The organism is Rhodovulum marinum (assembly GCF_004343075.1).
In the GTDB taxonomy this organism is placed as follows: domain Bacteria; phylum Pseudomonadota; class Alphaproteobacteria; order Rhodobacterales; family Rhodobacteraceae; genus Rhodovulum; species Rhodovulum marinum.
Genome location: NZ_SLXP01000019.1, coordinates 1 through 56180, shown reverse-complemented (window position 1 = coordinate 56180; position 56180 = coordinate 1). Strand labels below are relative to the sequence as shown.

At 69.2% G+C, this 56180-nt stretch carries 53 protein-coding genes and 1 pseudogene (1 of these 54 running past the window's edge); 24 read left to right on the top strand and 30 right to left on the bottom strand.

The window, feature by feature from the left end; genetic code table 11:
• Window positions 1–886, top strand: partial view of an AbrB family transcriptional regulator gene (locus EV662_RS18375; protein WP_165915652.1) — the 3' portion only. 143 nt of this gene lie to the left of the window's left edge; the window shows 886 of its 1029 coding nt (coding positions 144–1029); the start codon falls outside the window, past its left edge; its stop codon occupies window positions 884–886.
• Between the two features lie 3 nt (window positions 887–889).
• Here the strand turns inward: EV662_RS18375 and EV662_RS18370 are convergent, their stop codons facing one another.
• The gene (locus EV662_RS18370) at window positions 890–2095 is read right to left on the bottom strand and encodes a M24 family metallopeptidase (protein WP_132466014.1); all 1206 of its coding nucleotides are present in this window, start codon (window positions 2093–2095) and stop codon (window positions 890–892) included.
• Between the two features lie 210 nt (window positions 2096–2305).
• Here EV662_RS18370 and EV662_RS18365 point away from each other — a divergent pair, with 210 nt between their 5' ends.
• From EV662_RS18365 to EV662_RS18330, 8 genes are all read left to right on the top strand, one after another.
• Window positions 2306–3250, top strand: a complete 945-nt coding sequence (locus EV662_RS18365) for an ABC transporter permease (RefSeq protein WP_132466011.1) — start codon at window positions 2306–2308, stop codon at window positions 3248–3250.
• On the top strand, window positions 3247–4068 hold the full coding sequence (locus tag EV662_RS18360; protein WP_132466008.1) for an ABC transporter permease: 822 nt from the start codon (window positions 3247–3249) through the stop codon (window positions 4066–4068). The genes EV662_RS18365 and EV662_RS18360 overlap by 4 nt, the downstream gene beginning before the upstream one ends.
• Entirely contained in the window at window positions 4065–5636 is a 1572-nt protein-coding gene (locus EV662_RS18355; RefSeq protein WP_132466006.1) for an ABC transporter ATP-binding protein, read from the top strand. The genes EV662_RS18360 and EV662_RS18355 overlap by 4 nt, the downstream gene beginning before the upstream one ends.
• Window positions 5633–7096 (top strand): aldehyde dehydrogenase family protein, encoded by a 1464-nt coding sequence (locus tag EV662_RS18350; RefSeq protein WP_132466003.1) that lies wholly within the window; start codon window positions 5633–5635, stop codon window positions 7094–7096. Before EV662_RS18355 ends, EV662_RS18350 begins: the two co-directional genes overlap by 4 nt.
• The gene (locus tag EV662_RS18345) at window positions 7089–8210 is read left to right on the top strand and encodes a glycosyltransferase family protein (protein ID WP_132466001.1); all 1122 of its coding nucleotides are present in this window, start codon (window positions 7089–7091) and stop codon (window positions 8208–8210) included. The genes EV662_RS18350 and EV662_RS18345 overlap by 8 nt, the downstream gene beginning before the upstream one ends.
• 28 nt (window positions 8211–8238) lie before the next feature.
• A complete protein-coding gene (locus tag EV662_RS18340) occupies window positions 8239–8979 on the top strand; it encodes an SDR family oxidoreductase (RefSeq protein WP_132465998.1) in 741 nt (246 codons plus the stop codon).
• Between the two features lie 78 nt (window positions 8980–9057).
• Entirely contained in the window at window positions 9058–10056 is a 999-nt protein-coding gene (locus EV662_RS18335) for a P1 family peptidase (protein WP_132465994.1), read from the top strand.
• Window positions 10057–10092: 36 nt separating this feature from the next.
• The gene (locus tag EV662_RS18330) at window positions 10093–10650 is read left to right on the top strand and encodes a hypothetical protein (protein WP_132465992.1); all 558 of its coding nucleotides are present in this window, start codon (window positions 10093–10095) and stop codon (window positions 10648–10650) included.
• A 112-nt stretch (window positions 10651–10762) separates the two neighbouring features.
• Here EV662_RS18330 and EV662_RS18325 read toward each other — a convergent pair whose 3' ends face one another.
• Window positions 10763–11563 carry an alpha/beta hydrolase gene (locus tag EV662_RS18325; RefSeq protein ID WP_132466035.1) on the bottom strand — a complete coding sequence of 267 codons (801 nt, stop codon included), beginning with the start codon at window positions 11561–11563 and terminating at the stop codon, window positions 10763–10765.
• Window positions 11564–11634: 71 nt separating this feature from the next.
• Between EV662_RS18325 and EV662_RS18320 the strand changes: the two genes are divergently transcribed.
• Complete coding sequence (locus EV662_RS18320) at window positions 11635–13107, top strand: NAD-dependent succinate-semialdehyde dehydrogenase (protein WP_132465989.1); 1473 nt, start codon at window positions 11635–11637, stop codon at window positions 13105–13107.
• 17 nt (window positions 13108–13124) lie between these two features.
• Here the strand turns inward: EV662_RS18320 and EV662_RS18315 are convergent, their stop codons facing one another.
• Window positions 13125–13559, bottom strand: a complete 435-nt coding sequence (locus tag EV662_RS18315) for a globin domain-containing protein (protein ID WP_132465987.1) — start codon at window positions 13557–13559, stop codon at window positions 13125–13127.
• Window positions 13560–13873: 314 nt separating this feature from the next.
• On the opposite strand from EV662_RS18315, the gene EV662_RS18310 reads away from it, so the two are divergent.
• Entirely contained in the window at window positions 13874–15808 is a 1935-nt protein-coding gene (locus tag EV662_RS18310) for an elongation factor G (protein ID WP_132465983.1), read from the top strand.
• Between the two features lie 220 nt (window positions 15809–16028).
• Here EV662_RS18310 and EV662_RS18305 read toward each other — a convergent pair whose 3' ends face one another.
• From EV662_RS18305 to EV662_RS18280, 6 genes are all read right to left on the bottom strand, one after another.
• Entirely contained in the window at window positions 16029–16529 is a 501-nt protein-coding gene (locus EV662_RS18305) for an Hsp20 family protein (protein WP_132465981.1), read from the bottom strand.
• Between the two features lie 137 nt (window positions 16530–16666).
• A complete protein-coding gene (locus EV662_RS18300; protein ID WP_132465978.1) occupies window positions 16667–17479 on the bottom strand; it encodes a trypsin-like serine peptidase in 813 nt (270 codons plus the stop codon).
• A gap of 4 nt (window positions 17480–17483) precedes the next feature.
• A complete protein-coding gene (locus tag EV662_RS18295; protein ID WP_243695905.1) occupies window positions 17484–18314 on the bottom strand; it encodes a trypsin-like serine peptidase in 831 nt (276 codons plus the stop codon).
• 63 nt (window positions 18315–18377) lie between these two features.
• Window positions 18378–19664, bottom strand: coding sequence for a glycolate oxidase subunit GlcF (glcF, locus tag EV662_RS18290; protein WP_132465976.1), 1287 nt, complete (start codon window positions 19662–19664; stop codon window positions 18378–18380).
• Between the two features lie 4 nt (window positions 19665–19668).
• Window positions 19669–20868, bottom strand: a complete 1200-nt coding sequence (locus EV662_RS18285; RefSeq protein WP_132465974.1) for an FAD-binding protein — start codon at window positions 20866–20868, stop codon at window positions 19669–19671.
• A 76-nt stretch (window positions 20869–20944) separates the two neighbouring features.
• Window positions 20945–22378, bottom strand: a complete 1434-nt coding sequence (locus EV662_RS18280) for an FAD-linked oxidase C-terminal domain-containing protein (RefSeq protein WP_132465972.1) — start codon at window positions 22376–22378, stop codon at window positions 20945–20947.
• An 88-nt stretch (window positions 22379–22466) separates the two neighbouring features.
• On the opposite strand from EV662_RS18280, the gene EV662_RS18275 reads away from it, so the two are divergent.
• Together EV662_RS18275 and EV662_RS18270 are read left to right on the top strand one after the other, a co-directional pair.
• Entirely contained in the window at window positions 22467–23186 is a 720-nt protein-coding gene (locus tag EV662_RS18275) for a DUF599 domain-containing protein (protein ID WP_132465970.1), read from the top strand.
• A 70-nt stretch (window positions 23187–23256) separates the two neighbouring features.
• Window positions 23257–23862 carry a hypothetical protein gene (locus EV662_RS18270; protein WP_243695904.1) on the top strand — a complete coding sequence of 202 codons (606 nt, stop codon included), beginning with the start codon at window positions 23257–23259 and terminating at the stop codon, window positions 23860–23862.
• Between the two features lie 137 nt (window positions 23863–23999).
• Here the strand turns inward: EV662_RS18270 and EV662_RS18265 are convergent, their stop codons facing one another.
• The 4 genes from EV662_RS18265 to EV662_RS18250 are packed head-to-tail and all read right to left on the bottom strand — an operon-like array spanning window position 24000 to window position 30689.
• Window positions 24000–26051 carry a glutamine amidotransferase gene (locus EV662_RS18265; protein WP_132465967.1) on the bottom strand — a complete coding sequence of 684 codons (2052 nt, stop codon included), beginning with the start codon at window positions 26049–26051 and terminating at the stop codon, window positions 24000–24002.
• A complete protein-coding gene (locus tag EV662_RS18260; RefSeq protein WP_132465964.1) occupies window positions 26048–28810 on the bottom strand; it encodes a DUF4159 domain-containing protein in 2763 nt (920 codons plus the stop codon). Before EV662_RS18260 ends, EV662_RS18265 begins: the two co-directional genes overlap by 4 nt.
• Window positions 28810–29685 carry a DUF58 domain-containing protein gene (locus EV662_RS18255; RefSeq protein WP_132465961.1) on the bottom strand — a complete coding sequence of 292 codons (876 nt, stop codon included), beginning with the start codon at window positions 29683–29685 and terminating at the stop codon, window positions 28810–28812. Before EV662_RS18255 ends, EV662_RS18260 begins: the two co-directional genes overlap by 1 nt.
• Window positions 29682–30689, bottom strand: coding sequence for an AAA family ATPase (locus tag EV662_RS18250; protein WP_132465958.1), 1008 nt, complete (start codon window positions 30687–30689; stop codon window positions 29682–29684). Before EV662_RS18250 ends, EV662_RS18255 begins: the two co-directional genes overlap by 4 nt.
• Before the next feature lie 84 nt (window positions 30690–30773).
• Between EV662_RS18250 and EV662_RS18245 the strand changes: the two genes are divergently transcribed.
• Complete coding sequence (locus EV662_RS18245; protein ID WP_243695903.1) at window positions 30774–31352, top strand: DUF1285 domain-containing protein; 579 nt, start codon at window positions 30774–30776, stop codon at window positions 31350–31352.
• Between the two features lie 6 nt (window positions 31353–31358).
• Window positions 31359–32132 carry a hydroxypyruvate isomerase family protein gene (locus EV662_RS18240; RefSeq protein WP_132465952.1) on the top strand — a complete coding sequence of 258 codons (774 nt, stop codon included), beginning with the start codon at window positions 31359–31361 and terminating at the stop codon, window positions 32130–32132.
• A gap of 123 nt (window positions 32133–32255) precedes the next feature.
• Here EV662_RS18240 and polA read toward each other — a convergent pair whose 3' ends face one another.
• Genes polA through EV662_RS18220 form a run of 4 tightly spaced genes read right to left on the bottom strand, consistent with a single transcriptional unit; the run spans window position 32256 to window position 36915 of the window.
• The gene (polA, locus tag EV662_RS18235; protein WP_132465949.1) at window positions 32256–35069 is read right to left on the bottom strand and encodes a DNA polymerase I; all 2814 of its coding nucleotides are present in this window, start codon (window positions 35067–35069) and stop codon (window positions 32256–32258) included.
• A gap of 59 nt (window positions 35070–35128) precedes the next feature.
• Window positions 35129–35902, bottom strand: a complete 774-nt coding sequence (locus EV662_RS18230) for a DsbA family protein (RefSeq protein ID WP_132465946.1) — start codon at window positions 35900–35902, stop codon at window positions 35129–35131.
• Between the two features lie 3 nt (window positions 35903–35905).
• Window positions 35906–36715, bottom strand: coding sequence for an alpha/beta fold hydrolase (locus EV662_RS18225; protein ID WP_132465943.1), 810 nt, complete (start codon window positions 36713–36715; stop codon window positions 35906–35908).
• The gene (locus tag EV662_RS18220) at window positions 36715–36915 is read right to left on the bottom strand and encodes a zinc-finger domain-containing protein (protein ID WP_243695902.1); all 201 of its coding nucleotides are present in this window, start codon (window positions 36913–36915) and stop codon (window positions 36715–36717) included. Before EV662_RS18220 ends, EV662_RS18225 begins: the two co-directional genes overlap by 1 nt.
• 98 nt (window positions 36916–37013) lie before the next feature.
• On the opposite strand from EV662_RS18220, the gene EV662_RS18215 reads away from it, so the two are divergent.
• On the top strand, window positions 37014–37958 hold the full coding sequence (locus tag EV662_RS18215) for an ABC transporter ATP-binding protein (protein ID WP_132465940.1): 945 nt from the start codon (window positions 37014–37016) through the stop codon (window positions 37956–37958).
• The gene (locus tag EV662_RS18210) at window positions 37955–38506 is read left to right on the top strand and encodes a pseudouridine synthase (RefSeq protein WP_132465937.1); all 552 of its coding nucleotides are present in this window, start codon (window positions 37955–37957) and stop codon (window positions 38504–38506) included. The genes EV662_RS18215 and EV662_RS18210 overlap by 4 nt, the downstream gene beginning before the upstream one ends.
• 14 nt (window positions 38507–38520) lie before the next feature.
• On the opposite strand, the gene EV662_RS18205 is transcribed toward EV662_RS18210, so the two are convergent.
• On the bottom strand, window positions 38521–38901 hold the full coding sequence (locus EV662_RS18205; RefSeq protein WP_132465934.1) for an HIT domain-containing protein: 381 nt from the start codon (window positions 38899–38901) through the stop codon (window positions 38521–38523).
• Window positions 38902–38910: 9 nt separating this feature from the next.
• A complete protein-coding gene (locus tag EV662_RS18200) occupies window positions 38911–40488 on the bottom strand; it encodes a DUF5928 domain-containing protein (RefSeq protein ID WP_132465931.1) in 1578 nt (525 codons plus the stop codon).
• Between the two features lie 140 nt (window positions 40489–40628).
• Between EV662_RS18200 and EV662_RS18195 the strand changes: the two genes are divergently transcribed.
• Window positions 40629–41447, top strand: a complete 819-nt coding sequence (locus tag EV662_RS18195) for a sulfotransferase family protein (protein WP_132465928.1) — start codon at window positions 40629–40631, stop codon at window positions 41445–41447.
• 61 nt (window positions 41448–41508) lie between these two features.
• Here the strand turns inward: EV662_RS18195 and EV662_RS18190 are convergent, their stop codons facing one another.
• From EV662_RS18190 to nth, 4 genes are all read right to left on the bottom strand, one after another.
• Entirely contained in the window at window positions 41509–42192 is a 684-nt protein-coding gene (locus EV662_RS18190; protein WP_132465926.1) for a VPLPA-CTERM sorting domain-containing protein, read from the bottom strand.
• Window positions 42193–42341: 149 nt separating this feature from the next.
• Window positions 42342–43598 (bottom strand): S8 family peptidase, encoded by a 1257-nt coding sequence (locus EV662_RS18185; protein ID WP_132465923.1) that lies wholly within the window; start codon window positions 43596–43598, stop codon window positions 42342–42344.
• Window positions 43599–43749: 151 nt separating this feature from the next.
• Window positions 43750–44745, bottom strand: coding sequence for an adenosine kinase (locus tag EV662_RS18180; RefSeq protein ID WP_132465920.1), 996 nt, complete (start codon window positions 44743–44745; stop codon window positions 43750–43752).
• Window positions 44742–45386: an endonuclease III gene (gene nth, locus EV662_RS18175; RefSeq protein WP_132465917.1), complete on the bottom strand. Its 645-nt coding sequence runs from the start codon at window positions 45384–45386 to the stop codon at window positions 44742–44744. The genes EV662_RS18180 and nth overlap by 4 nt, the downstream gene beginning before the upstream one ends.
• Before the next feature lie 288 nt (window positions 45387–45674).
• On the opposite strand from nth, the gene EV662_RS18170 reads away from it, so the two are divergent.
• From EV662_RS18170 to EV662_RS18160, 3 genes are all read left to right on the top strand, one after another.
• The gene (locus EV662_RS18170; protein WP_132465914.1) at window positions 45675–46523 is read left to right on the top strand and encodes a methylated-DNA--[protein]-cysteine S-methyltransferase; all 849 of its coding nucleotides are present in this window, start codon (window positions 45675–45677) and stop codon (window positions 46521–46523) included.
• Window positions 46524–46631: 108 nt separating this feature from the next.
• Window positions 46632–47297 carry a YiaD family glycine zipper/OmpA-like lipoprotein gene (locus EV662_RS18165; RefSeq protein ID WP_132465911.1) on the top strand — a complete coding sequence of 222 codons (666 nt, stop codon included), beginning with the start codon at window positions 46632–46634 and terminating at the stop codon, window positions 47295–47297.
• A 107-nt stretch (window positions 47298–47404) separates the two neighbouring features.
• Window positions 47405–48175, top strand: coding sequence for a FadR/GntR family transcriptional regulator (locus tag EV662_RS18160; protein WP_132465908.1), 771 nt, complete (start codon window positions 47405–47407; stop codon window positions 48173–48175).
• A gap of 127 nt (window positions 48176–48302) precedes the next feature.
• On the opposite strand, the gene EV662_RS18155 is transcribed toward EV662_RS18160, so the two are convergent.
• On the bottom strand, window positions 48303–50495 hold the full coding sequence (locus EV662_RS18155) for a methyl-accepting chemotaxis protein (protein WP_243695901.1): 2193 nt from the start codon (window positions 50493–50495) through the stop codon (window positions 48303–48305).
• 396 nt (window positions 50496–50891) lie between these two features.
• Between EV662_RS18155 and dctP the strand changes: the two genes are divergently transcribed.
• Entirely contained in the window at window positions 50892–51935 is a 1044-nt protein-coding gene (gene dctP, locus EV662_RS18150; RefSeq protein WP_243695900.1) for a TRAP transporter substrate-binding protein DctP, read from the top strand.
• Between the two features lie 523 nt (window positions 51936–52458).
• Here the strand turns inward: dctP and EV662_RS18145 are convergent.
• The 5 genes from EV662_RS18145 to EV662_RS18125 form a co-directional block, all read right to left on the bottom strand.
• On the bottom strand, window positions 52459–53022 hold the full coding sequence (locus EV662_RS18145; RefSeq protein ID WP_132465902.1) for a F0F1 ATP synthase subunit B: 564 nt from the start codon (window positions 53020–53022) through the stop codon (window positions 52459–52461).
• Between the two features lie 5 nt (window positions 53023–53027).
• Complete coding sequence (locus tag EV662_RS18140) at window positions 53028–53567, bottom strand: F0F1 ATP synthase subunit B' (protein WP_132465899.1); 540 nt, start codon at window positions 53565–53567, stop codon at window positions 53028–53030.
• A gap of 86 nt (window positions 53568–53653) precedes the next feature.
• Complete coding sequence (locus EV662_RS18135; protein WP_074220027.1) at window positions 53654–53890, bottom strand: F0F1 ATP synthase subunit C; 237 nt, start codon at window positions 53888–53890, stop codon at window positions 53654–53656.
• Window positions 53891–53936: 46 nt separating this feature from the next.
• Window positions 53937–54689 (bottom strand): F0F1 ATP synthase subunit A, encoded by a 753-nt coding sequence (locus EV662_RS18130; protein WP_279533258.1) that lies wholly within the window; start codon window positions 54687–54689, stop codon window positions 53937–53939.
• Between the two features lie 2 nt (window positions 54690–54691).
• Entirely contained in the window at window positions 54692–55033 is a 342-nt protein-coding gene (locus EV662_RS18125) for an AtpZ/AtpI family protein (RefSeq protein ID WP_132465896.1), read from the bottom strand.
• Window positions 55034–55229: 196 nt separating this feature from the next.
• Here EV662_RS18125 and EV662_RS18120 point away from each other — a divergent pair, with 196 nt between their 5' ends.
• On the top strand, window positions 55230–55610 hold the full coding sequence (locus EV662_RS18120; protein WP_132465893.1) for an ArsR/SmtB family transcription factor: 381 nt from the start codon (window positions 55230–55232) through the stop codon (window positions 55608–55610).
• Here the strand turns inward: EV662_RS18120 and EV662_RS19970 are convergent.
• Window positions 55576–55761 (bottom strand): annotated as a pseudogene (locus EV662_RS19970) (IS481 family transposase); the annotation flags it as partial. The gene EV662_RS18120 and the pseudogene EV662_RS19970 sit on opposite strands and share 35 nt — an antisense overlap.
• Before the next feature lie 7 nt (window positions 55762–55768).
• On the opposite strand from EV662_RS19970, the gene EV662_RS19655 reads away from it, so the two are divergent.
• Window positions 55769–55975: a hypothetical protein gene (locus tag EV662_RS19655; RefSeq protein WP_165915651.1), complete on the top strand. Its 207-nt coding sequence runs from the start codon at window positions 55769–55771 to the stop codon at window positions 55973–55975.
• The last annotated feature ends 205 nt before the right edge of the window (window positions 55976–56180 follow it).

Here is a 56180-nt window from a genome sequence, read left to right as displayed (position 1 = left end):
CGCGCGGCTGCGCGATGCGTGTTTCCTACTGATCGGGGTCAACATGGGCGCGGGCGTCACCCCCGAGGCGGTCGCCACCGCCGCGCGCTGGCCGCTCAGCCTCGCACTTCTGGCTGTCGCGGTGCTGGCGATCCTGTGGTTCGGCGCGCGCCTGCTGGAACGGCTGTTCGGCTTCGACCGGATGAGCGCGCTTCTGACCGCGACGCCGGGGCATCTCAGCTATGTGCTCAGCTTGTCCACCGATGTCAGGGCCGACCTGCCACGGGTGACGATGATCCAGACGCTACGGGTGCTGTCGCTGACGCTGATCGTGCCCTTCGTCGCGCCGCTCTTGGGCCATGGCGACCTGCCCGGCCTGCCTGCCCTGCCGCCGGCGATGCCGCTGACGGTGCTGGGGCCGTTGATCGTGCTCTCGCTTCTGTGCGGGGTGGCATTCCAGCGCCTCAAGGTGCCCGCGGCGCTCTTGCTGGGGGGCATGGCACTGTCGGGGCTGGGGCACGCGACGGGCGCGATATCGGGGTCGGTGCCCGCCTGGCTGTCGATCCCCGCCTTTACCGTGATGGGCACGCTGATCGGTGCGCGCTTCTCGGGTATCACGCCGCGCATGGTCTGGCAGTCGCTGGGGGCCTCCAGCCTTCTGACGGTGTTCGCCGCCGCGGTGTCGCTGGCCGCAGCGGCGCTGGTTTCGATGACGCTCGGCCTGCCGATGCTGACCGCGCTGATCGCCTTTGCCCCCGGCGGGCTGGAAACGATGATGGCGATGTCGCTCCTGCTGGACGCCGACCCCGCCTATGTTGCGGCCCATCACGTGTTCCGGCTGCTGGTGCTGACCGTCGCGCTGCCCGTCATCGTCGCCCGGACCCGCGCGCTGATGGACCGGCGCTAAGCCTCAGCCAACCACGTTGAAATCGGGCCCATAGGGATAGCCGGTGATGGTCTCGGCCCCGTCCCCGGTCACGATCAGGATGTCGTGTTCGCGGTATCCGCCCGCGCCGGGCTGTCCCTGAGGGATCGTCAGCATCGGTTCCATCGAGATCACCATGCCGGGTTCCAGCACCGTGTCGATATCCTCGCGCAGCTCCAGCCCCGCCTCGCGCCCATAGTAATGCGACAGCACCCCGAAAGAATGGCCATAACCGAAGCTGCGGTATTGCAGCAGGTCGCGCGCGGCGAGGAAATCGTTGATCGCGTGGGTCACCTCGGCGCAACTCACCCCCGGCTTCAACAGCGACATGCCGTATTCATGGGCGGCGACGTTCGCCTCCCAAACACGCAGGCTGGCCGCGTCCACCTCGGCCACGAACATCGTCCGTTCCAGCGCCGTGTAATAGCCCGAGATCATCGGGAAGGTGTTCAGCGACAGGATATCGCCCCGCTGCAACGCCCGCGCGGTCACCGGGTTATGCGCCCCGTCGGTGTTCAGCCCCGACTGGAACCAGACCCATGTGTCGCGATATTCGGCATCGGGGAAACGGCGCGCGATTTCCAGTTCCATCGCGTCGCGGCCGGCCATGGCAACGTCGATCTCGCGCGTGCCCTCGCGCACCGCCTCGCGGATCGCGTAACCGCCCACATCGGCCACCGCCGCCCCGGCGCGGATCAACGCGATCTCGGCCGGGCTCTTGCGCATCCGCTGCTGCATCGAGGCGGGGGCGATATCCACCGTTTCGCGAGGGCCGAGGAACGCATCCAGCTTCGCCTTCTGCGCCAGCGTCAGGTGGTCGCCCTCGTAGCCGACGGCGCGCCCCTGCCCGGCCACATGGGCCACCGCACGCCAGAAATTGTCGCGCTGCCAGTCGGTATAGGTGATGTTGTCGGTCGCGCAACGCCGCCAGGGCTGGCCCGCGTCGATCCCCGCGCTGATCGTCACCGCCTCCGAGGCCGTCACGACCAGCCCGTAGGGCCGCCCGAAGCTGCAATAGAGAAAGCCCGAGTAATAGGCGATCGCGTGCATCGAGGTCAGAACCGCCACCTCTGCGCCGGTGGCGTCCATCGCCGAACGCAGGCCCATCAGGCGGGTGTCGTACTCGTCCTGCGAGAAGGGCAGCGGGGCCTTGTCGCCGTTGTGAAAGCGGAAAAAGTCGGGTCGGGTCATCGAAACCTCCGAGCGGTCGGCCCGGGGCGGCCGGGCCAAGTGGGGTCCCGGCGTTCAGGAGACAGGGCGGGGTGCCCGGGCCATGGGGGCGCTTACCCCCGCGGCGACGCCATCGCCACGCGGCCCGCGCGGGATATTACGCCAAACGCGCGGCCCGGCAAGCGGGCAAATCCTCTGGCGCGATGGGGGGCGCTTGCCTAGGCTCGCCCCATGCTGCGTTATGCTTTCAGGCGCCTTCTTTCGCTCGGGCTCAGCCTTCTGGCCGCGAGCGTCGTGATCTTCGCCGTGATCGAGGTGATCCCGGGCGACCCGGCCGCCTACATGCTGGGGCTGAACGCCGACCCGGCGGCGGTGGCGGCGCTCAGGGACGAGCTGGGCCTGACCGGCTCGCCGCTGGCCCGCTATCTCGACTGGCTGGGCGGCATGCTGACCGGGGATTTCGGCCGGTCCTATACCTATCGCGTGCCGGTGGCCGACCTCGTGGCGCAGCGGTTGTGGGTATCGCTGCCGCTGGCCGCCTATGCGCTGACGCTCTCGACGGCGATCGCCCTGCCCGCGGGCCTTTGGGCCGCAGCGCGGCGGGGCGGGCCGGTGGATTTCGGCGTGATGGGGGCGACGCAGCTGGGCATCGCGGTGCCGAATTTCTGGTTCGCGATGCTGCTGGTGCTGGTTTTCGCGGTGAAGCTCAACTGGTTCTCCGCAGGTGGCTTCCCCGGCTGGGAGGCGGGCCTCGTGCCCGGCCTCAAGGCGCTGACCCTGCCGGCGGTGGCGCTGGCCCTGCCGCAGGCCGCAATCCTCGCCCGGGTGATGCGCTCGGCGCTGATCGAGACGTTGGGCCAGGACTATATTCGCAGCGCGCGCGCCAAGGGGCTGACCCGCGGACAGGCGATCCGACGCCACGCCTTCCGCAACGCGCTGATCCCGGTGCTGACCATCCTCGGGCTGCAATTCTCGTTCCTGATCGCGGGCGCGATCATCATCGAGAACGTGTTCTTCCTGCCGGGCCTGGGGCGACTGATCTTCCAGGCGATCACCCAGCGCGACCTGGTCGTGGTCGAAAGCATGGTGATGCTGCTGGTCTTTGCCGTGATCCTCGTCACCTTCCTCGTCGACCTGGCCTATGCCGCCGTCGACCCCCGGCTGAGGCGGCGATGACGGGGCGCGTGCAGTTGGTCATCGGGGGGGCACTTTCGGCGGTATTCCTCGTTGCCGCCGCCGTCTCGCTGGTCTGGGTGCCCCATGACGTGGCCGCGCTGAACATCGCCGACCGGCTGCGCCCACCCGGCGGCGCCTACCCCCTTGGCACCGACCAGTTCGGCCGCGACCTCTTGTCGATGCTGATGGTTGGCGCGCGGTCCTCGATCGCGGTGGCGCTGGTCGCGGTCGGGATCGGCATGGGGCTGGGGGTGCCCCTGGGGCTGCTCGCCGCGGCCAATCGGGGCGGTTGGCTGGACGAGCTGGTGATGCGGATGAACGACCTGATCTTCGCCTTTCCGGCGCTGGTCATCGCCATCCTCATCACCGCCGTTTTCGGCCCCTCGGCGGTCAACGCGATCCTTGCCATCGGCATCTTCAACATCCCCGTCTTCGCCCGCGTCACCCGCGGCGCCGCACTCAGCCTGTGGACGCTGGACTACATCCTCGCGGCCCGCGTGGCGGGAAAGGGCGCGGCCCGGATCAGCGTGGAACATATCCTGCCCAACATCGCCAACCTGTTGATCGTGCAAGGTTCCATCCAGTTCAGCCTTGGCATCCTCGCCGAGGCGGGCATGTCCTACGTCGGCCTCGGCGCGCAACCCCCGACGCCCAGCTGGGGCCGCATGCTGGCCGAGGCGCAGACCATGATCTACACCGCGCCCGCGCTGGCGATCCTGCCGGGGCTGTGCATCGTCCTGCTGGTGCTGGGGCTGAACCTGATGGGCGACGGGTTGCGCGACGCGCTGGACCCCCGCCTGCGGAGGGCGGCCCGATGATCGTGCTGGACCGGCTTACGGTGGCGATCCACGACACCCCGATCCTGCGCGGCGTCTCGCTGGAAATCGAGCGGGGCCGGATCGTCGGGCTGGTGGGCGAAAGCGGCTCGGGCAAATCGATGACGGCGCTGGCGCTGATGGGCCTGCTGCCCCATGGCGCCCAGGTCACGGGCCGCGTGTTGCTGGACGGCACCGACCTTTTGACCCTGTCCGAGCCCCGGATGTGCGCCATCCGCGGGCGTCAGTTGGCGATGATCTTCCAGGAGCCGATGACCGCGCTGAACCCGGTGCAGACCATAGGCGACCAGGTGGCCGAGACACTGGTGATCCATGGCGCGGCTTCGCGCACCGAGGCCCTGCGCGAGGCCCGCAAGCGACTGGACCGGGTCGGCCTGCCCGCCGAGCGCTTCCCCCTGTCGCGTTACCCGCACCAGCTTTCGGGCGGGCAGCGCCAACGCGTCTGCATCGCCATGGCCATCGCGCTGCGCCCGCAACTCTTGATCGCGGACGAACCCACCACCGCGCTCGATGTCACCACGCAGGCGCAGATCCTCGACCTGCTGCGCGGGCTGGTCGAGGAAGAGGGCATGGGCCTGATGCTGATTACCCATGACCTTGCCGTGGTCTCGGGCATGGCCGACCGGCTGGCGGTCATGCGGACGGGCGAGATCGTGGAACAGGGGCCCACCGCCGAGGTGCTGCGCGGGCGCCGCCATCCCTATACCCACGCCCTGTTCGAGGCCTCGGCCCACCAGCCCGAAAGTCAAGCCAGCGCAACCGAGACGCCGCTCTTGCAGGTACGGGGCGCCATCCGCGACTATCCCGTGGCCCGCACCCGCCTGTTCCACCGCTCGCCCCCGTTCCGCGCGGTCAACGGCGTCAGCTTCGACATCGCCCGTGGCGAAAGCGTGGGGCTGGTGGGCGAATCCGGTTGCGGCAAGTCCACGCTGACCCGCGCGATCCTGGGCCTCGATCCCCTCCAGGGCGGCGAAATCCGGCTGGACGGTCAGGCGGTGCGCGCGGGCGAACGCATGCCCGTCACCCTGCGGCGCAAGATGAACGTGGTCTTCCAGGACCCGTATGGCAGCTTCAACCCCCGCCACCGCGTCGGCAGGCTGATCGCCGAACCCTTTCACCTGACCGGGCGCCCGGCCGATGCCGACGCCCGCATCGCGGAGGCCTTGACCTCGGTCGGCCTGTCCCCCGAGGACCGCCACAAGTTCATCCACGAGTTTTCCGGCGGCCAGCGCCAGCGCATCGCCATCGCACGCGCGCTGATCACCCGCCCCGAACTGATCGTGCTGGACGAGGCGGTGTCGGCCCTCGATGTGCGGGTGCGCGCGCAAATCCTCGACCTGCTGGCCGATCTGCGCGCGCGGTTCGCCCTCGCCTACCTCTTCATCAGCCACGATTTGCACGTGGTGCGCGCGATCACCGACCGGGTTCTGGTTATGCGGGCGGGTGACATCGTCGAGGAAGGCCCCACCGAAAAGGTGCTGCGCGCCCCCGCCCATCCCTATACCAAGGCGTTGATGGCCGCCGCGCCCGAACTGAAGGTGCCCGCATGACCAACGATGTGATCCGCGATCTCTGGTTTCCCACCGATCGCTGCTTTGTCGCCGGGCACTGGACGCCGCCCATGTCCGGCCAGACCCTGCCCATCGAGAACCCCTCGACCGGCGAGACCATCGGCGAAATCGCCCGCGGGCAGGCCGCCGATATCGACGCCGCCATCGCCGCCGCCCAGGATGCCCGGACAGGCGCCTGGGGCCGCACCACCGCCGCCGAGCGGGGCCGTATCCTTGCCCGGATCGGCCAGTTCGTGCGCGGCCGGGCCGATGAACTGGCCGCGATCGAGGCGACCGACGTGGGCAAGCCGCTGACGCAGGCCCGCGCCGACGCGATGGCGCTGGCCCGCTACATGGAATTCTACGGCGGTGCCGCCGACAAGGTGATGGGCCAGACCATCCCCTATCTCGAGGGCTACACGGTCTACACCCTCCGCGAACCCCACGGGGTGACGGGCCACATCATCCCGTGGAATTACCCGATGCAGATCATCGGCCGGTCCGTGGGGGCCGCCCTGGCGATGGGCAATGCCGTCGTGCTGAAACCCGCCGAAGAGGCCTGCCTGACCGCGCTGGCCTTCGCCAAGCTGGCCGAAGAGGCGGGCCTGCCACCGGGCGCGCTGAACGTGGTGCCGGGTCTTGGCGAAGAGGCGGGTGCCGCGCTGACGGCGCATCCGGGCGTCAACCATATCAGCTTCACCGGGTCGCTCGCGGTGGGCCGGCTGGTGCAGGCGGCCGCGGCGCAGAACGTGGTGCCGGTCACGCTGGAACTGGGCGGGAAATCGCCCCAGCTGGTCTTTGCCGATGCCGATCTGGACGCCGCCCTGCCCTTCCTGGTGAACGCGGGTATCCAGAACGCGGGGCAAACCTGCTCGGCGTCATCGCGCATCCTGGTCCAGCGGCCCGTCTATGACGAGGTGCTGGCCCGCATGGCCGAGCGATACCGCGCGCTGAGGGTCGGCCCGGCGATGGACGACCTGAACCTGGGTCCGCTGATCTCGGCCCGCCAGAAAGAGATCGTCGCCGGGTTCCTGGCGCAGGGCGCGGACCTGGACACCGCCGCCGAGGGCACGATCCTGGACACCGCGCCCACGGGTGGGCATTATGTCGCGCCGCGCCTGCTGGCGGGCGTGCCTCCGGCGCACAGGCTGGCGCAGGAAGAGATCTTCGGCCCCGTGCAGGCCTTGATCCCCTTCGAAGACGAGGACGAGGCCACCGAAATCGCCAATGGCACGGGCTATGGCCTTGTCGCATCGGTCTGGTCGCGCGACGGTGGGCGGCAGATGCGGCTGGCCCGCAGTTTGCAGGCCGGGCAGGTCTTCATCAACAATTACGGCGCGGGCGGCGGTGTGGAACTGCCCTTCGGCGGCACCGGGCTGTCGGGCCATGGCCGCGAAAAGGGGTTCGAGGCGCTTTACGGGTTTTCCACGGTCAAGACGGTGGCCGCACGGCATGGATAAGACGGTGACGATGACAACGACACGGCCCGGCATCGGGACCCTTGCGACGGCCGACCTGGGCGACACGCCGTTGCGCCGGGCCGATATCGTGCCGCACGACGCGGGGCAGACGGCGCCGGATTCGCGTTATGACCGCACCACGTTGTGGTATGACGCGTTCTGGGATGCCGGGCGGATCACAATGGTCGCACCGCCGTTGCTGAACCTGCGGCAGGCGCTGAACGAAGCCGAAATCCGGGTCGACGGCACGCCTGTCCGGCCCAGATACCGCAACCGCCGCGCCCGCTACGAGGTCCTCGACCTGCCCGCCCCAAGCCCGGCCGCCCGGATCGAGATCGCGGGCCCCGATTGGCGGATCGAAACCGGCGTAAGCCATGTGGACCGCGAGGTCTTTGCCGGGCGCAACGTGATCGTGACCATCTCGCGCGACAACGACCTGGACTGGATCGGCGATTTCGCCCGCTACCACCGCAAGACCCAAGGCGCCGAGGCGATCCTGTTCATCGACAACGGCTCGACCCGCTATGGCCCGGACGAGATCGTCGACGTGCTGGGCGCGGCGGGGCTGGACGGGCTGGTGCTGCCGGCGCCCCTGCCCTATGGGCCGATGCTGAAACGCGGCGCGCACCGGCACGCGGCCAAGTTTCTTCGCACCGCGATGCTGAACCTCGCGCGGCTGCGGTTCCTGGCCACCGCCCGCGCGATTCTCAACATCGATATCGACGAGCTGGTCTGGTCCGAAGGGCAAAGCGTGTTCGACATGGCGGTTCGCAATCCGCTGGGCATCGCGGTCTTTACCGGCCGGTGGCGCCTGCCCGGCCCGTCGGCCAAGCCGCCGTTCCGCCATCGCGACCATGTCTGGCGCAGCGTCGAGGACCATCCCTGCCCGACGAAATACGCCGTCGCCCCGGGGCGACTGGCCGGGCGGATGAACTGGGACGTGCACCGCATCGGCCCAGCGGCGCTGAGGCGGTTCTGGCAACGCAGTGACGCCGGCTATTGGCACTGCGCCGCGATCAATACCGGCTGGAAATACACCGCGCGCCTGGCCCGCGTCGGTGAGATTCGCGACGAGCGGGTGGCCGCCGATTTGGCGGCGGCGCTTGCGCGGTGATTGTGGCCCATCACGGGAGGCGACGACAATGAGGCTGGCGGGAAAGACGGCAATCGTGACGGGGGGCGGTTCGGGCTTTGGCGCGGGGATCGTGCGCAGGTTCGCCGCCGAGGGGGCACGGGTGATGGTGGCCGACATCAACGCGGACGCCGCCCGCGCCGTCGCGGACGAGGTCGGCGGCATCGCGCAGGCGGTCGACGTGGCCGATGACGCCTCGGTCGGCGAGATGGCGCGCGCGGCGCTGGCGGCCTTCGGGCGGCTGGACATCCTGGTGAACAATGCCGGCATCACCCACATGCCCAAGCCGATGGAGGAGGTCACGGAAGCGGAATTCGACCGGGTTCTGGCGGTCAACGCCAAGTCGGTCTTCCTGACCGCGCGCCATCTGGTGCCGCAGTTCAAGGCCAATGGCGCGGGCGCGATCCTGAACGTGGCCTCGACCGCGGGGCTGTCGCCGCGGCCGCGGCTGAACTGGTACAACGCGTCCAAGGGCTGGATGATCACCGCGACCAGGGCGATGGCGGTGGAACTGGCCCCAGCGGACGTGCGGGTCAACGCGCTGTGTCCCGTCGCGGGCGAGACGCCGCTGCTGAAGAGTTTCCTGGGCGAAGACACGCCCGAGATGCGGGCGAAGTTCCTGGCGACGATCCCCCTGGGGCGGTTTTCCACACCCGAGGACATGGGCAACGCGGCCTGTTTCCTGTGTTCGGACGAGGCGTCGATGATCACCGGGGTCGCGCTGGAGGTGGATGGCGGGCGCTGTATCTGAGGGAGCGGGGGCGCTGCCCCCGTCGCCGCGGGGCGGCGACTCCCCCGGGATATTTGCAGCCAGAAGAAGGGGCGGGGCATGCGGCCGGGACCGAGAAACCTGATCACCGATATTGCCGGGCTGCGGGTGGGGCAGGCCCATGACGTGCGGATCAAGACCGGGGTCAGCGTTCTGGTCGGCGCGGCGCCTTTCGTGGCGGGCGTTCACGTGATGGGCGGCGCGCCGGGCACGCGCGAGACCGACCTGCTGGCGCCCGACCGGCTGGTGCAGGAGGTGGACGCGCTGGTTCTGGCGGGGGGCTCGGCCTTTGGTCTGGATGCGGCCTCGGGCGTGGCGGACGGTTTGCGCGCGATGGGGCGGGGTTTCGAGGTGGGGGGCCAGCGGGTGCCCATCGTGCCCGGCGCGATCCTGTTCGACCTGCTGAATGGCGGCGACAAGGATTGGGAAGATAACCCGTACAAAAAGCTGGGAAGTTCCGCGCTTTCCGCCGTCGCGGAGGAGTTCGCCCTGGGCAGTGCGGGGGCGGGGTTCGGGGCGACGACGGCGGACCTGAAGGGGGGGCTGGGCTCGGCCTCGGTGGTGTTGGACAGCGGGATCACCGTGGGCGCGTTGGTCGCGGTGAACGCGGTGGGCTCGGCGGTGATGGGGGGCGGGCCGGAATTCTGGGCCGCGCCGTTCGAAATCGGCACTGAATTCGGGGGCTTGGGGGTCGGCCGGCAAGACCCGGCGACGGTGCCGCGGACCAAGCTGACGGGGCGGGCCACGACCATCGCCATCGTGGCGACCGATGCCGCCCTGACCCAGGCGCAGGCGACGCGGTTGGCGGTGGCCGCGCATGACGGGATCGCGCGGGCGCTGGTGCCAAGTCACACGCTGTTCGACGGCGACCTGGTCTTTGCGGCGGCGACGGGGGCGCGGCCGCTGGGCGATCCGGACCGCGATTCCCTGTTGCTGGGACATGCCGCAAGTTGTTGTTTGGCAAGGGCGATTGCGCGTGGTGTGTATCACGCGACACCGGCGCCGGGCGATCCGTTACCCTGTTGGCAGGCGCGGTTTGAGCGGCGGGGAGGCGGGTGATAGGCTGCGCCGTGATACAACCCTGAAGGACGCCCCATGAAACGCCTGACCCTTTCCGCCCTGATCGCCCTGGCCGCCCCTGCGGCGCTGGCCGACGATGTCACCGACACGCTGCAAAGCGCCATCGAGGCCTATGAATCGGGTGACGTGAAATACGCCCTGGAAGAGATCGCCTATGCCCAGCAATTGCTGCAGGCGATGAAGGCCGAGGGGCTGACCGGGTTCCTGCCACCGGCGCCCGACGGCTGGACCCGCGAGGTGGAAACCGATATGAATCAAGGACTTGCCATGATGGGCGGCGGCACGGGGGCCGAGGCGACCTATGCCGGGGACGGGCAGAGTTTCACCGTCACGCTGATGGCCGACAACCCGATGGTGGCCGCGATGGCGGCGATGTTCGGCAACCCGATGCTGATGGGCACGGCCGGAGAGATCGTGCGGGTGGGGCGGCAGAAATTCGTCGACCAGGACGGTGAATTGACGGCGCTGGTGGACAACCGAATTCTGATCCAGGCCAGCGGGGCGGGGCGGGATGCGATGCTGCCGGTGCTGGAAAAGATCGACTTTGACGGGCTGTCGGGATTCGGCCGATAGGGTCGGATTCCGCGATATGAATCGCATATGAATTCCATATGAATCCCATATGAATCCCATATGACTTTTATATGCGCTTTCGCTGCATCGCAGCGACGCGCGGGGCGCGGTGTCAGCCCCCCGCGCCGGGGCCGATGACCGCCTCGGTCAGGGGGCTGTCGGGGCGGGTCAGCCCCTCGATCACGTCGAAATGGTGCAGGCCTGGGGCGATGTGCAGATCGGTGCCCGGCCAGGCCTCGGCCAGCCAGCGCGCCTGGTCGAGGAAGACCGGGCGTTCGTCGGCGCCCACCCAGACGGTGACCGGAACGCCGAGGCGCGGCGCGTGGCAGACCGGGCTTTCGGCGCGGGCGGCGGCGTCGTCCAGGCGGAAGCTGTCGTTCATCCGGGTGCGCAGCAGCGGGCGCAGGTCCGACACCGGCGAGATCGGCACCACGCGGGCGAGGCGTTCGGCCACGGCCCGGGGCAAGCCGACATCGGCGCACAGCATCCGCGCCACCAGATGCCCGCCCGCGGAATGGCCGGCCAGCGCCAGCGGCCCGGGCACCAGCCGCGCCATGACCGGCAGCGCGGCGGCGATATCGGCGGTGATGGCGGCGATGGGCACCTCGGGGGCCAGCCGGTAGGAGGGCATCGCCACCGCCCAGCCGCGGGCCAGCGGCCCGGCCGCCAGGTGCGACCAGACCGACTTGTCGAAGCGCAGCCAATAGCCGCCATGGACGAACACCGCCAGCCCAAGCGCCCGCCCCGCGGGCAGGAAGATGTCGAAGCGCTGGCGCGGGTGGTCGCCATAGGGCAGGTCGGTTTCGCCGCGCGCGCCGGCCCGGAACGCGGCCGCCGCGGCGGCCCAGCGCGGCGGGTAGGCGTCGGCGCCCGCAATGTGCGCGGCATTGGCATAGGCGTCGTCCCAGTCGATCCCGCCCTCGTCACTGGACATTTCCCCGCCCTCCGTGTTTGCCTGCGCCCGAACGGAAGGGAGGATGACCGATGCCCGCAAGCGATCTCAAGAGCCTTCTGAGGGATTCCGACCTGCTGGTGACGCAGGCCCATGTCGGCGGCCGGTGGATCGACGCCGATGACGGCGCGACGTTCGAGGTGGTGAACCCGGCCACCGGCAAGGTGATCTGCACCGTGCCCGACCTGACCCGCGCCGAAACCGCCCGCGCGATCGAGGCCGCGCATGTCGCGCAAAAGGACTGGGCCGCGAAGACCGCCAAGGAACGCGCGAACATCCTGCGCCGCTGGTTCGACCTGATGATGGCCGCGCAAGAGGACCTGGCAGTGATCCTGACCGCCGAGATGGGCAAGCCGATGAGCGAATCCCGCGGCGAGATCGCCTATGGCGCGTCGTTCATCGAGTGGTTCGCCGAAGAGGCCAAGCGCATCTATGGCGAGACGATCCCGGGCCACCAGGCCGACAAGCGGCTGACCGTGATCCGCCAGCCGATCGGGGTGACGGCGGCGATCACGCCGTGGAACTTTCCCAACGCGATGATCACCCGCAAGGCGGGCCCGGCGCTGGCGGCGGGCTGTTCGATGGTGATCAAGCCCGCGGGCGAGACGCCGCTTTCGGCGCTGGCCATGGCGGTGCTGGCCGAGCGCGCGGGTGTGCCCAAGGGGGTGCTGTCGGTGGTGACATCGTCGCGGTCGTCGGAGATCGGCCGCGAGTTCTGCGAAAATCCGACCGTGCGCAAGATCACCTTTACCGGGTCGACCGAGGTGGGGCGCATCCTGCTGAAGCAGGCTGCCGAACAGGTGATGAAATGTTCGATGGAACTGGGCGGGAACGCGCCCTTCATCGTGTTCGACGACGCCGATCTGGATGCCGCCGTCGAGGGCGCCATCGCCTGCAAGTTCCGCAACAACGGCCAGACCTGCGTCTGCGCCAACCGCCTGTATGTGCAGGCGGGCGTTTATGACGCCTTCGCCGAGAAACTGGCCGCGGCGGTGGCGCGGTTGCGTGTGGGCGACGGGCTGGACGACGGCACCGACCTTGGCCCGCTGATTTCCGACGACGCGCTGGCCAAGGTCGAGGAGCATATCGCCGACGCCACCGCCAAGGGCGCGCAGGTGCTGTCGGGCGGCCAGCGGCACGCCCGCGGCGGCACGTTCTTTGAACCCACCGTGGTCACCGGCGCCACGCAGGAGATGCAGTTCGCCTGCGAGGAGACCTTTGGCCCCGTCGCGCCCCTGTTCCGGTTCGAGACCGAGGACGACGTGATCGCGATGGCGAACGACACGATCTTCGGGCTGGCGTCCTATTTCTATGCCCGCGACCTGAGCCGGGTCTACAAGGTGGCCGAGGCGCTGGAATACGGGATCGTGGGGGTGAATACCGGCATCATCTCGACCGAGGTGGCGCCCTTTGGCGGTGTCAAGCAATCGGGGCTGGGCCGCGAGGGCAGCCGGCACGGCATGGAGGATTACCTGGAGATGAAATACATCTGCATGTCGGTCTGAGCGGGGCCCCCGGGCCCTCAGGCGGTGCCGGTTTCGGCCAGCGCGCAGGGATCGGGGGCGATCTCCATCATTTCCAGCACCTGCGCATAGGCCGATTGCCACGCGATGCGCATTTCATCGGTGCAGGCGGGGCCGTAGAAATCGGCCAGCGCCAGGTCGAAGGCCCGTTGGCCCAGCATCATGTGGGCGTGCCGCACCCGCCGGTTGGCATGCACGCGGCCCAGATGCGCCGCCGTGGCCGCCAGCCTGTCGCGGTCGCCAAGCACCCCCACGACCATGGCCAGCGCCGCCATCAGCATGCGTTTCTGCCTGTGAAGGTCGCGCCGGAACAGGGCGCGCGTCTCGGGCGCGAGGTCGAACAGGTGCTGGTAAAAGAAGTCGGCAAAGCGCCCCTTGGCCGCAAAGATCGGCCCCGCGCTTTCGACGACGATTTTCCGGGCGCGCGCTTCCATCGTATCTCCGCCTAATCAGAACAGGGTCACGTTGCACGCCGCCCGTTAACGGGGGATGAACCCGGCCTGCGACACCCCGGCCCGCACGGCCCCCGTGGTGCGTCCCGATGACCCCAGATTTGCCTTGACCGGGCCTGACGTTAACGGGGAACATCGGGGCAGACGGGACAGCGGCCCGGCGCCTTCGGCGGCCGCACCCGACGGCCGGGGCAGGCCGACGAAACGGCCTCCGGTCCGGGCGCAGCACATCGGCCGGCGCGCAGGGCACGCGAGCCATAACCCGTGCCACGCGACCGATCGGAGGATGTCATTCCATGCGCTGTTTCACGATCCTGGGCCCCTCGCAGGCGGGCAAGTCGACCCTGCTGAAAGCCCTGAGCGAACTGGACGGGCGCCCCGTCACCGCCCGGTTCACCGACGCCCTGACGGTCAGCCAGTTCACCTACCTGGGCGAACCCTGGGCGGGCTTCGACATCGCGGGCGGGCCCGATTACCTGGGCCATGCGGGCGAGGCGCTGGCCGCCAGCGACGCCGCGATCCTGTGCGTGCCGCCCGAACCCGACGCCGCGGTGCTGGCCGCGCCCTATCTGCGGCTGGTGGAACAATCCGACGTGCCCTGCTTCGTCTTCATCAACAAGATGGACCAGGACGAGGCCCGCATCCGCGACATCGTCGGCGCCCTGCAGGCCTATGCCAACCACCATATCGTGCTGCGCCAGGCGCCGATCCGCGACGCGGACGGCCACGTGGTGGGCGCGGTCGACCTGATCTCGGAACGCGCGTTCCAGTACCAGGAGGGCCAGCCCTCGAAACTGATCGAGATCCCCGACGACCTGCATGACCGCGAACAGGAGGCCCGCGCCGAGCTGCTGGAACACCTGGCCGATTTCGACGACCACCTGATGGAACAGCTGATCGAGGACCGCGCGCCGCCCACCGAAGAGGTCTACAAGGTGCTGGCCGAGGCCCATCGCGACAACGCGGTGATGGCCGCCTACCTGGGCGCGGCCAGCCACGGCAACGGCCTGACCCGGCTGATGAAGGCGCTGCGCCACGAGGCCCCGGGGATGGAGGCGATCGGGCTGCGCCTCGGCGTCGCGGCGCCGCTGGCCATCGGGGTGGCGGGCGACACGAAGAAACATGTCGGCAAGTCCACCCTGATCCGGGCGCTGGGCAGCCCGGTGCAGCATGGCAGCCCGCTGGCCGGCGGCACCATCGGCAACCTGGCCGGGATCGACGGCAAGCCGGTGCCCGAACCGCTGGACCCCGGCACGCTGGCCGTGGCGGTGAAGTCGGATCACCTGGAGCCGGGCTTTGCCTATACCGCGACAGAGGCCGAGGAACTGCCCGGCTGGACCCGCGGCCGCCCGCCCGCCTATGCGCGCGTGCTGGTGCCCGCGAACGAACGCGACGACGTGCGGCTGTCGGCGGCGCTGGCCCGGATCGCGGCCGCCGACCCGGGGATGGAGCTGACCCAGGACAGCGAAACGGGCCACCTGGTCGCGCGGCTTCAGGGGCCGATCCACATGCGCCGGGTGCTGGCCAAGCTGGCCGAGGATTTCGGCATCGAGGCCAGCGAACATCCCGTGTCGGGCATCTACCGCGAAACCATCACCCGAACCGTCGAAACCCATCACCGCCACCGCAAGCAGACCGGCGGCGCGGGGCAGTTCGCCGATGTGCAACTGACGATCCGGCCCCAGGGCCGCGGCGCGGGCTTTGCCTTCGACGACACGGTGAAGGGCGGCGCGGTGCCCAAGAACTATATCCCCGCGGTCGAGGCCGGCGCGCGCGAGGCGATGGAACAGGGGCCGCTGGGCTTTCCGGTGGTCGATGTGGCGGTGACGCTGACCGACGGCAAACCCCACGCGGTCGACAGTTCCGACCACGCCTTCCGCACCGCGGCCAAGACCGGCGTGCGCGAGGCCCTGGAAAAGGCCGGTGCCGTGGTGCTGCAGCCGGTCGAGCGGGTGGCGATCCACGTGCCCACGGTCTATTCCGGCGCGCTGGTGGCGCTGGCCGGCAGCCTCAAGGGGCAGGTGCTGGGCTTCGAGCCGCACGGGCAGGCCCGCGGCTGGGACGTGTTCCAGGCCCTGCTGCCCGCGGCCGCCAAGGAGGACCTGTTCCAGGCGCTGGGCGGGCTGACCCACGGCACGGCCTGGTTCGAAAGCCGGTTCGACCATTACGAGGAATTGCACGGCAAGGATGCCGACCGCATCCGCGAGGCGCGCGCGGCGGAACTGGCCTGAGACCCGCGCCGCAGGATGGCCGATCCACCGACTTCGGCAGTCCGGTTCTTCTTCTTGGCTGAAATACCCCTGGGGGTCTGGGGGGCGGCGCCCCCCAGCCGGTCGCCCCGGCGACAGCCGGGGCGAAACCAAAGGCCCCCCCGACCGACGGCCCCGAACGCAAAAGGCGCGCGGAACCTGCCCGCGCGCCTCGTCTTTTCGGCCGGTCCGGCCGGGCGGGTCAGACCGCCGCGCCCTCGCCCGTCGCCGTCTCCTGCTCCGGCGTCTCCTCGGCGCGGGCCTCGATGGCCCGCCGCCCGCCCGCCGCGATCTCGATCCGGCGGGGTTTCAGCGCCTCGGGCACCTCGCGCAGCAGGTCCACGTGCAGCATGCCGTCGGCATGGCTCGCCCCGGTCACCCGCACATGGTCGGCCAGCGCGAAGCGGCGCTCGAAGGCGCGGGTCGCGATGCCGCGGTGCAGGTAGGTGCGCCCGGTTTCCTCGGGGGCCTTGCGCGCCGCGATCACCAGCGCGTTCTCCTTGACCTCGACCGACAGCTCGTCGGCGGCGAAGCCTGCCACGGCGATCGAGATGCGATAGCCGTTCTCGCCGGTCTTCTCGATGTTGTAGGGCGGATAGCTGGGCTGGGTCAGGTCATTGGCCAGCAGCCGGTCCATCATGTCGGCCACCCGGTCAAAGCCCACGGTGGCGCGGTAAAGCGGTCCGAAATCATAGTGTCGCATGTCGTTCATCCTCGTCTGAGCGATGTTTCGAATGCCCTCCCGATGGTGGGACGGGCAGGTTTCGCGGACCCGTTGCGGCGCCCGCGGAGCGAATCTGGGAACCGGGAAAAACGGTTTCAAGACCCGGGCCGGGGGTCTCAGGGGCGCACGAAGCGGGCGCCGATATCGCGCCCCCCGCCCCCGGCGGGCAGGCGGCGGGCCGTGACCCCCTCGGCGGGGAAGACGCCGCGCCCGGCGCGCAGCGCCGCGCGCAAGCTGTCCAGCGCCTCGGCCGCGTCGGTGCCGAAGGCCACCGTTTCGCCCCCCTCGCGGTTGCCCGCCGAAACGATCGACACGATCCGCGCCCGCCCCGACGAGTTTTCGAACACCGGCGCGCCCGACGAGCCGAACCAGACATCGCAGGAAAACGCGTAGAGCCCTTGCGCCCGCTCGATCACCGTGCAGCCGCGTTGCCAGGACAGCGCGTTCTCGCGCCCGCGGGCATAGGACACCACGCTGACCGTCCCGTCCTTGCCCACCGCGCGGCCCGCGGCAAAGGGTGCGGCGACGGCCGCAGGAATCGCCCGGGCCAGTTGCACCAGCGCCGCGTCGGCCCGCAGCCGGGCCATCGCGTCGGGATCATCGGGGCGGTAGCCCTCGTGGATCACCGCGCGGCGGCCCGCGACCGCGGCGATGGCGGTGCCGTCCGACAGCCCCGCGCGAAAGGTCAGCCGCGCCGGGTCGACGCGCTGACCGGCGCGGTCGAACAGGCAATGGGCCGCGGTCAGCACAAGGTCGGGCGCGACCAAGACACCGGTGCAGAACCCGCCGCCCGCCTGGTCCAGCCGGCCCACCGCCTCCCAGCCCAGAAGGTCGGCGCGCTGGCCCAGCCGGCGCAGCCCGGTATCGGACGCCGCGGGCAGCGGCGCCAGCAGCAGAAGGGCAAGAAACGCGAGACCGGGCCAGCGCATGGGCTCAGGGCCTGACGAACTTGGCGCCGCCGCCCGCGCGCGCGCCGCCCTGGCCGAAGCGGTGCAGCGGCGGCGCGGTGTCGCCGATCACGCCCTCGCCCGACGCCAGCCGCGCCCGGAGCAGGTCGAGCGTGTCGCCCAGCGCGGTGCCCAGCGCGACCTTGCGGCTGGACATCTCGGCCTTGGCCGAGACCACCGACACGATGCGCGGCACCCCGTCCTCGACCCGGAACACCGGCGCGCCCGAGGCGCCGAAATCGACATCGCAGGACATCAGCACCACACCGGGCCGCCCGGCCAGCACCTGGCACACCTCTTGCAGCGAGGGCGCCTCGGACCGGCCCAGGGCGTAGGACACCACGCCCACCTCGTCGCCCTTGCGCGGTTTGCCCGCGGTGGCGAAGGGGGCCAGGCCCGGCTGCCGGATCGGCCGGTCCAGCTGCAACAGGGCCAGGTCATGGGCGACCCGCGCCATGGTCGGATCGTCGCCGAAATCATACGCGGGGTGCACGATGGCGCGGCTCAGCTTGCGATAGGCTTCGGCCCGGCCATTGCGCCAGCCGGCGCGGAATTCCATGGCTGCCAGCGGGACGGGCGCGCCCGACAGCTTGTCGAACAGGCAATGCGCGGCGGTCAGAACCAGGTCGGGGGCGATCAGCGCGCCGGTACAGAACCCCTCGCCGCCCAGGTCCAGCCGCCCGACCGCCTCCCAGCCCTTGGCGGCGTCACCGGTGGCCAGGCTGCGCAGCGGCATGTCGGCCGCCGCGGCAAGGCCCGCGAACAGGGTCAGGACCATCCCGGCCAGCGCCGGAAGACAAGGCAAGCGCAATCGCATGGCGCCCGCCTATCAGGCCGACGCGGCAAGAATATGGCCGCGCCCGCCGGACCCGCCCGGCGGTCAGCCCGCGCCCAGCGCGCGGGGCCGCGGCCCGCCGGTGGCCCAGTCCAGCAATTCCACCGTGTGGACCACCGGCACCTCGGTGCCCGAGCCGATCTGCATCATGCAGCCGATATTGCCCGTGGCGATCACCTGGGGGTCCTTCGCTTCCAGCGTGCGCACCTTGCGGTCCTTCAGCTTGGCGGAGATCTCGGGTTGCAGCAGGTTATAGGTGCCCGCCGAACCACAGCACAGGTGCGAATCCGCGGGTTCCACCACCTCGAAGCCCGCGCGTTTCAGCAAGTCCTTGGGCGCGGTCTTGACCTGCTGGCCGTGCTGCAACGAACAGGCGGCGTGATAGGCGACCCGCAGGCCCCCCGCGCCTGCCGGCAGGTCCAGCCGGGCCAGCAGTTCGGACACATCCATCGCGCGATCCGCCACCGCCTGCGCCTGGTCGGCCAGCGGATCGTTGCGGAACATGTGGCCGTAATCCTTGACCGTCGTGCCGCAACCGCTGGTGTTGATGACGATGGCATCCAGCCCCTCACCCGCGATCTCGGCGCCCCAGGCGCGGATGTTGCGGGCGGCCATGGCGTGGCTGTCCTGTTCACGCCCCATGTGATGGGTCAGCGCCCCGCAACAGCCCATGCCGCGCGCGATCACCACCTCGCAGCCCAGCCGCCGCAGCAGCCGGATCGTGGCGTCGTTGATATCGGTGTCCAGCGCCCGCTGCGCGCAACCCGTCAACAGCGCCACCCGCATCTTGCGCGCGCCCTGCGCCGGGAAGACCTGCGGCGCGTCGTTCGGGCTGGGCTTGGGCAGGGTCTCGGGCACCATCGCCAGCATCGCCTTGGTCCGCGCATCGGGCAGCAGGGCGGCGACGGGCTTGCCGATCTTTGCGGCCCGCATCGCCAGCCGGAACCGCGCCGGGTAGGGCAGGACATGGGCCAGCACCCAGCGCAGCGCCCGGTCGGTAAAGGGCCGCTTGTAGGTCTTTTCGATATGGGCGCGGGCATGGTCGACCAGGTGCATGTAATGCACCCCCGAGGGGCAGGTGGTCATGCAGGCCAGGCAGGACAGGCAGCGGTCGATATGCTTGACGGTCTTTTCGTCCGCGGGCCGGTCATTCTCCAGCATGTCCTTGATCAGGTAGATCCGGCCGCGCGGGGAATCGAGTTCGTCGCCCAGCACCTGGTAGGTCGGGCAGGTCGCGGTGCAGAACCCGCAGTGGACACAGGCGCGCAGGATCTCGTTCGCGCGTGCGATGCCGGGGTCCTGCAACTGCTCTTCGGTGAAATTCGTCTGCATCGGCTCAGCCCATCAAACCGGGGTTCAGGATACCGCGCGGATCGAACTGCGCGCGCAGGCCACGGGCCAGCGCGGCCAGCGGCGCGGGCTCGGGCTGGAACACGCTCACCTCGGCGCGCAAGGCCGCGGGCCCCTTGACCAGCGTGGCGTGCCCCCCGCCCAGTTCCGGGTCGGCCATCGCCTGTTGCAGGTCGCGGTGGAACCGGACCGCCCCCGCGGGCGCGTCATCGGCGCCATAGCGCGGCGCATACTCGGCCGCCTGCGCCTCGGTCATGCCGATCCAGCACAGCCCGCCGGCCCAGTCCAGCAACCGGTCGAACCGGGCGGTCCGGTCCAGATCGGCCATGAAGCCCCTGCGCATCGCGCCCGGCGCCATCGATACCCGCCAGACATAGGGGTGATCGGCCAGCGCCTCGGCATCGCGGATCGCGCGCCACAGCGCCGCGTTCGCCTCGGCCCCGGTCTCGACCGTCACCTCGCCCAGATCGCCCAGCAGGTCGGTGAGCCGCCCGGCGCGATAGCCGACCGAGCCGGAAAACCCCTCCAGCCGCAGATGCACCGCGCCCGCCCCGGGGGCCCAGGCCGCCCCCGATACCTCGAAGGGGCTTTTCATCGCGCGGGTCATCGCGTCGAAGGCCGGCCCGCTGTCCGCGACATGCAGGGTCAGCGTCGCCACGCTTTCGGGCGCGGGCAGCACCTTGAAGGCCACCTCGGTCAACACGCCCAACGTGCCGCGGCTGCCCGCCATCAGCTTGACCAGGTCATAGCCGGTGACGTTCTTCATCACCCGGCCCCCGTTGCGCAGCACCTGCCCGCGCCCGTCGACGAACCGCACCCCGATCAGCGCATCGCGGCAGGCGCCCGCCTGGATGCGCCGCGGCCCCGAAACATTCGCCGCCACCACGCCGCCGATCGTCGGGTCGCCCCCGGTGCCCAGCAGCCCGCGGTGATCCATCGGCTCGAAAGCCAGGCGCTGCCCCTCGGCGGCCAGCACGCGCTCGACCTCGGCCAGGGGCGTGCCCGCCTTGACCACCAGCGTCAAGGCGCCCGGTTCATACAACTCCACCCCCGCCAGCCCCGCCACGGACAGCGCCGTGCCGTCCACGGGCCGGCCCACGCCCCGCGTGCCGCCGCCCAGGATCCTCAGCGGCCCCTCGGCCGCCGCCACTGCCTCGGCCAGGTCGGCCTCTGTTCCGGGTGTCATCATCTTTTTCTTGGTCCAAATACTCCGGGGGTGAATTGTCCGCAGGACAAGAGGGGGCAGCGCCCCCTGCCCTGCCCTACCCTGCCCGCCGCGCCGCCGTCGCCGCCAACGGGAACACCTTGGCTGGGTTCAACAGCCATTTCGGATCGAACACGTCCTTCACCCGCAGCTGCGCCTCGATATCGGCGGGATCGAACTGAACGTTCATCAGGTCGCGCTTCTCGATGCCCACGCCATGCTCGCCGGTCAGGCAACCGCCCACCTCGACGCACAGCTTCAGGATATCCGCGCCGAACGCCTCGCAACGCTCCAGGTCGCCGGGCTTGTTCGCGTCGAACAGGATCAAGGGGTGCATGTTGCCGTCGCCCGCGTGGAACACGTTGGCCACCCCCAGCCCGTAGTCCTGCGACATCTCGCCGATCCGGCGCAGCACCAGCGGCAGGGCCGAGACCGGGATCGTGCCGTCCAGGCACATGTAATCGTTGATCTGCCCCATCGCGCCGAAGGCCGATTTCCGGCCCAGCCAGATCCGCGCGCTTTCCTCGGCCGAGCCGCTTTCGCGCAATTCCACCGGGTCATGCTTGCGCGCGATCTGCAGGATCACGCCCAGCTGTTCGTCGATCTCGGCCGCGCTGCCCTCGACCTCGACGATCAACAGCGCCTCGCAATCGGGATAGCCGGCGCCCGCGAAGGCCTCGGTCGCGCGGATGCAGGGGCGGTCCATGAACTCGATCGCCACGGGCAGGACGCCCGCCTTGATGATGTCGGCGACGCAGGCCCCGGCCACCTCGGAGCTGTCGAAGCCCATCAGAACGGGCCGCGCGCCCTCGGGTTTCGGCAGGATGCGCAGGGTCGCCTCGGTCACCACGCCCAGCTGGCCCTCGGACCCGCAGATCAGCCCCAGCCAGTCATAGCCGCCCGCATCCATGTAGGCGCCGCCGATCTCGACCACGGTGCCGTCCATCTGCACCAGGGTCACCCCCAGCAGGTTGTTCGTCGTCACCCCGTATTTCAGGCAATGCGCCCCGCCCGAGTTCATCGCGATATTGCCCGCGATGGCGCAGGCCAGCTGCGAGGACGGGTCGGGGGCATAGAAGAATCCCTCCTCCTCCACCGCGCCGGTGACGGACAGGTTCGTGCGCCCGGTCTGCACCCGGATGAAACGGTTGTCGTAATCGACCTCCAGCACCTCGGTCAGGCGCGACACGCCCAGGATCACGCTGTCAGCGGTCGGCATCGCGCCACCCGCCAGCGACGTGCCCGACCCGCGCGGCACGACCGGCACGCCCTCTTCGTGGCAGATGCGCAGCACCGCGGCCACCTCGTCGGTCGTGGCGGGCAGGACGGCGGCCAGCGGCGGGCAGCGATAGGCGGTCAGCGCATCGCATTCATAGGCCCGCGTCTCGGCAGGGTCGTGGATCACCGCGCCCTCGGGCAAGGCCGCCCTCAGCCGCCCCACCACATGCGCTTTCTTCGCGATGACCGCCGCGTTCGGGACGGGCATGTCCATGGGCGCCTCTCCTCCACTGAATTGGTCAAGAATTATAACCAATATTGCCATCTGGCAAGCGCTTTCCCTTGCGGCTAGGCTCACGGCCATGGAACTTTTCGACCGGATCGCGTTCTTTACCCCGCTGGATGGCGCCGCGCTGGCCGTCTGGGTCGCGGCCTGGATCGGGATCGGCTGGCGGATCGAGAACCCGTCGCCCGCCCGGCCGTCGGTCTCGGTGCTGATGACGCGCTATCGCCGCGAATGGATGCGCCACCTGGTCACCCGCCAGCCGCGCATCTTCGACGCCAATATCCTGTCGACGCTGCGCCAGGGCACGACCTTCTTCGCCTCGGCCTCGATGATCATCATCGGCGGCGGGCTGGCGCTGATCGGCAATACCGAACGCCTGTTGGGGCTGGCCGAGGACCTGACGCTGGACACCGCGCCGTCCGTGGTGTGGGAGCTGAAGATCCTGGCGATCCTGCTGTTCGTGGCCAATGCCTTTCTGAAATTCGTCTGGTCGCACCGGCTGTTCGGCTATTGCGCGGTGATGATGGCCGCCGTGCCGAACGACCCTGCGGACCCCGACGCCCAGCCCCGCGCCGCCCAGGCCGCCGAGATCAACATCACCGCCGCGCGCAGCTTCAACCGGGGCATGCGCTCGCTTTACTTCGCCTTGGCGGGGCTGGCCTGGCTGTTGGGGGCGGTGCCGCTGATCCTGTCGGCGGCGCTGACCGTCTGGGTGCTGTGGCGGCGGGAATTCGCCTCGAACTCGCGCCGCGCGCTGATGACGGAACCGGACAGGGCCACGCGCCCCGGTGCATAGCGTCTCGACAGGGGCGCGGGTCCGGGCTAGCCCTGAAGGCGGAACGGAACAGCACGGCACGGCAGACCCGGTGAGCAGGATCGCGAATTTCGCCCCCGTCGCGGCCCTTGTCGCAACGCTCGCGCTGGGCGCCTGCGGTGGCGGCACGGCGCCGGGCGGCTATGGCCCGCCGCCGCCCGAGCCCGCCGAGATCGACGCGCTGGCCCGCGATATCGCGGCGCTTGGCCCCGGTGTCGACCCCGAGGAGGCCGCGCGCGCGGCGCAGATCGCCCATACCCATGCCCGGCAGCTGGCACAGGACTACCGCGTGTCCGACCCGCCGATCATCCACAACACCAAGGTCAACATGGGCCTGCGCGAGCGCGGGCTGTGCTATCAGTGGGCCGACGACATGCAGGCCCGCCTGGCGCAAGAGGCGTTCCGCACGCTGCAGCTGTATCGCGCGATCTCGCCCGGCGACCGGCTGTTCCGCATCGACCATTCCACCGTGATCCTCGCCCGCCGGGGCGACCCGATGGAGCGGGGCGTGGTGCTGGACCCCTGGCGGGCGGGGGGCGACCTGTTCTGGTCGCCGGTCACGGAGGACCCGAAATACAGCTGGCGCCCGCGCGCCGAGGTGCTGGCGGCCCGCGCCGCCCGGCTGGACAGCACGGCCTCGGCGCAGAACGGGCGCTAGGGGCGCCAGGCGGCACGCGGGGTGGGGGGGGCGCTGCCCCCCGTCCTGCGGACTCCCCCCGGGATATTTGAAGCCAGAAGAAGGGCCGGGGTCTTTTCCCGGAGGATCACTCGGCCGGGGCGAAACCGGGGACGGGCTTATCGCCGCCCTTCGCGCAGCCAGGCGCCCAGGCTGAGCGCGGCGGCCAGCAGCAGGAAGGCCCAGGCCGGCGCCAGTGGCGTGATGGTGACATCCGCCGTCAGGTAGGCGCCGCGGGGCGTGATCCCGATCCAGCCGCGGCCGGCGGCGAGGCGCCCCTCGCGCACGGTGCGGAGATCGGGAAGACCCGCGTGAAGCGGCAGGATGCCGCCGCGCGTCGCGGAGACCGCCGGGTCCAGCCGGGCGCCGCTGGCGATCGTTTCCTCGAATTCGCGCGGCGCGGCGGGGCCCAGTGCGATCACGGTTTCCATGTCGTCGTCGGCCAGCCGGTACAGGCCGATTTCGGGGCCGTCATAGGTGGCCTGGAACCGGCCCGGCACGGTTTCCTCGAGCGTCAGCGTGTCGGTCTGGCCATCGGGGCGGGTGATCCGGACGCTGCGACCGTCCTGGGCGAGCGAGCGGCGGGTGATGGTCATGGTCTGGCCCTCGGCCTCGGCGCTGAGGGCCTCTTCCTCGAGCTCGGGTTCCTTCATCATCCAGTGGGCCAGCCGGCGCAGCAGTTCCAGCTGCGGCCCGCCGCCCTCGAAGCCGCGGTTCCAGAGCCAGGCGTGGTCGGAGGCCAGCAGCGCCACGCGCCCCTCGCCCACCCGGTCGAGCACCAGCAGCGGGCGGTCGCCCGTGCCGGTCATCACCACCTGCCCGCGGGTCGCCTGGACGTCGATCAGCCGGAACCAGCGGCCCCAGTCGCCGTCATGTTCGGCCTTCAGCCCCTCGGTGACGGGGTGGCGCTGGCCGAGGTCGGTGACGGTGGGCCGGTAGCCTTCCTCGATCACGCGGGCGGTGGGTTCGGCGGGCAGGATCTCGGCCAGGGGCGAGCGGTAGATCGAGTCGGCGCTGGCGAAATCGGGACCGGCGGCGATCAGCACCGCGCCGCCCTTTTCGACATAGTCGCGCACGTTGTCGAGATAGATCATCGGCAGGATACCGCGCCGCTTGTAGCGGTCGAAGATGATCAGGTCGAACTCGTCGATCTTGTCTAGGAACAGCTCGCGCGTCGGGAAGGCGATCAGGGACAGCTCGGTCACCGGCACGCCGTCATGCTTGTCCGGCGGGCGCAGGATCGTGAAATGGACGAGGTCCACCGAACTGTCGGATTTCAGGAGGTTGCGCCAGGTGCGTTCGCCCGGGTGCGGTTCGCCCGAGACCAGCAGCACGCGCAGCCGGTCGCGCACGCCGTTGATCTGGACGACGGCGGCGTTGTTGCGGTCGGTCAGTTCGCCCGCCTCGCCGGCGACCGAGAACTGGATCACGTTGCGGCCCGCGTGTTCCAGGATCACCGGCAGTTCGAGATCGCGGTTCAGCGGCACGGTGTAGGTCTGCGGCGCGCCGCCGTCGATGGCCAGCGTCACGCGGGTGGTTTCGCCCATTTCGGCGGGCACGGCGCCCTGGTCCTCGATCCGCAGGGTCAGGGTGAATTCCTCGCCCAGGATGGCGAAGGCGGGGGCGTTCTTGACCACCAGCCGGCGGTCCCAGTCGTCTTGTTGCCCGGTGAGCAGGGCATGGAGCGGCGCGGGAAGGGCGGGGGCGCGGTCGAGGTCGTGCAACTGGCCGTCGGTCAGCAGGATGGCGCCCGCGAGCCGCGCACGCGGCACCTCGGCCAGCGCCTCGGCCAGCGCGGTCATCAGGAGGGTGCCCTCGTTGCCCTGGCCGTCGCCCAGCCGGACGATGCGCAGTTCGGTATTGTCCAGCGCGGCGACCTCGGATTCGACGCGGGCGATGGCCCGGGCGACCTGGTCGGGGCGATCCGAAAGCCGCTGGCTGGCGCTTTCGTCGACCACCAGAACCACGATGTCGGAGAGCGGCGCGCGGTCCTCGGTCTGCAGGGAGGGGTTGGCGATGGCCGCGAGGATGGCGGCGGCGGCAAGCCCGCGGAGCCACCAGCCGCCCAGCCCGCGCCACAGCGCGAAACCGGTAAACGCCACGGCCGCGGCCACAAGCGCCCAGAGCACGGCCCAGGGCAGAAGCGGGTCGAAGATGATCTCGCCGGTCATTGGCCCAACCTGTCGAGCAGCGCGGGCACGTGGACCTGGTCGGATTTGTAGTTGCCGGTCAGCACGTGCATGATGAGGTTGATCCCGAAGCGATAGGCGATTTCGCGTTGCCGTTCGCCCGCATAGCCGCGGCCCACGGGGAACATCGCCGCCCCTTGCGCATCCACCGCCCAGGCCGCCGCCCAGTCGTTGCCGCCGATCACCACCGGCGTCACCCCGTCATTGAGGTCGCGGAAGGGCATACCCTCGGCGCGCTCGGCATCGGGGGGGGCGGCCTCGACCCAGATATCGCGGCTGGCATGGCGGCCGGGGAAATCCTGCAACAGGTAGAAGGTGCGGGTCAGGACATGGTCGGCGGGCACGGGTTCCAGGGGCGGCACGTCCAGCGGGCGGGCCAGTTGTTGCAGCCGCCGCCCCTCGGGCGAGCCGCCGCCGAAACGCGCCACGTCCGCGTCGCGGGTGTCGAACAGGATCATGCCGCCGGTGCGCAGGTAACGGTTGAGCCTGGCATACGCCTCGGGCGAGGGCTGCGGCTGGCTGGCGGTCACGGGCCAGTAGAGGAAGGGAAAGAACGACAGCTCGTCGGTTTCGAGGTTCACCGCGATGGGGGCGGCGGGTTCGATCGAGGTGCGCTGGAACAGTTTCTCGGACAGGCCCACCAGCCCCGCGCGGGCCACATCGTCGATGCGCGCGTCGCCGGTGACGACATGGGCCAGCACGACCTCGGACGTGGCCTTGAGGGCAAGGGCGTCATCGGTGTCCTGCGCATGGGCGTCGATGGGCAGCATCAGGGCGAGGACCAGCACCGCCGCGGCGCCCGAGCGTTGCCCCCGGAGTCGCCCAGAGAGCCAGAGCGAGGCGAGGATATCGGCGGCCAGAAGCGCCAGCGCGGCGGTCAGGAGCCAGCCCTTGAGCAGGGTTTCACGCGCGACGGCCAGCCCCTCTACGGGGATGCGGGCGGGCCAGGCGGTGGCGGCGATCCGGGTGTCGGGGCCGATCACGTTGAGGGCCAGCCGACGGTCCTCTCCGGCGTAAAGGCCGGGGGGCAGGTCGGGGGCGGGGCGCGCGTCGGCCAGTTTCTCGCCCGGCACACCGGGCAGGGTGCCCGCGTCGCCGACCTCGCCGAAGGCATCCAGCACGGTTTCGGCGACCCAGGTGGTGCCCTGCAATTCCGCCGCCTCGGGGCGCGCGGGGCGGGTGGAGACGGCGAGGCGTTCCAGCATCTGCACGAACAGCCCCGAAAGCGGCAGGGTGGACCATTCGGCGTTCGCGGTGACGTGGAACAGCACCACCTGCCCCTCGCCCAGCTTCTTGCGGGTGACAAGGGGCGTGCCATCGGTCAGCGCCGCGATGGAGCGTTCGGCCAGTTGCGGGTCGGGCTGGGCCATGACCTGGGCATTCACCCGCACGTCGGGCGGCAGGTCGAGACCGAAGAAGGGCGAGGTTTCGGCGAAGGGGCGCAGTTCCTTCGGCTCGCCCCAGCTCATCGCGCCGCCGACCGTGCGCCCGCCCGCGCGCAGGCGCACGGGCATCAGGGGGTCTTCGGCGTCGCGGCTGACATCGGAGGCGGCCAGGCGCGGCCCGGCGAAACGGACCAGAAGGCCGCCCTTTTCCACCCAGTCCTGCAGTTCCGCCGCCTCGGCCGCCGACAACGTGGCGACGTCGGCCAGCACGATCACGTCGGGGCTGGCCAGGATGATGTCCGACAGCGTGCCGTCGAGCAGGTCGGCGGTGGGTTCCAGCGCCTTTTGCAGGTAGAAGAGCGGCGAGAGCAGTTGCAGCCCCTCGCGGTTGTCGCGGCCCGCGATCAGGGCGACCTCGCGGCGTTTCAGGCTGTCATCGGTAAGCGTGACGGCCCCGGCCGACCGCACGCCCTCGACCGAAAAGCGGCTGATCCGGTTGCGCAGCTCGGGGGGCAGGACCAGGTCGGTTTCAAGGCTGGTCTCCCCGGGTTCGAAGGTCGCGGGGACGCGGGCCAGCACCCGTTCGATGCCCGCCGGGTCGCGGCCGGTGGCGGCCAGCGTGACCTCGGACGCCTCGCCCGCCCGGGCGCGCAGGGCGGTCAGGCGGATCGCGCCGTCCTCGAACGCGGCGGGGCGCAGGGCGAGCACGGGGCGGGGGCTTTCGAAGACGCGCACCGTGCCCGCGGCGCTGAACGCGGCCAACACGTCGTCGCGCCCCTCGTAGTCCAGCCCGCCCGACATCCAGAACGTATCGAACCCGCCGTCCAGCCCCCGGGCCCAGTCGCCCAGCGCCTGCGGGTCGGGCAGCCAGGGTTGCGGTTTCAGCCCGGCCAGGCGGCTGGCCCAGGCCTCGGCTGCCTGGAAGGGCAGGCCCGCCTCGGGCAGGTCGGTGGCCATCACCACGGCCACGGGGCGGCCATCGCGCCCGGCCTCTTCCAGCAGGGCCTCGACCCGGTCGATCCGGCGCGGCCAGTCGCGGGCATCGGCCCATGTGCCGTCTATGAAGACCAGCAACGGCCCGGTGCCGGGCTGGCGGTCCTCCGGGTTCAGCACCGGCCCGGCGAACCCCACGATCAGCGCGGCCACGGCCAGCATCCGCAAAAGCAGCAGCCACCAGGGCGTCTTGTCGGTCTGGGTCTCGTCATCGGTCAGGCCCAGAAGCAGCGCCACGCCCGGAAAGCGCCGCCGGATCGGCGCGGGCGGCACCGCGCGCAGCAACAGCCACAGCGCGGGCAGCGCGACCAGCGCCCACAAGAGCGCGGGGGCGGTGAAGCCTATGGCGCCCACGGTCCACATCAGCGCACCCGCTCCAGCGCGCGATAGAGCCACAACAGCGCGCCCTGCGCCCCCTCGCCGGTGTGGTGGGTCGAATAGTGCCAGCCGGTCGCGCGTGCCAGGTCGGCCAGGCGCGCCTTGCGTTCGGCCAGCCGGGCCAGATAGCGGCCGCGCAGGTCGCCCGCCTTGAGCGTTTCGTGGCGCAGGCTGCCGCCCATGCTTTCGAAGATGGTGCGCCCGTCATAGGGGAACGCCTCTTCGGCGGGGTCGAGAACCTGCACCAGCGCGCCCTTGATGTCGCGGTCGGCGGCCTCGGTCAGCGCCTTTTCGACGGGGGCGAGATCGCCCAGGAAATCCGACAGGAACACCGCGCGGGAATGGGGCGCCATGCCGCGCGCATCGGGCGCGCCGTAATCGGCCGTGCCCTGCGCCCCGGAGAGAACCTCGGCCATGCGCAACAGTTGCAGCGGCCCGCGCCGGGGCGGCAGGCCGGTGCCCGACAGGCCCACACGTTCGCCGCCGCGGGTCAGGAGCACCGCCACGGCCAGCGCCAGCACCCGCGCCCGCTCGGCCTTGGTGGGGTGGGTCTTGTCGCCGGAAAAGCCCATCGAGGCGGAATCGTCCACCCAGATCAGCACGCTTTGCGCGGCCTGCCATTCCTTTTCCCGCACGAAATGGGCATCCGACCGCGCCGACCGGCGCCAGTCGATCATCCGCGCCTCGTCGCCCGCATGGGCGGGCCGGTATTGCCAGAACTCGTCGCCAAGCCCCGCGCGCCGCCGCCCGTGTTCGCCCAGGATGACGGCCTGCGCCAAGTGCTCGGCATCCGCCAGAAGCGGCGGGAGCGCCTCGGCCAGGCCCTCGGCGCGGGCGCGCAGGGTGGCGGGATCGCTCACGCGGCGGCCTCGACCCGGACGACGTCGCGCGCGACGGCCTCGATCACGTCGGACAGGTGTTCGCCCCGCGCCCGCGCCGCGAAGCTGAGCGCCATGCGGTGGGTCAGAACGGGGGCGGCCATCTTGATGACGTCATCGGCGGACGGCACCAGCCGCCCTTCCAGCAGCGCCTGCGCGCGCACCGTCAGCATCAGCGCCTGCGCCGCGCGCGGGCCGGGACCCCAGGCGACCGTGTCGCGCACGATCTGGGGCGCCTCGGCCTCGCCCGGGCGGCAGGCCCGCACGAGATCCAGGATCAGTTCCACCACCGCCTCGCCCACCGGCATCCGGCGCACGATCTTCTGCGCGGCGATCAATTGCTCGGCGGTGAAGACGGCATGGGCCTGTTCTTCCTCGACGCCGGTGGTGGCGATCAGGATGTCATGTTCGGTCTTGCGGTCGGGATAGGGCACGTCGATCTGCACCAGGAAGCGGTCAAGCTGGGCCTCGGGCAGGGGATAGGTGCCCTCCTGCTCGATCGGGTTCTGGGTCGCCAGCACGTGGAAGGGCGGCGTCAGGGGGTGCGCTTCGCCCGCGATGGTCACGGATTTCTCCTGCATCGCCTGCAACAGCGCGGATTGCGTGCGCGGCGAGGCGCGGTTGATCTCGTCGGCCATCAGAAGCTGGCAGAAGATCGGCCCCTCGATGAAACGGAAGGCGCGGCTGCCATCCTCGCCGGTTTCCAGCACCTCGGAGCCGAGGATATCGGCGGGCATCAGGTCGGGGGTGAACTGGATGCGCGCGCCGTTCAGCCCCATCACGGTGGACAGCGTGTCGACCAGCCGCGTCTTGCCCAGCCCCGGCAGCCCGATCAACAGCGCATGCCCGCCGCACAACAGCGCCGAAAGCGTCAGGTCCACGACGCGTTCCTGTCCGATGAACCGCTTGGTGATGCTGCCCTTGGCCTCGGCCAGCCGGGCGCCCAGCGCCTCGATATCGGCCACCAGCTGGGTGTCTTCGGACATGACATCTCTCCCTTCGGTCATATATGGGACTAGTATCGACACATATCGCGCGCGCCACAAATGGCAAAAACCAAGGCGGCACAAATGATCGTGAAACCCGACGCAGACAGGCTGGCCGAAACCGCCCGCGCGGCGGCCGCGGGCGGCAAACTACCCCCGGTTGATTCGTGGAACCCGCCGTTTTGCGGCGACCTGGACATGCGGATCGCGCGGGACGGGACGTGGTTCTACCTGGGCACGCCGATCGGCAGGGCGCCGCTGGTGCGGTTGTTCTCGACCATCCTGAAACGCGAGGGCGAGCGGTATTTCCTGGTCACGCCGGTGGAAAAGGTGGGAATCACCGTGGACGACGTGCCCTTCGTCGCGGTCGATTTCGAGCGCGCGGGCGCGGGGGCGGACCAGGTTCTGACCTTTACCACCAATGTCGGCGACCGGGTGGCGGCGGGGCCCGGGCACCCGATCCGGGTGGAGCGCGACCCCGAGACCGGGGAACCGGCACCCTACGTGCTGGTGCGGCGCAACCTGGAGGCGCGGATCGACCGCAAGAGTTTCTACCGGCTGGTCGATATCGGCACGCACAAGATGCACGCGGGCGAGACGTGGTTCGGCCTGTGGTCGGGCGGGGCGTTCTTCCCCGTGATCCCGGCGGCCGAACTGCCCTGAGCGCCCATGCCCCGGTTCTGTGCCAACCTGGACTTCCTGTTCACCGAACGGCCGTTCCTGGACCGGTTCGCCGCGGCGCGGGCGGCGGGATTCGAGGCGGTGGAGATCCTGTTTCCCTATGACCACGACCCGGCCGAGATCGCCGCGCGGCTGGCGGGCGAGGGGCTGCAGCTGGCCCTGATCAACACGCCGGCGGGCGACTGGGCGGCGGGCGAGCGGGGGTTCGCGGCCCTGCCCGGACAGGCCGCGCGGTTCCGCGAGGGCGTGCGGCGGGCCACCGATCTGGCCGCGCGGCTGGGGGCGGCGCAGGTCCACCTGCTGGCCGGGTGCGCCGCCGGGGCGGAGGCGCGGCAGACCTATCTGGGGAACGTCGCATGGGCCGCCGACAGCGCACCCGCGCAAAGTTTCACGATCGAGCCGATCAACCCGTTCGACATGCCCGGTTATTTCCTGGCGCGTTTCGACGACGCGGCAAAGATTCTCGACACGCTGGCCCGGCCCAACCTGCACCTGCAATTCGACGCCTACCACGCGCAGCGGATCGCGGGCGACGTCATGGGCCTTTGGGCGCGGATGGGGGCACGCGCGGCGCATGTGCAGGTCGCGGCAGCCCCCGCGCGCGATGACCCCGACCGGGGCGCGATCGACTACCCGGCGTTCTTCGCGCGGCTGGACACGGACGGCTATGCGGGCTGGGTCAGCGGCGAATACCGCCCGCGGGGCCGCACCGAAGACGGGCTGGGCTGGATCGCGCCCGCCCCCGCCGCCCCGGCCGGCTAGGCGACGCGTTCAACGCGGATTCCGGCGGATCGGCCCTTTTTCTTGGCCCAAATACTCAGATCCCGCCCTAACCGCGGCGCGGGGTATCGGGCCCGGGCCCGCGCCCTGCCCCTGGCGCCCCCCTCAATGCGCCTCGGCCCAGTTCGCCCCCTGCCCCGCATCCACCACCAGCGGCACGTCGAGTGCGACCGCGGGCAGCGCGGCGCGCTCCATCACCTTGCGCACGGCCTTTATGGTGTCGGCCTCGGCGCCCTTGTCCACCTCGAAGATCAGTTCGTCATGCACCTGCAACAGCATCTTCGCCGGCAGATCGGCGATCGCGTCGGGCATGCGGATCATCGCGCGGCGGATGATATCGGCCGCCGTGCCCTGGATCGGCGCGTTGATCGCGGCACGTTTCGCAAAGCCCGCCTGCGGCCCCTTGGCGCCGATCTCGGGCGTGTGGATCCTGCGCCCGAACAGGGTCTGGACGTAACCGCGATCCTTGGCGAAGGCGACGGTCGCATCCATGTAATCCTTGATGCCGGGGAAGCGCTCGAAATAGCGGTCGATGAAGCCCTGCGCCTCGGCCCGCGGAATGCGCAGGTTGCGGGCAAGGCCAAAGCCGGAAATGCCGTAGATCACCCCGAAATTGATCGCCTTGGCCCGGCGGCGGATTTCCGGGGTCATCTGGTCCATCGGCACGTCGAACATTTCCGACGCGGTCATCGCGTGGATGTCCTGGCCGTCGCGGAAGGCCTGTTTCAGGGCGTCGATGCCCGCGACATGGGCGAGAATCCGCAGCTCGATCTGGGAATAGTCGAGGGAGACCAGAACCTTGCCGTCCTCGGCGACGAAGGCCTCGCGGATGCGCCGGCCTTCCTCGGTGCGGACGGGGATGTTCTGCAGGTTCGGGTCGGTCGAGGCCAGCCGCCCGGTCACCGCGCCGGTGATGACGTAAGAGGTATGCACGCGGCCCGTGTCGGGGTTGATGTGGTCCTGCAGCGCGTCGGTATAGGTGGATTTCAGCTTGGAAAGCTGGCGCCAGTCCAGCACGCGGGCGGGCAGGTCGTGGCCCTCGGCGGCCAGGTCCTCCAGCACGTCGGCGCCGGTGGCATAGGCGCCGGTCTTGCCCTTCTTGCCGCCGGGAAGGCTCATCTTGTCGAACAGGATTTCGCCAAGCTGCTTGGGGCTGCCGACGTTGAAGGTTTCCCCGGCAAGTTCGTGGATCTCGGCCTCCAGCCCCGCCATTTTCTGGGCAAACGCGTTCGACATACGGCTGAGCGTGTCGCGGTCGACCTTGATGCCGGTCATCTCCATCTGCGCCAGAACGGGGACCAGCGGGCGTTCAAGCGTTTCGTAGACGGTCGTGACCTTGCGCTGGTGCAGCTGGGGTTTGAACAGGTGCGCCAGGCGCAGGGTGATGTCGGCGTCCTCGGCGGCGTATTTCACCGCCTCGTCGATGGGCACGCGGTCGAAGGTGATCGCGGATTTGCCCGAGCCGATCAGGTCCTTGATCGGGATCGGGTCGTGGGACAGGTAGCGTTCGGACAGGGCGTCCATCGAATGGCCATGCAGGCCCGCGTTCATCGCGTAGGACATCAGCATGGTGTCGTCGATGGGGGCGATGTCGATGCCGTAGCGGGCCAGAACCTTGGCGTCGTATTTCATGTTCTGGCCGATCTTCATCACCGCCGGGTCTTGCAACAGCGGTTTCAGCATCTCCAGCGCCTGGTTCAGCGGCATCTGCCCCTCGGCCAGCGCGTCGCTGCCGAACAGGTCATCCCCCGCGCCGCGATGGCCCAGCGGGATGTAGCAGGCCGCGCCCGGTTCCACCGCCAGAGAAATGCCCACGAGGTCACAGCGCATCTCGTCCAACCCGGTGGTTTCGGTATCGACGGCGACCCAGCCGCGGGCATTCGCGCGGTCGATCCATGCCTGAAGGGCCGCGGCGTCGCGGACGCATTCGTAATTGTCAGGCGTGAAGGGCAGGGTCGACGGCGCGGCGGGTTCGTCGGCGGGGTTGGCCCCGGCCGGGTTGGTATCGGCGATGACCGGCGGCTCGACCCCCAGGCCATCCGCGATGCGCTTGGTGAGCGTGCGGAATTCCATCTGCGTCAGGAAGCCCAGCAGGGTTTCCGCGTCGGGCTCCTTCACCTCGAGGTCGTCCAGCGTGAAATCCAGCGGCGTGGCCGCGTCCAGCGTCACCAGTTTCTTGGACAGTTCGATCTGCGCGCGGTTCTCGATCAGGGTCTGGCGGCGCTTGGGCTGCTTGATCTCTTCGGCCCGGTCCAGAAGGGTTTCCAGGTCGCCATAGTCCTGGATCAACAGCGCGGCGGTCTTGATGCCGATCCCCGGTGCGCCGGGGATGTTGTCGACGGAATCGCCGGCCAGCGCCTGCACGTCGACCACGCGATCGGGGCCCACGCCGAATTTCTGCTCGACCTCCTCGACGCCGATGCGACGGTTCTTCATCGCGTCCAGCATCTCGACGCCATTGCCCACCAGCTGCATCAGGTCCTTGTCGGAACTGATGATCGTCACGCGGCCGCCTGCCTCGACCGCCTGGCGGGTCAGGGTGGCGATGATGTCGTCGGCCTCATAGCCCTCTTTCTCGATGCAGGCGATGTTGAAGGCGCGGGTCGCCTCGCGGGTCAGCGGGATCTGCGGGCGCAGGTCCTCGGGCATCGCGTCGCGGTTGGCCTTGTATTGATCGTAAAGGTCGTTGCGGAAGGTGTGGCTGCCCTTGTCGAACACCACCGCGACATGGGTCGGCGCATCGGGGCCGGCGTTATCCTCGACATATTTGTGGATCATGTTGCAGAAGCCCGAGACCGCGCCCACCGGCAGCCCGTCGGATTTCCGCGTCAGCGGGGGCAGCGCGTGGAAGGCCCGGAAGATGAAGGCCGATCCGTCGATCAGATGCAGATGGCAGCCCTTGCCGAACGTCCCGCTCATGTTCGCCCCCTTCGCTGTGCGCCCCCGGTTTGCCACGAAGCGGCGGCCGCTTCCAGTCGTCAGGCGCAGGGGGCGGTCGCGGCCTCGGACGCCTCGAGCGCGATCAGGCGGTCCAGGTCGGCGGCCGCGATCCGGCCCAGGACGGCGGTGCGCCCGATCACCAGCGCGGGCGTGCCCGGAAAGCCGAACAGATCGGCAAGGCCGCGGCTGACGGCAAGGCGGTCGTCCACCCGGGGGGCGGTCATGTCGGCCAGCAGGCGGTCGGGGTCGATGCCGGTTTCCCCGGCAAGCCGGCGCAGCGCGGCGGGCGTCGGCACCAGCCGCGTGCCCGACAGACGCGCATGGACGGCAGCGCCCGCGCCCTGCGCCTCGGCGGCGATGGCCGCGCGGGCCGCGATGACCGAGGTTTCGCCCAGCAGCGGCAACGGGTGCCAGGCCAGCCGGATCGCGGGGGCCGCGCCCCCGGCGCGGTCCAGCAGAAGCGGCGTCAGAACCCGGCACCAGGGACAGCGCACGTCGGAGAAATAGGCCACGGGCACCGGGCCGCCGCCCTGTGCGCCGCCGAACAGGGCGGTGCAGGGATCGGCGCGCAACGCGTCCAGCCCCGGCCCCGGGGCGCGCGGCGCGTCGGGGTCGAGCCCGATCAGCAGCGGCGGCGCGGCGGTGACATCGCCCCGCGCGATCCGGCGAAAGCCGGGCAGGCCGGGGATATCCTGGAAGGGGAACGCGGGCGGGAAGGCGCGGCGCACAAGACCCGGCCCGCGAGCCAGCGCGAGATAGGCCAGCGCGATGCCCCCCAGCCAAAGCAGATTGCGGCGTGCCCGGTTCGCCATGGCTCAGCCGAAAAAGTCCAGCGCGGCGGCGAGGATCGCCTCGGGCGCATCCTCTTGCACCAGGTGGCCCGCGCCCGGCACCCGCACCAGGCGGCAGCCGGGCAGGGTTTGGGCAAGGCGGTCGCCGGTCACGACGGGAATCCAGCCGTCCTGTTCGCCCCAGAGCAGCCGGACGGGGCAGCGCAGCGACGGGTAAAGCGGTTCGGCCTCGTCGGTGAAGGCCATGTCCATCTGGGCGATCTGCCGGTAAAAGGCCGCCTGCCCCGCCGCGCCCAGCCAGGGCGCAAGGTAAGGGGCAAGTGCGGCGTCGGTTAGCCCCGCGTGGCTGGCCGTGCGGAGATAGGCCGCCAGCATCGCCCGGTGCATATCTTCCGGCAGCCCGGCAAAGGCGGCCTCGTGGTGGCGGACATGGGCGACGAAGGGGCTGCCCCAGGGGCGCAGCGCCACCGGGTCGATCAAGAGCAGCCGGTCATAGTCGAGCCCGTCCAGCAGGTGTGCGCGCAGTGCCGTCGCGCCGCCGAAATCATGGGCGATCACGCCGGGGGCATCCAGTTGCCAATGGGCGAACAGCCCCGCCAGAACCCCGTTCTGCACGCCCAGCGACACGTCGCCCGCGGGCTTGGCCGAGGCACCATAGCCCAGAAGGTCGTACATGTAGACGGTGTGGCGCACCGCCAGCACCGGCGCGATGCGGTGCCAGGCATGGGACGAGAACGGCGTGCCGTGGATCAGCACAAGCGCCGGCCCCTGCCCCATCACGCGGGTGGCGATCTCCTGGCCGTCGATCCGAACCGGGACCGGCGCGGGCAGCATCAGGTGGCCTTGTCGGCGAAACTTTCGTGGATGAACCGCTTGTCGCAATAGCCGCATTCGACCACGCCGGTGTCGCGCGGGATCTGCAGCCAGACCCGCGGATGGCCCAGCGCCGGGCCGGAGCCATCACAGGCCACGCGCCAGGTGCTGACGATCTCGGTCTCGGGGGCGTCGGGCATTTCGGGGGCGTCTGGGGTCATGGCAGGGGCTCCACGCGTTGCGGGGGCGACGGGGTCGCCTTAGATCGGGGGGCATGATAGCGATGGACCCGCGACGGGCAAGCGGCAGAGGCAGGGAAATGGGCGGAAACGCGATCGAGATCGAGGGCTTGCGAAAGACCTATGCCGCAAGCGGCAGCCAACCGCCCAAGGAGGCGCTGAAGGGCGTCGACCTGGATATCCCGGCGGGGTCGATCTTTGGCCTGCTTGGGCCGAACGGCGCGGGCAAGTCGACGCTGATCAACATCCTGGCCGGGCTGGTACTGAAGACCAGCGGGCGCGTGCGGATCTGGGGGTTCGACCAGGACGTGAACCCGCGGCAATCGCGGGCGTCCATCGGGGTGATGCCGCAGGAATTGAACATCGACCCGTTCTTTACCCCGCGCGCCGCGCTGGAGGTGCAGGCGGGGCTGTATGGCGTGCCGAAATCGCAGCGCATCACCGACCGGGTCCTGAAGGCGATCGGGCTGGAGGACAAGGCGGATGCCTATGCGCGCAACCTGTCGGGGGGGATGCGGCGGCGGCTGCTCTTGGGCAAGGCGCTGGTGCATCGCCCGCAGGTTCTGGTGCTGGACGAGCCCACGGCGGGGGTGGATATCGAGCTGCGCCAGATGCTGTGGACCAATATCCGCCGCCTGAACGAGGAAATGGGCACCACGATCATCCTGACCACCCATTACCTGGAAGAGGCCGAGCAGATGTGCGAGGAAATCGCGATCATCAACAACGGCGAGGTGATCGCGCGGGATTCCACCGCCGCGCTGGTCGGCCGGATGGACGCGAAGACGCTGGTGATCCATCCCGACGATCCGGTGACGGACCTGCCCGAGATGCCGGGCGGCGTGGACACCTGCCAGCGGCGCGACGGGGCGCTGTGTTTCACCTATCGGCGGCGGGAAATTCCCACCGGGGCGGTGATCGAGGCGGTGCGCGCGGCGGGCATCACGATCCGCGACATCGCCACCCAGGAACCCGACCTGGAAGACGTGTTCGTCGAACTGACCTCGTCCAAGGGCGCGGCGTGAGCCGGGTGATCCTGTTCAACAAGCCCTGGGGGGTCTTGTCGCAATTCACCGATGACGGCCCGCCCCGGCCCGACCGCCGCACCCTGGCCGAGTTCATCGACATCCCCGGCGTCTATCCCGCCGGGCGGCTGGACCGCGACAGCGAGGGGTTGCTGGTGCTGACCGATGACGGGCGGCTGCAGGCGCGCATCGCCAACCCGCGCAACAAGATGGCGAAAACCTACTGGGTGCAGGTCGAGGGCCTCCCCAGCGACGCGGCGCTGGAGGCGCTGCGGGGGGGCGTCACGCTTAAGGACGGGCCCACGCGCCCCGCGAAAGTGCGCCGGATCGAGGGCGCGCCCCCCGGCCTGTGGCCCCGCACCCCGCCGGTGCGGTTCCGCAAGTCGGTGCCAGATTGCTGGATCGAACTGACGATTACCGAGGGCCGCAACCGGCAGGTGCGCCGGATGACGGCCGCGGTGGGCCACCCGACGCTGCGGCTGATCCGATCCCGGGTCGGCGACTGGACGCTGGACGGGCTGGAGAGCGGGGCGTGGCGCGCGGCCTGAGCGCCGCGCGCCCCCTATCCCTTGGCCAGCATGCGCCCCAGGTTGCGCCCGGCCAGGATGTGGACATGCATGTGCGGCACCTCTTGCACACCGTGTTCGCCGGAATTGACGATCAGCCGATAGCCCTCGCCGCCCTCGCCGGGGCGGATGCCCTTCATCCGGCAGATCTCGCCCACGGTGCGGGTGAAATCGGCGATCTCGGCATCAGACGCCTCCAGCGCGAAATGGTCGTGGCAGACATAGGGCCCCTTGGGGATCACCAGCACATGCACCGGGGCCTGCGGGGCGATGTCGTTGAAGGCCAGCGTGTGTTCGGTTTCCAGCACGGTGTCGTTCGGGATCTCGCCGCGCAGGATTCTGGCGAAGATGTTCTGGTCGTCATAGGCATAGGGCATGGGGTGTCCTCAATCGTCGAAAAGATAGTCGGTCGCGGCGATCTCGCGCGCGGTGTGGGGCGGGATCGACAGGAACCCCGCCAGGGCATCGGCATTCTCGTCGGGCGGGCGGGCCTCGTCGATCCGGTAGAACCCCGGAAACTCGGCATCGCGGATGCGGTCGCTTTCGAACACCATGTCGTGACGGATCGTCGGCAGCAACCGGTCCAGCACCTCGGGGGGGGTGCGCGGGCCGGCCAGCCCCACCCGCTGGGCGTGGCCGGCGAGGTAGTCGTCGGAAAAGCGGCACTGGATTTCAAGCAGCCGGGTCCGTGACCGATCGGCATAGAAATCCTGCATCAGGTCGATATTGCTGGGGTCCAGACAGATCACCAGCCGGTCGGTTCCGTAATGGTCGAACAGCATCCGCATCAGTGCGCGGCGGTGGCGGGTGCGTTTTTCCAGCGTCGCCTGGATGCCGCCGAGGTCCGGCAGGTCGGTCGCCTCTTCGTTGAACAGGTAGGCGACCGCGGGCAGGCCGGTGACCGCGTGCACCCGGTCGACCAGGCGCTTGGCGACATGCCATTTCTTGCAGGTCACGATCATCAGCTCGCGTTCGCGCCCCAGGCTGGATTCGGTTTCCCAGAAGCGGGGGGCAAAGCGGCGCCCCTCGCGGCCGCGCCCGGTCAGGAACCGGTACAGGCTGCGCCCCTCGTTCGAGGGGCTGAACGCGACCCCGGTCGCGGCATAAAGCGTGCCCAGGCGCGCCTTGAGTTCGTGCGCCTCGGGCGAGATCTTGCGCGCGAACAGGAAATCCTGCGCCAGCAGCAGGTCGTAATGGTCGTTGTAGAAGGTGACCGGCATCCCGTAGTCGGAAAACATCAGGAAGGTCAGCGTGCGGGTGCGGATCTGGTCCGCGGGGACAAGGTGGCGCACCAGCGTCTGGAAGAACGTCTCGTCGGGGATCCAGGTCGTGCGGAAGAACCGCATCACGTCGGGCCGCGCACGGATGAAATCCAGCACCGCCTCGACCGTGCGGCGGCGCAGGCACCACCACTGGCTGCCGATCATCACCTGTAGGTCGGCTGGAACGCGGCGGGTCAGGCCCAGCCGCTTTTGCGCCTGAAGCGCGGCATAGAACAGCCGCTTGTTCCGTCGTTCGTTGAACAGGTGGCGATAGACCAGCCGTTCGGCCTTGAGCCCGGTCTTGATCCAGTCGGATGCGAAGAAATCGAAGCTTTCGATATAGTCGGCATCCTCGGCATCCAGGAAGGCGTGGGCGTATTCGGCCGTCTTGATCGGCATGCAATCGCCCGACAGCATGTAGAAATGCGTGGCGCGCGGGAATGCCTCTTCGGCGGCTTTCAGCGCCTGCAGCGTGGCGGCGACCAGCGACCACTCGCCCCAGCCGCATTTCACCCGGCGCCGGGCGAAGGTGACGGACGGGTTGGCGTCGAGCGCCGCGCGGATCGCCTCGTAATCGGCCCGGGGGGTGCGGGCGTCGAAATGGATCGCCACCATGTCGCCGGCCGCGGTCAGGCGTTCGGCCTGGCGAATGACCTCGTCGGGCGCCTTGTGGCACAGAAGGATATAGGCGATTCTCGCCATCTGTCGCTGCCCGTGTCCTCGGTCTTGTGGCGGCGCACCGACCATGGCCCGCCTGTCGTTGAAAAAATATTATAACTTTGGTTTCTAGAAGTCACCGGAGGCGGCACAACGCAAGACCCGCCGGTTGATTGGAGGCGGGCATGGGCTTTCCGGGCACCTGGATGACGACGAGCGAAAGCATGGTCTACCGCGTGGTGCCGAAATGCGCCTGCTCGACCATCGGCCAGATCATGTATTTCTCGGACCACGGGGAATTCTTCGACGGCGATATCCACGATGCCACCGAAGGCCTGCACAAATGGGCGCAGGACGACAGCCACGCCCCGATCGAACGCGTGGTGCGCGGGCGTGCGGCGGTTGCGTTCACCTGCGTGCGCAACCCCTACAGCCGCATCCTGTCATCGTTCTTCGACAAGATCTGCGGCATCCAGCGGAACGGCAAACGCTATCGCGGCAAGCTGGTGCCGATGCTGATCCAGAAATACGGGATCGAGGTCGGCGGCGAGGACGGCAAGGGCGAATTCGACCAGATCGCCAGTTTCCGCCGGTTCCTGCTGTTCGCCCGCGACACGATCCGCTGGCGCCGCCCGATGGAACCCGACATCCACTGGTCGGCGATGTCGGGCCATGTCTCGACCTTCATCGTGAATGGCGGGCGCTACGACCACATCTTTGCCACCGAGACGTTCAACGACGGCATGCAGAAGGTGCTGGACGCCGTGGAAACGCCCCATCCGGTCGACCTGGCGGCGATCCCGCGGTTCAACGAATCCGAAGGGCACGGGCCGAAACGCGCGCACCCGGTCGAGGCCTATTTCGACGACCTGTCGATGCACCTGGTCTACGAGATCTACAAGCGCGACTTCGAGCTGTTCCGTTATGATTTCGAGAACCCGGCCAACAAGATGCCGGTGGGCGAGATCGACCTGGACGAGGTGCACGCCAAGCTGGGCGACTGAACGGCAACGGGGCCACGCGGAACGTGGCCCCGGTTCGGACGGCGCAAGGAGCGCCCTGGTTTCAGTTGGCCCGCTTGCGCCGCCGCGCGGCCAGCCCCAACGCCCCGAGGCCAGTCAGGACCAGGGGAAAACCGGCCGGAAGCGGCACGGGCGCGGGCGCCGTGATGACCCGTATCCAGTCGCCGGGTTCGGTCACCACCATGCTGACCTGCAACTGGTTGGCCGAGAACAGGCTATAGCCATCGCCGCCGCCCTCGAGCCCGCGGTTGCTGAACGGCGCCGCCGGCCCCGACCCGCCGAAGGTTAGCGTGTAATTCGTGCCCGCCGCCCCGAGTTCGCCGGTGCTGGCCGCCTCGTAGGCGCCCCCGGTATCCGACATCACCGCGATGATCGGCGCATCGAAGGTCCAGACCACGTCGAAATGTTCGAGACGGCCATTGCCCTGCGAATTCAGAAAGATCATGTGGCTGTCAACATAGCTGCCCGCGGCAAGCACGCCGGAATCGTATGTGTAGGCCATCGTGGTCGTCACGCCCTGCGCCTCGTCGAAGCCCTGCATGCCCGTATTGAACACGACATCGTCCAGCACATGGGCAGGGGCACCGATAATCGACGGCGCGACGCCGGCCGTGCTGTTCGGACCGGAAACCCCGATGAGCGCAGCCGAGGCGCCCGTTGCACCGGCGACAACCGCGAAAGCCGCCGCCGCGAGACGCGTCGCAAAGTTGAAATGATTGCGAGACATTGAAAAGTAACTCCTTATAATTTCAGTCCTTCAAGGGTCTCACGCTCCCCCCCACCGGTCAATCAAGGTTAAGGAAGGGAATCCAAGCGCTTGCAGGAAACGCCCCGCCAGGACAGCCGGGCGAGGCGCGATTCCACGTTCCCCGTGGCCTAGCCGATGGGCGCCAGCGGCGCCTGGGCCAGCCCCTGGCCGCGGTCGGCCACGTGCACGCCGGGCGCGATGCCCGCCACCACCGCCGAGGACAGCATGCGCATGCTGACCGTGTTGGCATTCGCGGGCAGCACGCCGCTGCGCGCGGCCTCCCACCACAGCGCGGCCAGCCCCGCGACATGCGGACAGGCCATCGAGGTGCCGCTAAGCGTCCGGAGACCGCCGCCCACCTTGGCCGACAGCACGCCCACGCCGGGGGCCGCGATATCGGGGTTGGTGTTCGAGAAATCGGCGATCTTCAGCCCGTCGGCCCCCTGCTGGAACGCGCCCACCGCGATGCAGCCCTCGGCCACCGCGGGGACCGAGGCGCCGACCTCGTAATTCGGGTTCATCTCGCGGTGGCTTTCGTTGCCGCTGGCCGCGACGATCACCGTGCCGCCGTCGAACACCGCCTGCTGGCGGATCATGTTCATCAGCGCGTTGAACATCGACAGGTTGGTGCGGAACCCTTCCAGCGCGATCCAGGTGGCGAGGTCGGCGGGGTAATCCTCCTGTTCGATCAGGTATTTCACCAGCCCCGGAAAATCGAAGCCCAGCGACATCGAGATCACCTGGACGTTCTCCTCGGAGGCGCGTTTCAGCGCGCTGAACATCATCTCGGACGTGCCCGAGCCGCGCGCATTCAGAACCTTGCCGATGAAGGCCTCGGTCACGCCGCGGGCGATGCCGATGCGCTGGCCGTCGACGTCGCGGCCAAAGATCGTGCCCGCGCAATGGGTGCCGTGGCCGTTGCCATCGCCGTCGCCCTCGCCGGTGTAATCCGCCTGCACCAGGGTGACGCCCGCAAAGGCCGGGTGCGCCGCGTCGATGCCGGTGTCCAGCACCGCGACCTTGACCCCGGCCCCGGTAAAGGGCGAGACGTCGGCGCGCACCGCCTTGATGCCCCAGGTGTCGGTCGCGGCGGCGTCGGCGGGGGTGTCCTTGGGCGCGATCAGCGCGGTCGGGATCGCACGCACCACGCCGACCACGTCGTTCTGGCGCAGCGCGTCCTTGGCCTCGTTCGCGGTCAGGTCGGCCGAGTCCAGCTCCGGCCCCGGCGGCAGCATGGCAGCCGCCCCCCCGCCCAGCCGCGGGATCGCCCCCTCGGTCAGCACGCCGGACAATCCGGCCACCTCGCCGCGCACCTCGCCGGCGGCGCGTTTGCGCAGGTTGGCGTTCCGGTCGCGCAGAATCACGTAACGTGAAAGATCGCCCATGAGCTCCTCCAATCGATTGATTTCCCACCGCGAGACCGGGCCGAGGCGGCAGTCGCCCCGCGCCCGGTCCCCCAAAGTGTATTGGGGAAACCCCGTTTTCAGAAGCTTTAAGCACCGCGCGCCACCCGGCCGGGGCCGGGCGTGCGTCCGGTCAGGTCAGGCCATGGCTGCGGAACAGCACGCCAAGGTCGGCCTCGGCGCGGGCGCCGATATGGCTGATGACCTCGCTGGCGGCGACGCAGCCCATGCGCCCGCAAGTCTCCAGGTCGCGCCCGTGCGTCAGCCCCCACAGAAAGGCCCCGGCGAAGAGATCGCCCGCCCCGGTGGCATCCACCACCTGCGTCGGGATGGCGGGCACGTGCCAATGCTGTCCCTCGGCCAGGACATGCGCGCCATGCTCGCTTTCGGTGCAGGCGACGATGTCGACCTCGGCCGCGGCACGGCTCAGCGCCTCGTGGAAATCGTCGGTTTCGTACATCGACAGGATTTCCGCGCGGTTGGCGAACAACAGGTCCACGTCGGCCGCGATCATCCGGCGAAAGGCGTCGCGGTGGCGTTCGACGCAGAACGGATCCGACAGCGTCAGCGACACCCGCCCGCCCGCCGCCTTGGCCGCCCCGATCGCCTTGGCAAAGGCCTCGTGGCTTTCCGGCCCGTCGAAGCGGTAGCCCTCCAGATAGATCCACTCCGCACCGGCCACCTGGCGGTCGTCGATATCGGCGGGCGACAGGTGTTCGGTCACGCCGAGATAGGTGTTCATCGACCGTTCCCCGTCCGGCGTCACCAGAACGATACAGCGCCCGGTTTCGCCCGCGGTGTCCCCGGGCGCCATCGGCGTGTCGTAATCGGCCCCCTGCGCGCGCAGGTCATGGGCAAAGATCGCGCCCAGCTGGTCGTCCTTGACCTTGCCCACATAGGCGGTGCGCCCGCCCAGATGCGCGATACCCGCGATGGTATTGGCCGCCGACCCGCCCGAGATCTCCTGCGCCGGTCCGATCTGGCCATAAAGATGCACCGCGCGCTCCATGTCGATCAGCTGCATGATGCCTTTCTGCACGCCGTGCGCGTCCAGAAAGGCATCCTCGGCATGGGCCAGGATATCGACCATCGCGTTTCCGATGCCGACGACGTGATAGGGTTTGGTCATTCTGTCTTGTCCTCGTAGGGGCAGAGATCGCGGATGATGCAATTGGCGCAAACGGGTTTGCGCGCCTTGCAGACATAACGGCCATGCAGGATCAGCCAGTGATGGGCGTGGCGCTGGAACTCGGCGGGCACGTTGTCCTCGATGGCGCGTTCCACGGCGTCGACGGTGCGGCCGGGCGCGATGCGGGTGCGGTTGCCGACGCGAAAGATGTGGGTATCGACCGCCTGTGCGGGCAGGCCCCACCACATGTTCAACACCACGTTCGCCGTCTTGCGCCCGACGCCCGGCAACGCCTGCAGCGCCGCGCGCGAGGACGGCACCTCGCCGCCATACTCCTCCACCAGGATGCGGCTCAGCTTCATCACGTTCCTGGCCTTGTTGCGGTAAAGGCCGATCGTCCTGATATGCGCGATCAACCCCTCCTCGCCGAGGGCCAGCATCTTGTCCGGCGTGTCCACCTTGGCGAACAGGGGCCGCGTCGCCTTGTTCACGCCGGCATCGGTCGCCTGCGCCGAAAGCGCCACCGCCACCAGCAGGGTATAGGCGTTGACATGTTCCAGTTCGCCCTTGGGTTCGGGCTCGGCCGCGTGAAAGCGGGTAAAGATCGCGTGGATCGTGTGATAGTCCAAGGGCTTCGCCATGACTTTCCTATGCCCGCTGCCCGGCATGGGGGCAAGGGGCACGCCGGTCTGGCGCCGCCCCGGAAGACCATCCCTTGCAAAAGACTCCGCCCCTTCTTCTGGCGCGAAATATCCCGGGGGGAGTCCGAAGGACGGGGGGCAGAGCCCCCCTTCCCCGCGCCGCACCGGGGCTTGCGCCCATATCGGCGCATGCCGGCACCGCATGCGCCCGCGATTTGGCGCAGCTTTCGGGTCGCCCGTCCACAGACACGGGCCTATTCTGACCACCAGGCGACCAGGAGAGGCTCCATGCCCACCGAAGAGGACCAGGGATACCATTTCGGCGTGATCCGCCGGGCCATCGACCGAATCGATGCGGCGGGCGGTGCGGCGCTGTCGCTGGACGATCTTGCCGCCGAAATGCACATGAGCCCGGCGCATTTCCAGCGGGTGTTCTCGCGCTGGGTCGGCGTCTCGCCCAAGCGCTATCAGCAATACCTGACGCTGGGCCACGCGCGCGCGCTGATGCGCGAGCGGTTCACCACGCTGGACGCCGCGGGCACGTTGGGCCTGTCGGGATCGGGGCGGCTGCATGACCTGTTCCTGCGCTGGGAGGCGATGAGCCCCGGCGATTACGCGCGTCACGGCGCGGGCCTGACGATTTCCCACGGGTATTTCGCAGGCCCCTTCGGCGACACGCTGGCGATGGCGACCGACCGGGGGCTGTGCGGGCTGGCCTTTACCGAGGAGACGGGGCGCGCGGCGGCCTTTGCCGACCTGGCCGCGCGCTGGCCCGACGCCACGTTCGTCGAGGCCCCCGACCGGGTCGCGCCCATGGTCGAGGCCGCCTTTTCCCGGACCGGCGAGACGCGGCTGCACCTGATCGGCGCGCCGTTCCAGATCAAGGTCTGGGAGGCGCTGCTGGCCGTGCCCTCGGGCCATGTGACCACCTATTCCGAGATCGCGCGCGCCATCGGCAACCCCAAGGCCGTGCGCGCGGTGGGCACCGCGGTGGGCCGCAACCCGATTTCCTGGCTTATCCCCTGCCACCGGGCGCTGCGGAAAACCGGCGCGCTGGGGGGGTATCACTGGGGCTTGCCGGTGAAACGCGCGATGCTGGCCTGGGAAGGCGCGCGCGCGGATGCGCAGGCGGGCTGATCCATCGGCGGGTTGCTGCCCAGCGCACGCGCCCCCTCGCAAGACAAGCGCCGCTTAACTATATTCTGCCGGACGTCCGGCCAAACGGACATGACGAGAGAGGCAGAGATGACCCGAGCGACCAAACCCCTTCTCCTGGCGGCCATCGGCGCCGTGACCCTGGGGGCCTGCACGCCCACCACGACCGATACCGGCGACCCGCGCCAGCGCACCAAGGAAAGCGCGCTGATCGGCGCGGGGCTGGGCGCGCTGACCGGCATGGCGGTCACCGGCGGCGGCAAGCGCGACGCCAAGGACGCGCTGGTCGGGGCCGCGATCGGTGCCGGGATCGGTGCCGCGATCGGCAACGAGCTGGACAAGCAGGCGGCCGAATTGCGCCGCGATTTCAGCAGCAACGAGATCCGCGTGGTCAATACCGGCTCGGAACTGGTGGTGACGATGCCCCAGGGCATCCTGTTCGCCACCGACAGCGCCTCGGTCCGGCCCGACCTGCAGGCCGACCTGCGGGTGCTGGCGCGCAGCCTGAACGATTACCCGGCCACCACGGTCGACGTGATCGGGCATACCGACAACACCGGCGCGGCCAGCTACAATCAGGACCTGTCGTCCCGTCGGGCGGGATCGGTTGCGGCGGTGCTGACCGGGGCGGGCGTCGACCCGCGCCGGTTGCGCGCCTATGGCCGTGGCGAGGATCAGCCGGTGGCCTCGAACCTGACGCCCGAGGGCCGGGCGCAGAACCGCCGGGTCGAGATCGTCATCCGCCCGACGGCGTAACCCGTGCGGCCCCGCCGCGCCGGGCGCTGCGGCGTGGCGGGGCCTCTTTTCCGTTGCCCGAACCCCGAAGCGGTCATATCTTTTGACCATTTTCAGGAGTGGGCCCCATGCCTTTCGAGAAAGTGCACCCCGAGAAGCTTGCCCAGGCGGTGGTGCGGCAGATCGAGCTTCTGATCCTGCGGGGCATCCTGCGGCCGGGCGAGCGGCTGCCCTCGGAACGCGATCTTTCCGAAAAGCTGGGCGTGTCGCGCCCCTCCCTGCGCGAGGCGATTGCCGAGTTGCAGGCGCGCGAGCTTCTGGTCAGCCGTCCGGGCGCGGGGATCTTCGTGGCCGAGGTGCTGGGCTCGGCCTTTTCGGACGGGTTGGTAAGGCTGTTCGCGAACCACGAAGAGGCGCTGTTCGACTATATCGCGTTTCGCCGCGACCTCGAGGGGATGGCGGCGGAACGGGCGGCGCGGCTGGCGTCGGATACCGACCTGCAGGTGGTCGACGCGGTGTTCCACAAGATGGAGGCCGCGCATCGCAAGCGGACCCCCGATGACGAGGCGCGGCTGGACGCCGAATTCCACCTGGCGATCATCGAGGCCAGCCACAACGTGGTGATGCTGCACATGATGCGCGCGATGTTCGACCTGCTGCGCGAGGGCGTGTTCTACAACCGCCAGATCATGTTCCGCCAGCGCACCACGCGGGCGATGCTGCTGGACCAGCACCGCGCGATCAACGATGCGCTGCAGGCCCGCGACCCGGCCGGCGCGCGCGCCGCGGTGGAACGCCACCTGAGCTATGTCGAAAGCGCGCTGTCCGATCACCTGGTCTCCGAACGCAACGAGGCCATCGCGCGCCAGCGGCTGGAGCACGAGTTGGGCAAGGGCTGAGCTCCGCCAGGACCGCCGGTGGCCACGACGCGGCACAGGGCCGCCGTTCGATCCATTTCGGCCACGCGCGGCACGGCGTGACAGGCGGGCAGACCGCGGGGCCTGCCAGAGCCGGCCCCGGTTCTGTTCAGAAATCCTGCCACGAAGCGTCGTTCACGGCTTTCGGCAAGCCTTGTTCCGGGGCGACCGCACTCGGGCCCGCATCGCCGCGTGCGACCGGGACCGCCCGTTGTATCGCCCGGCCGCTGTCGCGCAGCCGGAAGCGTTCGACCAGCCGTTCGAGAGTGGCCGCCTCCTGGCGGAGCGTCATCGCGGCGGCCGTGGTTTCCTCGACCATCGCGGCGTTCTGTTGCGTGACCTTGTCCAGTTCCGTCACGCCCACGTTGATTTCACCAAGGCCCACCGACTGTTCCTGAGCGCCGGTGGCGATGTCGCCGATCAGCTCGGCCACGCCGGCAACGCGGCTTGCGATGTCGGTCAATGCCTCTCCGGTCCGGTTCACCAGGGATACCCCCGATCCGACCTGGCCCGCGCTTGCGTCGATCAGGCCCTTGATTTCCTTGGCCGCATCGGAGGAACGCTGTGCCAGCGCGCGCACCTCGGAGGCCACGACGGCAAAGCCGCGCCCGGCCTCGCCCGCACGCGCCGCCTCGACGCCGGCGTTCAGCGCCAAGAGGTTGGTCTGGAAGGCGATGTCGTCGATCACGCCGATGATCTGGTTGATCTCTTCCGAGGATTTCTCGATCTCGGCCATCGCCCCGGTCGCCTGTTGCACCACGGAGCCGCTTTGCTCGGCGCTGGACCGGGCCTCCTGGACCATGATGTCCACCTTGGCCGCGCCCTCGGCCGCCGAACGGACACTGGCCGTCAGCTCGTCCAGCGCCGCCGCGGTTTCCTCGAGCGTGGCCGCCTGGTTCTCGGTCCGCCGGGACAATTCCTCGGACCCGCTGCCGATTTCGTCCGAGCGCGTGCGAATCTCTCGGATATTGTCGATCAGCGAGGCGACGATCTCGTTCAAAGTGTCGATCTTCGTGTTGAAATCCAGCCGCAGCGCCTCGTAGGTGTCGGGGAAGGGTTCGTCCAGGGTCCGCGACAGGTCGCCCTCGGCCAGGGCGCGCAGCCCCCCGGTCAGGGCGGCGACCACATGGGTCTGGTCGGCCTGGTCGTTTTCCCGCGCCGCGGCCTGGCGATCGGCCTCGGCCAGACCGTCGCGAAACCCCGAAACCGCCTCCGCGATGGCGCCGATCTCGTCCTGCCGGGCCTGATAGGGAATCTCGACGTCGTAATGGCGGTTCGCCAACTGGCCAATCACATGGGTCACCCGACCCAGGGGAACGCCGATGCGCCGGGTCATCACGTAGGATGCGGCCACGGCCAGCGCCAGCCCGACAAGGAAGGTCACGCCGATCACCACCATGACGCGCGATGCCAGCGTTTCAACCGAGGCGACCGATTGCTCCATCGAGGTCATCGCGCCGGATTGCAGCGCCGTCGCCGCCGCACCGAAGGTTTCCACGCGGCCGCGCAACTCGGCCAGCCTGGCGTTCTTTTCCGCCTCCAGCCCGGCATACCTGGTCCGGACGAGGTCTTGCAGCGCGGCCAGCGATCGCTCCGCCTCCGGGAGCAGATCGGCCCGCAGGGCGAGGTATTCCGCCACGGCGGTGTCGGGCTGTGTCGCGATCCGGTCCCGGACAAAGGCGACCAGCGCAGCCTCGTTTGCGGCATGGGCCTGCACGGCGCGGGACAGATCGGCCTCGGCCTGGTCGAGGCCGGCCGTCCAGCGGGCAAACGGGCTGGCCGCGGGATCCAGGTTCAGCGTATCGAAGCCACCGTAAAGCGCCGCATCGCGCACCTGTTCGAGGAAACGCACCTGGCCCTGCGCGATCTCGTCCAGGAAGGCGACAAGCGGTTTACGCTCGGCCCCGGCGGAAACGGTCAACGCATCCGCCGCATGCCGAACCGCCATCGTTTCGCGCACCGAGTCCGACAGCGCCTCGAATTCTCTCTGAAGGGCGGCGTCACCGCTTTCGGCCACGAGTTTCGACAGGGCGCTTACCCCGGCCGAGATCGACGCTTCGGCCCCGGACTGGGCATCCGTGGCGGACAGGTAGCCGACGACCGACACTTCCAGGTCCGACGCGGTTTCGGCCAGGGCCGCCGCATGGGTCGCGCTGGGCAGGGCCTCGCGCGCGGTCTCTGCCACGGTGGCAGAGATCGAGCGCGTTCCGAGAAAGCCCGCCGCGCCGATGGCAGCCGCGATCAGCACCATGCAGCCGAAGGCCGTGAAAAGTTGAAGGGAAACGGACCGGGTAAGTTTCATGGGAAGATCACCGTCGAAGAGAACCGGAAAGGGCGACGGGCGCAGCGCCGGGGCGCATGTGCAAGGCACCGGGCCGGCAAGGCGGGGGCCGGTCGTGGCCGGGGCATGTCCCGAGGTGGCAATTGCATCTTCTGCTCCGTCGTGGCGTCGGGACGGGGGCTATCAGCCGGGAGTTAACGCATGCCAAAGCTGGGCCCGGTTGAATCGAATTCGCCGTATTTGCCCGGGCGCGCGCCGCCTCGGGCGCCGGGCGGGCGATAGGCTTCGTTAAGGGTCTGGGTGCTATGCAGCGCCGGACAGAAGGGCCGTCGCCGGCCCGCGGCCAAAGCGGAGTGACCCATGGGACCGAGCAAGACAACGCGCCGGAACGCATTGACGACCCTGGCAGGGGCAAGCATGGCGGGGCTTGCCGCACCGCATCTGGCCGGCGCCCAGGCCGGCGGCACGGTCTGGCGGATACAAACGGTCTGGCCGGGCGGCGTGGGGTTGCGCGTGTTCCAGGACTGGTGCGCAAGCATCGCCGAAAAGACCGGGGGCGAGCTGCGGTTCGAGTCGGTCCCGCCCGGGGACCTGCCCGATGACCTCAAGCTTTACGATGCGCTCAAGGCCGGGCTGCTGGACGCGGTGAACCCGTTCACGATCTACGCCCAGCAACTGTTTCCCGCGGCGGCCTTTCTGACCAGCTACCCGATGGGATTGCGCAACCCGCACGAATGGGACGTGTTCTATTACAGCCTCGGCGGGCTGGAGATCGCACGGGAGCTGTACGCCGCACAGGGGCTGCACTTTGTCGGACCGATCCACAGCGGGCCGAACATCATCCATTCCAAGGTGCCGATCCGGTCGATCGACGATTTCCGCGGCCGCAAGATGCGGATGCCGGGGGGCATGGTGGCCGATGTCTTTACCGCCATCGGCGCCGAGGTGTTTTCGATCCCGGGGCCCGAGATTTTCGCCGCGCTCGAGGACGGAACCATCGACGTCGCCGACTATGTCGGGCCGGCGGTGAACTATGACCAGGGGTTCAGCAAGGTCACCAAGTACATCTCGATGGGCCCGCCGGGGTTCATGTCGCTGTACCAGCCGGTCGACCTGATGGACCTGACCGTCGCGAAACCGGCCTGGGACGCCCTTTCCCCCCGGATGAAACAGTTCGTCGAGATGGAAACGCATGTCTACTCGGACCTGCACCACGCCGCGATCCAGGCCGCCGACCAGGAGGCCTGGGCCAAGTTCGTGGCCGACGGCACCGAGGTGACGCGCCTGTCGGACGAGGACGTCAGGTTGATGACCGGCGTGGCCGTTCCGATCTGGTTCGACTACGCCGGCCGGGACGACGCCTCGCAACGGATTTTCCGGATCCAGCTGGACTACATGATGTCGGGGTCGCTGGGTTACGTCGATCCCGCGCAGGTCGAATGGCTGACGAAGGCGATCTGACCGGACCTGCCGCCCAAGGCCGGGCCGAGGGCGCAAAACCCGCGGTGTGAACCGCGGGGGCGCGCGTCAGTGGCCCGCCGGAAAGGCCGGGATGGTCACCTGCCGGGGTGTGCGGCGGGTATCGGCGGGCGCGGCGCAGGGCACCCGCCCGCCAGGGGCACCGGCGGGATGAAGCGGCCCGGCGCGGTTCGCGCCGGAAGGCCTGTATCCCCTACCGGCAGGGAGTCCCGGGCGCCACCGCCGCCATGCCGCCGGTGGCGCGTCGGCGTGGCGAGAGGATCGCAGCGCCGCAAGGCTCTGGCGGTTGCAAGCTGGAACCCGAGACCGTTTCGGCGCCCGAGACCGGATACCGTTTCGAAGACCGAGACGGGATCTCGGCGTTCTAGACCGCTTGTCGGAAAGCCTGCCAACGGGGCGGGTCGCGCCCGCCGCCCTGGCCGGGCCGGGCTTTTTCCGCCCATCACCACATAGGAAAGGGCCCGGCGATCCGCATCGCCGGGCCCCTTGCAGACTGTCTGGCCGATCAGTGAAGCTTCAGCTTGGCCTGCACATCGCCGATGGCCGCGTCGACCAGCCGGTCGCCGGTGGCATCGGTCATCTGCTTGGTGATCACCTCGCGGGCGGCGGCGACGGCGACCACGATGGCCCGGTCGCGCACTTCCTTGACCGCGCCGGCCTTGGCCGACTCGATCTGTTCGTCCGCAGCGGCGAGGCGACGCTCGATCGCGACCTTGAGATCGTCCTTGGCCTTGGCGGCGGCGGCCTCGGCCTCGGACCGGGCGGTGTCGATGATCCGCTCGGCCTGCTCCTGCACCTCTTTCTGCTTGCGCTCGTAAGAGGCCAGCACGGTCTGCGCCTCTTCGCGCAGGGCGCGGGCCTCGTCCAGATCCTTCTGGATGTCGGCGGCGCGCTTGTCCAGCATCCCCGCCAGCTTGCCCGGCACCTTGAGGTAGACCAGCACCGCGATGAAGGCCAGGAACGAGAGCAGCACCACGAAATTGGTGTTGTAGAGCGAGAAGAACGGCCCCGACGCCGCAAGGGCGGGGCTGGCCGCAAGCGTGCTGGCGATGATGACGAGTTTCTTCATGCCCCTCACCCCTTCAGCTTGCTGTCGACGGCGGCATTCACCGCGCCCGCATCGGCCTGGAAGCCCAGCGCCGCGACGACGTCGACGGCGGTTGCCTTGGCGACCTCGGTAACGCTCTGCATCGCGTTGGCGCGGATTTCGGCGATCTGCTTTTCCGCCTCGGCGGCCCGGGCCGCGATCTCGGCATCGGCCTTGGCGGTGGCGGCGTCGAGGTCGGCCTTGATCTCGGCCTTGGCCTCTCCGACGATGCGCTGCGCCTCGGCGCGAGCGTCGGCCAGCGCCTTTTCATAGGCCTTCTCGGCCTCCTGCGCCTTGAGCTTCAGCTCTTCCGCGGCGGCGATGTCGTTCGAGATCGTCCCCTGCCGTTCGGCCAGCACCGCGCCGATCCGGGGCAGTGCGATGCGCGACAGCACGAAGTAGATCACGACCAGCGTAACCACGAGCCAGAAGATCTGGTTCGGGAAGGTCGAGAAATCGAGCTGCGGCATGCCGACGGCTTCGCCCCCGTGGGCGGCGGCATCCGCGGCGTGCGTTTCTGTTGCCATGTCGTCCCCCTGGAACCCGGTATCACACCGGGCGGGCGCGTGTCATTCCGCGCCCACCCGGCCGTAAGGATCGGTTCAGTACGGGATCAGACGGCGAACATCAGCAGAAGCGCGACGAGGAACGAGAAGATCCCCAGCGCTTCGGCGAACGCGATACCGATGAACATGGTGGCGGTCTGCGACGCGGCCGCCGAGGGGTTGCGCAGCGCGCCCGAGATGTAGTTGCCGACCACGTGGCCCACACCGACGGCGGCGCCGCCCATGCCGGTGCACGCCAGGCCAGCACCGATATAGGCACCCATTTGAACGATATCGCCTTCCATGTCGATCACTCCTTACGTTGGAATTGGCTGATGTCTGGTTGCGTCGTCAGTGGTGCGGATGCAGCGCATCGCGCAGGTAGACGCAGGTGAGAATGGCGAAGACGTAGGCCTGGATGAACGAGACCAGCGTCTCCAGCGCGTAAACGGCGGTGATGGCGGCCAGCGGGAACACGGCGCCCACGCCCAGCACGCCCGCGAAGCCCGCGAACACCTTGATCACGGCGTGACCGGCCATCATGTTGCCGGCAAGTCGGATCGAGTGGCTGACGGGCCGCACGAAGTAGGAAATCACCTCGATGATCGCCAGGATCGGCCGCAGCACCAGCGGCGCCGAGCTGATCCAGAACAGGCTGAGGAAACCGACGCCGTGCTTGACGATGCCCAGGATCGTCACCGCGAAGAACACCGCCAGCGCCATGGTCGCGGTCACCGCGATGTGGGACGTGGTGGTGAAGCTCATCGGGATCAGCCCGAGGAAGTTGGCGAAGACGATGAAGATGAACAGCGTCATGATGTAGGGGAAGTATTTCAGCCCGTCCTTGCCCGCGACGTCCTCGACCATCTTGTAGACGAAGCCGTAGGCAAGTTCGGCGATCGACTGCACCCGCGAGGGCACGATCGCCCGGCCGCGCGTGCCGATCACCAGCAGCAGAACGACGCACAGCACGGCCAGCGCCATCCACAGCGTCACGTTGGTGGGCGTGTACCAATGGATCGCGTCGCCCCCGAACAGCGGCTTGACGATGAACTGGTCCATCGGGTGGATCTGAAGGCCGCTCGGTGCTTCTTCGCTCGCCACGTTCAATCCCTCTCGTCGTCCTTCGCGGCCTGTTCGGCCGCCTGTTGCCTCTGGACCTCGGCGGCCGAGCGCATCATCACGCGCACCCCGGCGGCAAAGCCCAGCAATATGAACAGCACCAGGAAGATCGGCATGGTCCCCAAATAGAGGTCCAGCGTGTACCCGATGCCGAAGCCGATCCCCAGACCGGCGACAAGCTCGATGACCATCCGCCAGGCAAGCTGGGCCTGGGAATAGTGTTCGTCCTGGTGGCGCTTGCCGGGCTCTGCGGTCTCGGCCTTCTTCAAGGCCTTGATCCGGGCTTCGAGCCGCTCCAGCCGCTCTTTTTCCTCCGGATCGATCACGGCGAGCGCCCCCTTGGACAGTCGCCGCGAACCTAGAGAGGGGGCCGGTCCGAGTCAAGCGGCTTGAGCGACCATTAAGCCCTTGAAATAAATGTATTTCCCTGAACGCCGCGCCGCCGCATCGCGGCCCCGCGCGGCCCGCCCATATTCAACCGAACGGTTGACGATCGCCCCGCCCGCGCGCAAGGCTTGCGCCATGGAAAGCCAGCTGGACACCGTATTCGCGGCCCTTGCCGACCCCACCCGGCGGGCGATCCTGGCCATGTTGCTGGAGGACGACATGGCGGTGACCGATGTGGCCGAACCGTTCGAGATGTCGCTGGCCGCGATCTCTAAGCACCTGGTCATCCTGACCCGCGCGGGGCTTATCAGCCAGGAGAAGCGCGGGCGGGTGAAGTGGTGCAAGCTGGAACCCGACGCGCTGCGCGATGCCTCGGTCTGGATGCAGGGCTTTGGCCAGTTCGAGCCGGTCAACCTGGACGCCTTCGAACGGTTCCTCGAGGCGGAACTGGCCGAGCTGGCACCGGACGGCGCGCCGCCCAGGTGTTCAGTCCCGGCATCTGGTGGATCGGATTGAGGAAGTATCGGTCTGGTTCTGAAGTCCGGATCTTGCAGACGTACTCGTATGGCGTGAGGACGCTGACTGTCTTGAGACGTCGGGCGAAGTTGTAGGCATCAAGGAAGTCGGCGAGATGGCTGCGGAGCTGTTCGTGGCTATCATGATGGTACACCACCGTGCGCATCGACCCGCTGATCGAGGCGACGCCCGCGCTGCGCGAACTGGTCGCCGCGCCCCGGTCGCGCGATGTCGGCAACAGCCTGTTCCGCAAGACCGACCAGAATCAATGGTCCCTGAACCTAGGAATTTGCAGCCATCTACTCGAATTATTCTCGCGAAATCGGAGCTTTGAGGCCTTACTTATAGTCGTTCTCCTGCGTTAGGAACAGGACGGACCCGAGGCATGTATGCAGCTGCATGACTCAATGTCCGTTTTTATGAAGCAACGCGGTGGCGCTGGCAGGCACAACGAACGGCAGCTATGGGCCGGTCACGATTCCGGGGCGGCCCAGATGCAGCAAGGTCGAGGACCCCGCGGAAGAGTCAGGTGCTTCTTGCGTCACGCACGGCCCCCGCGGGTAAAGCCTA

Coding starts and splice junctions, on each gene's coding strand:
- EV662_RS18265 (WP_132465967.1), bottom strand. CDS start 26,051: ATGACCGGCGAGATCATCTTCGACCCGCTTCTGCCCTGGGCCGTGCTC.
- EV662_RS18365 (WP_132466011.1), top strand. CDS start 2,306: ATGCTGCGTTATGCTTTCAGGCGCCTTCTTTCGCTCGGGCTCAGCCTT.
- EV662_RS18190 (WP_132465926.1), bottom strand. CDS start 42,192: ATGTCTCGCAATCATTTCAACTTTGCGACGCGTCTCGCGGCGGCGGCT.
- EV662_RS18300 (WP_132465978.1), bottom strand. CDS start 17,479: ATGCGCTGGCCCGGTCTCGCGTTTCTTGCCCTTCTGCTGCTGGCGCCG.
- EV662_RS18220 (WP_243695902.1), bottom strand. CDS start 36,915: ATGACCCCAGACGCCCCCGAAATGCCCGACGCCCCCGAGACCGAGATC.
- EV662_RS18245 (WP_243695903.1), top strand. CDS start 30,774: ATGATCGTGAAACCCGACGCAGACAGGCTGGCCGAAACCGCCCGCGCG.
- EV662_RS18355 (WP_132466006.1), top strand. CDS start 4,065: ATGATCGTGCTGGACCGGCTTACGGTGGCGATCCACGACACCCCGATC.
- EV662_RS18145 (WP_132465902.1), bottom strand. CDS start 53,022: ATGAAGAAACTCGTCATCATCGCCAGCACGCTTGCGGCCAGCCCCGCC.
- EV662_RS18135 (WP_074220027.1), bottom strand. CDS start 53,890: ATGGAAGGCGATATCGTTCAAATGGGTGCCTATATCGGTGCTGGCCTG.
- EV662_RS18205 (WP_132465934.1), bottom strand. CDS start 38,901: ATGCCCTATGCCTATGACGACCAGAACATCTTCGCCAGAATCCTGCGC.
- EV662_RS18305 (WP_132465981.1), bottom strand. CDS start 16,529: ATGCGACACTATGATTTCGGACCGCTTTACCGCGCCACCGTGGGCTTT.
- EV662_RS18310 (WP_132465983.1), top strand. CDS start 13,874: ATGCGCTGTTTCACGATCCTGGGCCCCTCGCAGGCGGGCAAGTCGACC.
- EV662_RS18280 (WP_132465972.1), bottom strand. CDS start 22,378: ATGGACATGCCCGTCCCGAACGCGGCGGTCATCGCGAAGAAAGCGCAT.
- nth (WP_132465917.1), bottom strand. CDS start 45,386: ATGGCGAAGCCCTTGGACTATCACACGATCCACGCGATCTTTACCCGC.
- EV662_RS18335 (WP_132465994.1), top strand. CDS start 9,058: ATGCGGCCGGGACCGAGAAACCTGATCACCGATATTGCCGGGCTGCGG.
- EV662_RS18230 (WP_132465946.1), bottom strand. CDS start 35,902: ATGGCGAACCGGGCACGCCGCAATCTGCTTTGGCTGGGGGGCATCGCG.
- EV662_RS18295 (WP_243695905.1), bottom strand. CDS start 18,314: ATGCGATTGCGCTTGCCTTGTCTTCCGGCGCTGGCCGGGATGGTCCTG.
- EV662_RS18185 (WP_132465923.1), bottom strand. CDS start 43,598: ATGGGCGATCTTTCACGTTACGTGATTCTGCGCGACCGGAACGCCAAC.
- EV662_RS18350 (WP_132466003.1), top strand. CDS start 5,633: ATGACCAACGATGTGATCCGCGATCTCTGGTTTCCCACCGATCGCTGC.
- EV662_RS18275 (WP_132465970.1), top strand. CDS start 22,467: ATGGAACTTTTCGACCGGATCGCGTTCTTTACCCCGCTGGATGGCGCC.
- EV662_RS18140 (WP_132465899.1), bottom strand. CDS start 53,567: ATGGCAACAGAAACGCACGCCGCGGATGCCGCCGCCCACGGGGGCGAA.
- glcF (WP_132465976.1), bottom strand. CDS start 19,664: ATGCAGACGAATTTCACCGAAGAGCAGTTGCAGGACCCCGGCATCGCA.
- EV662_RS18200 (WP_132465931.1), bottom strand. CDS start 40,488: ATGGCGAGAATCGCCTATATCCTTCTGTGCCACAAGGCGCCCGACGAG.
- EV662_RS18260 (WP_132465964.1), bottom strand. CDS start 28,810: ATGTGGACCGTGGGCGCCATAGGCTTCACCGCCCCCGCGCTCTTGTGG.
- EV662_RS18225 (WP_132465943.1), bottom strand. CDS start 36,715: ATGCTGCCCGCGCCGGTCCCGGTTCGGATCGACGGCCAGGAGATCGCC.
- EV662_RS18340 (WP_132465998.1), top strand. CDS start 8,239: ATGAGGCTGGCGGGAAAGACGGCAATCGTGACGGGGGGCGGTTCGGGC.
- EV662_RS18215 (WP_132465940.1), top strand. CDS start 37,014: ATGGGCGGAAACGCGATCGAGATCGAGGGCTTGCGAAAGACCTATGCC.
- EV662_RS18315 (WP_132465987.1), bottom strand. CDS start 13,559: ATGGAAGCGCGCGCCCGGAAAATCGTCGTCGAAAGCGCGGGGCCGATC.
- EV662_RS18240 (WP_132465952.1), top strand. CDS start 31,359: ATGCCCCGGTTCTGTGCCAACCTGGACTTCCTGTTCACCGAACGGCCG.
- EV662_RS18330 (WP_132465992.1), top strand. CDS start 10,093: ATGAAACGCCTGACCCTTTCCGCCCTGATCGCCCTGGCCGCCCCTGCG.
- EV662_RS18285 (WP_132465974.1), bottom strand. CDS start 20,868: ATGACACCCGGAACAGAGGCCGACCTGGCCGAGGCAGTGGCGGCGGCC.
- EV662_RS18155 (WP_243695901.1), bottom strand. CDS start 50,495: ATGAAACTTACCCGGTCCGTTTCCCTTCAACTTTTCACGGCCTTCGGC.
- EV662_RS18360 (WP_132466008.1), top strand. CDS start 3,247: ATGACGGGGCGCGTGCAGTTGGTCATCGGGGGGGCACTTTCGGCGGTA.
- EV662_RS18320 (WP_132465989.1), top strand. CDS start 11,635: ATGCCCGCAAGCGATCTCAAGAGCCTTCTGAGGGATTCCGACCTGCTG.
- EV662_RS18180 (WP_132465920.1), bottom strand. CDS start 44,745: ATGACCAAACCCTATCACGTCGTCGGCATCGGAAACGCGATGGTCGAT.
- polA (WP_132465949.1), bottom strand. CDS start 35,069: ATGAGCGGGACGTTCGGCAAGGGCTGCCATCTGCATCTGATCGACGGA.
- dctP (WP_243695900.1), top strand. CDS start 50,892: ATGGCGGGGCTTGCCGCACCGCATCTGGCCGGCGCCCAGGCCGGCGGC.
- EV662_RS18370 (WP_132466014.1), bottom strand. CDS start 2,095: ATGACCCGACCCGACTTTTTCCGCTTTCACAACGGCGACAAGGCCCCG.
- EV662_RS18250 (WP_132465958.1), bottom strand. CDS start 30,689: ATGTCCGAAGACACCCAGCTGGTGGCCGATATCGAGGCGCTGGGCGCC.
- EV662_RS18195 (WP_132465928.1), top strand. CDS start 40,629: ATGGGCTTTCCGGGCACCTGGATGACGACGAGCGAAAGCATGGTCTAC.
- EV662_RS18165 (WP_132465911.1), top strand. CDS start 46,632: ATGACCCGAGCGACCAAACCCCTTCTCCTGGCGGCCATCGGCGCCGTG.
- EV662_RS18160 (WP_132465908.1), top strand. CDS start 47,405: ATGCCTTTCGAGAAAGTGCACCCCGAGAAGCTTGCCCAGGCGGTGGTG.
- EV662_RS18170 (WP_132465914.1), top strand. CDS start 45,675: ATGCCCACCGAAGAGGACCAGGGATACCATTTCGGCGTGATCCGCCGG.
- EV662_RS18345 (WP_132466001.1), top strand. CDS start 7,089: ATGGATAAGACGGTGACGATGACAACGACACGGCCCGGCATCGGGACC.
- EV662_RS18120 (WP_132465893.1), top strand. CDS start 55,230: ATGGAAAGCCAGCTGGACACCGTATTCGCGGCCCTTGCCGACCCCACC.